At 62.7% G+C, this 57671-nt stretch carries 48 protein-coding genes (2 of these 48 cut by a window edge); 15 read left to right on the top strand and 33 right to left on the bottom strand.

Annotated elements, in window-relative coordinates; genetic code table 11:
* Window positions 1–621: the 3' end of an O-acetylhomoserine aminocarboxypropyltransferase/cysteine synthase family protein gene (locus tag L2I41_RS12685; RefSeq protein WP_237153930.1), read on the top strand. It extends 699 nt beyond the left edge of the window; only the last 621 of its 1320 coding nucleotides appear in the window; its start codon lies off the left edge, out of view; its stop codon occupies window positions 619–621.
* A gap of 191 nt (window positions 622–812) precedes the next feature.
* Here L2I41_RS12685 and L2I41_RS12680 read toward each other — a convergent pair whose 3' ends face one another.
* The 10 genes from L2I41_RS12680 to L2I41_RS12635 form a co-directional block, all read right to left on the bottom strand.
* A complete protein-coding gene (locus L2I41_RS12680) occupies window positions 813–2066 on the bottom strand; it encodes an LVIVD repeat-containing protein (RefSeq protein WP_237153929.1) in 1254 nt (417 codons plus the stop codon).
* Window positions 2063–2362, bottom strand: a complete 300-nt coding sequence (locus L2I41_RS12675; RefSeq protein WP_237153928.1) for a hypothetical protein — start codon at window positions 2360–2362, stop codon at window positions 2063–2065. The genes L2I41_RS12680 and L2I41_RS12675 overlap by 4 nt, the downstream gene beginning before the upstream one ends.
* A complete protein-coding gene (locus tag L2I41_RS12670; RefSeq protein WP_237153927.1) occupies window positions 2355–3206 on the bottom strand; it encodes an ABC transporter ATP-binding protein in 852 nt (283 codons plus the stop codon). Before L2I41_RS12670 ends, L2I41_RS12675 begins: the two co-directional genes overlap by 8 nt.
* The gene (locus L2I41_RS12665) at window positions 3206–4201 is read right to left on the bottom strand and encodes an ABC transporter permease (protein ID WP_237153926.1); all 996 of its coding nucleotides are present in this window, start codon (window positions 4199–4201) and stop codon (window positions 3206–3208) included. Before L2I41_RS12665 ends, L2I41_RS12670 begins: the two co-directional genes overlap by 1 nt.
* A gap of 89 nt (window positions 4202–4290) precedes the next feature.
* The gene (locus tag L2I41_RS12660; RefSeq protein WP_237153925.1) at window positions 4291–5337 is read right to left on the bottom strand and encodes an ABC transporter substrate-binding protein; all 1047 of its coding nucleotides are present in this window, start codon (window positions 5335–5337) and stop codon (window positions 4291–4293) included.
* 223 nt (window positions 5338–5560) lie between these two features.
* Window positions 5561–6505, bottom strand: coding sequence for a carbohydrate kinase family protein (locus L2I41_RS12655; RefSeq protein WP_237153924.1), 945 nt, complete (start codon window positions 6503–6505; stop codon window positions 5561–5563).
* A 159-nt stretch (window positions 6506–6664) separates the two neighbouring features.
* The gene (locus L2I41_RS12650) at window positions 6665–7801 is read right to left on the bottom strand and encodes a RuBisCO large subunit C-terminal-like domain-containing protein (RefSeq protein ID WP_237153923.1); all 1137 of its coding nucleotides are present in this window, start codon (window positions 7799–7801) and stop codon (window positions 6665–6667) included.
* A complete protein-coding gene (locus L2I41_RS12645) occupies window positions 7798–9135 on the bottom strand; it encodes an iron-containing alcohol dehydrogenase (RefSeq protein ID WP_237153922.1) in 1338 nt (445 codons plus the stop codon). The genes L2I41_RS12650 and L2I41_RS12645 overlap by 4 nt, the downstream gene beginning before the upstream one ends.
* A 2-nt stretch (window positions 9136–9137) precedes the next feature.
* Complete coding sequence (gene mtnK / locus L2I41_RS12640) at window positions 9138–10454, bottom strand: S-methyl-5-thioribose kinase (protein WP_237153921.1); 1317 nt, start codon at window positions 10452–10454, stop codon at window positions 9138–9140.
* A 259-nt stretch (window positions 10455–10713) separates the two neighbouring features.
* The gene (locus L2I41_RS12635) at window positions 10714–11148 is read right to left on the bottom strand and encodes an RrF2 family transcriptional regulator (protein WP_237153920.1); all 435 of its coding nucleotides are present in this window, start codon (window positions 11146–11148) and stop codon (window positions 10714–10716) included.
* A gap of 502 nt (window positions 11149–11650) precedes the next feature.
* On the opposite strand from L2I41_RS12635, the gene L2I41_RS12630 reads away from it, so the two are divergent.
* Genes L2I41_RS12630 through L2I41_RS12620 form a run of 3 tightly spaced genes read left to right on the top strand, consistent with a single transcriptional unit; the run spans window position 11651 to window position 14986 of the window.
* Entirely contained in the window at window positions 11651–12688 is a 1038-nt protein-coding gene (locus L2I41_RS12630) for an amino acid ABC transporter substrate-binding protein (protein ID WP_237153919.1), read from the top strand.
* A 13-nt stretch (window positions 12689–12701) separates the two neighbouring features.
* The gene (locus tag L2I41_RS12625; protein WP_237153918.1) at window positions 12702–13919 is read left to right on the top strand and encodes an amino acid ABC transporter permease; all 1218 of its coding nucleotides are present in this window, start codon (window positions 12702–12704) and stop codon (window positions 13917–13919) included.
* Window positions 13916–14986 carry an amino acid ABC transporter permease gene (locus tag L2I41_RS12620; RefSeq protein ID WP_237153917.1) on the top strand — a complete coding sequence of 357 codons (1071 nt, stop codon included), beginning with the start codon at window positions 13916–13918 and terminating at the stop codon, window positions 14984–14986. The genes L2I41_RS12625 and L2I41_RS12620 overlap by 4 nt, the downstream gene beginning before the upstream one ends.
* A gap of 255 nt (window positions 14987–15241) precedes the next feature.
* Here L2I41_RS12620 and L2I41_RS12615 read toward each other — a convergent pair whose 3' ends face one another.
* The 7 genes from L2I41_RS12615 to L2I41_RS12585 all read right to left on the bottom strand — a co-directional run bounded on the left by L2I41_RS12615 (window position 15242) and on the right by L2I41_RS12585 (window position 25464).
* On the bottom strand, window positions 15242–16411 hold the full coding sequence (locus L2I41_RS12615) for a VWA domain-containing protein (protein ID WP_237153916.1): 1170 nt from the start codon (window positions 16409–16411) through the stop codon (window positions 15242–15244).
* A complete protein-coding gene (locus L2I41_RS12610; RefSeq protein ID WP_237153915.1) occupies window positions 16408–18645 on the bottom strand; it encodes a DUF5682 family protein in 2238 nt (745 codons plus the stop codon). Before L2I41_RS12610 ends, L2I41_RS12615 begins: the two co-directional genes overlap by 4 nt.
* A gap of 5 nt (window positions 18646–18650) precedes the next feature.
* Window positions 18651–19733, bottom strand: coding sequence for an ATP-binding protein (locus tag L2I41_RS12605; RefSeq protein ID WP_237153914.1), 1083 nt, complete (start codon window positions 19731–19733; stop codon window positions 18651–18653).
* Window positions 19726–21174: a DUF5691 domain-containing protein gene (locus L2I41_RS12600; protein ID WP_237153913.1), complete on the bottom strand. Its 1449-nt coding sequence runs from the start codon at window positions 21172–21174 to the stop codon at window positions 19726–19728. The genes L2I41_RS12605 and L2I41_RS12600 overlap by 8 nt, the downstream gene beginning before the upstream one ends.
* Window positions 21171–22580: an SWIM zinc finger family protein gene (locus L2I41_RS12595; RefSeq protein WP_237153912.1), complete on the bottom strand. Its 1410-nt coding sequence runs from the start codon at window positions 22578–22580 to the stop codon at window positions 21171–21173. The genes L2I41_RS12600 and L2I41_RS12595 overlap by 4 nt, the downstream gene beginning before the upstream one ends.
* Window positions 22581–23211: 631 nt before the next feature.
* The gene (locus L2I41_RS12590; RefSeq protein WP_237153911.1) at window positions 23212–24807 is read right to left on the bottom strand and encodes an ABC transporter substrate-binding protein; all 1596 of its coding nucleotides are present in this window, start codon (window positions 24805–24807) and stop codon (window positions 23212–23214) included.
* A 75-nt stretch (window positions 24808–24882) separates the two neighbouring features.
* Window positions 24883–25464, bottom strand: a complete 582-nt coding sequence (locus tag L2I41_RS12585; RefSeq protein WP_237153910.1) for a helix-turn-helix domain-containing protein — start codon at window positions 25462–25464, stop codon at window positions 24883–24885.
* Window positions 25465–25621: 157 nt separating this feature from the next.
* On the opposite strand from L2I41_RS12585, the gene L2I41_RS12580 reads away from it, so the two are divergent.
* The 5 genes from L2I41_RS12580 (at window position 25622) to L2I41_RS12560 (ending at window position 29839) form a co-directional block, all read left to right on the top strand.
* Complete coding sequence (locus L2I41_RS12580) at window positions 25622–26650, top strand: ABC transporter permease (protein WP_237153950.1); 1029 nt, start codon at window positions 25622–25624, stop codon at window positions 26648–26650.
* Between the two features lie 74 nt (window positions 26651–26724).
* Entirely contained in the window at window positions 26725–27630 is a 906-nt protein-coding gene (locus L2I41_RS12575; protein WP_237153909.1) for an ABC transporter permease, read from the top strand.
* Window positions 27627–28463, top strand: a complete 837-nt coding sequence (locus tag L2I41_RS12570) for an ABC transporter ATP-binding protein (protein WP_237153908.1) — start codon at window positions 27627–27629, stop codon at window positions 28461–28463. The genes L2I41_RS12575 and L2I41_RS12570 overlap by 4 nt, the downstream gene beginning before the upstream one ends.
* Window positions 28460–29200, top strand: coding sequence for an ABC transporter ATP-binding protein (locus tag L2I41_RS12565; RefSeq protein WP_237153907.1), 741 nt, complete (start codon window positions 28460–28462; stop codon window positions 29198–29200). The genes L2I41_RS12570 and L2I41_RS12565 overlap by 4 nt, the downstream gene beginning before the upstream one ends.
* 144 nt (window positions 29201–29344) lie before the next feature.
* Complete coding sequence (locus tag L2I41_RS12560; protein WP_237153906.1) at window positions 29345–29839, top strand: GAF domain-containing protein; 495 nt, start codon at window positions 29345–29347, stop codon at window positions 29837–29839.
* Between the two features lie 111 nt (window positions 29840–29950).
* On the opposite strand, the gene L2I41_RS12555 is transcribed toward L2I41_RS12560, so the two are convergent.
* The 7 genes from L2I41_RS12555 to L2I41_RS12525 all read right to left on the bottom strand — a co-directional run bounded on the left by L2I41_RS12555 (window position 29951) and on the right by L2I41_RS12525 (window position 39831).
* Window positions 29951–31537, bottom strand: coding sequence for a peptide ABC transporter substrate-binding protein (locus L2I41_RS12555; protein ID WP_237153905.1), 1587 nt, complete (start codon window positions 31535–31537; stop codon window positions 29951–29953).
* Window positions 31538–31592: 55 nt separating this feature from the next.
* Entirely contained in the window at window positions 31593–32600 is a 1008-nt protein-coding gene (locus tag L2I41_RS12550) for an ABC transporter ATP-binding protein (RefSeq protein WP_237153904.1), read from the bottom strand.
* Window positions 32597–33598 carry an ABC transporter ATP-binding protein gene (locus L2I41_RS12545; RefSeq protein WP_237153903.1) on the bottom strand — a complete coding sequence of 334 codons (1002 nt, stop codon included), beginning with the start codon at window positions 33596–33598 and terminating at the stop codon, window positions 32597–32599. The genes L2I41_RS12550 and L2I41_RS12545 overlap by 4 nt, the downstream gene beginning before the upstream one ends.
* Window positions 33595–34770 carry an ABC transporter permease gene (locus L2I41_RS12540; protein WP_237153902.1) on the bottom strand — a complete coding sequence of 392 codons (1176 nt, stop codon included), beginning with the start codon at window positions 34768–34770 and terminating at the stop codon, window positions 33595–33597. The genes L2I41_RS12545 and L2I41_RS12540 overlap by 4 nt, the downstream gene beginning before the upstream one ends.
* Window positions 34767–35696, bottom strand: coding sequence for an ABC transporter permease (locus tag L2I41_RS12535; RefSeq protein ID WP_237153901.1), 930 nt, complete (start codon window positions 35694–35696; stop codon window positions 34767–34769). The genes L2I41_RS12540 and L2I41_RS12535 overlap by 4 nt, the downstream gene beginning before the upstream one ends.
* 508 nt (window positions 35697–36204) lie before the next feature.
* Window positions 36205–37968 (bottom strand): outer membrane protein assembly factor BamB family protein, encoded by a 1764-nt coding sequence (locus L2I41_RS12530; protein ID WP_237153900.1) that lies wholly within the window; start codon window positions 37966–37968, stop codon window positions 36205–36207.
* Between the two features lie 597 nt (window positions 37969–38565).
* Complete coding sequence (locus L2I41_RS12525) at window positions 38566–39831, bottom strand: putative bifunctional diguanylate cyclase/phosphodiesterase (protein ID WP_237153949.1); 1266 nt, start codon at window positions 39829–39831, stop codon at window positions 38566–38568.
* 727 nt (window positions 39832–40558) lie between these two features.
* Here L2I41_RS12525 and L2I41_RS12520 point away from each other — a divergent pair.
* From L2I41_RS12520 to L2I41_RS12500, 5 genes are all read left to right on the top strand, one after another.
* Window positions 40559–42013 carry a heterodisulfide reductase-related iron-sulfur binding cluster gene (locus L2I41_RS12520; protein WP_237153899.1) on the top strand — a complete coding sequence of 485 codons (1455 nt, stop codon included), beginning with the start codon at window positions 40559–40561 and terminating at the stop codon, window positions 42011–42013.
* Between the two features lie 110 nt (window positions 42014–42123).
* Window positions 42124–43377 (top strand): molybdopterin molybdotransferase MoeA, encoded by a 1254-nt coding sequence (locus tag L2I41_RS12515; protein ID WP_237153898.1) that lies wholly within the window; start codon window positions 42124–42126, stop codon window positions 43375–43377.
* Window positions 43378–43646: 269 nt separating this feature from the next.
* Window positions 43647–44357, top strand: a complete 711-nt coding sequence (locus tag L2I41_RS12510; protein ID WP_237153897.1) for an ABC transporter permease — start codon at window positions 43647–43649, stop codon at window positions 44355–44357.
* The gene (locus L2I41_RS12505; RefSeq protein WP_237153896.1) at window positions 44357–45085 is read left to right on the top strand and encodes an energy-coupling factor ABC transporter ATP-binding protein; all 729 of its coding nucleotides are present in this window, start codon (window positions 44357–44359) and stop codon (window positions 45083–45085) included. The genes L2I41_RS12510 and L2I41_RS12505 overlap by 1 nt, the downstream gene beginning before the upstream one ends.
* Before the next feature lie 41 nt (window positions 45086–45126).
* Entirely contained in the window at window positions 45127–45963 is an 837-nt protein-coding gene (locus tag L2I41_RS12500) for an ABC transporter substrate-binding protein (protein WP_237153895.1), read from the top strand.
* Between the two features lie 66 nt (window positions 45964–46029).
* Here L2I41_RS12500 and L2I41_RS12495 read toward each other — a convergent pair whose 3' ends face one another.
* The 7 genes from L2I41_RS12495 to L2I41_RS12465 form a co-directional block, all read right to left on the bottom strand.
* Window positions 46030–46344, bottom strand: coding sequence for a ubiquitin family protein (locus tag L2I41_RS12495; RefSeq protein ID WP_237153894.1), 315 nt, complete (start codon window positions 46342–46344; stop codon window positions 46030–46032).
* Between the two features lie 90 nt (window positions 46345–46434).
* Entirely contained in the window at window positions 46435–47214 is a 780-nt protein-coding gene (locus tag L2I41_RS12490; RefSeq protein WP_237153893.1) for a HesA/MoeB/ThiF family protein, read from the bottom strand.
* Window positions 47215–47468: 254 nt separating this feature from the next.
* A complete protein-coding gene (locus L2I41_RS12485) occupies window positions 47469–47693 on the bottom strand; it encodes a MoaD/ThiS family protein (protein ID WP_237153892.1) in 225 nt (74 codons plus the stop codon).
* 12 nt (window positions 47694–47705) lie between these two features.
* Complete coding sequence (locus tag L2I41_RS12480; RefSeq protein ID WP_237153891.1) at window positions 47706–49436, bottom strand: aldehyde ferredoxin oxidoreductase family protein; 1731 nt, start codon at window positions 49434–49436, stop codon at window positions 47706–47708.
* 313 nt (window positions 49437–49749) lie between these two features.
* On the bottom strand, window positions 49750–50124 hold the full coding sequence (locus L2I41_RS12475) for a winged helix-turn-helix domain-containing protein (RefSeq protein WP_237153890.1): 375 nt from the start codon (window positions 50122–50124) through the stop codon (window positions 49750–49752).
* Window positions 50125–50352: 228 nt separating this feature from the next.
* Entirely contained in the window at window positions 50353–54702 is a 4350-nt protein-coding gene (locus L2I41_RS12470) for a chemotaxis protein CheB (protein ID WP_237153889.1), read from the bottom strand.
* Between the two features lie 144 nt (window positions 54703–54846).
* Window positions 54847–55062, bottom strand: coding sequence for a hypothetical protein (locus tag L2I41_RS12465; protein WP_237153888.1), 216 nt, complete (start codon window positions 55060–55062; stop codon window positions 54847–54849).
* 569 nt (window positions 55063–55631) lie between these two features.
* On the opposite strand from L2I41_RS12465, the gene L2I41_RS12460 reads away from it, so the two are divergent.
* A complete protein-coding gene (locus tag L2I41_RS12460; protein WP_237153887.1) occupies window positions 55632–55853 on the top strand; it encodes a hypothetical protein in 222 nt (73 codons plus the stop codon).
* A gap of 203 nt (window positions 55854–56056) precedes the next feature.
* Here L2I41_RS12460 and L2I41_RS12455 read toward each other — a convergent pair whose 3' ends face one another.
* Window positions 56057–57331, bottom strand: coding sequence for an ABC transporter substrate-binding protein (locus tag L2I41_RS12455; RefSeq protein WP_237153886.1), 1275 nt, complete (start codon window positions 57329–57331; stop codon window positions 56057–56059).
* A gap of 75 nt (window positions 57332–57406) precedes the next feature.
* On the bottom strand, window positions 57407–57671 hold the final stretch of the coding sequence (locus L2I41_RS12450) for a carbohydrate ABC transporter permease (protein WP_237153885.1). 575 nt of this gene lie beyond the right edge of the window; 265 of the gene's 840 nt are visible here — the last part of the coding sequence; its start codon lies off the right edge, out of view — the gene reads right to left on this strand; its stop codon occupies window positions 57407–57409.

Below are 57671 nucleotides of genomic sequence, written 5' to 3'. Positions count from 1 at the left end.
CAGCGCCAGCCGCTTCTGAACACGCCGGACGGCGCCTATCACGGCGCCATCTGGACCGAGGCTGCCAAGCCGCTCGGTCCGATCGCCTATGCCCTGCGCGCCCGCGTGAAGCTGCTGCGCGACGTCGGTGCCGCCATCTCGCCCTTCAACGCCTTCCAGCTGATCCAGGGCTTGGAAACCCTGCCGCTGCGCATCCGCCAGCATGTTGAAAACGCGGCGAAAGTCGCCGACTTCCTCAAGGGGCATCCGTCGGTCGCCCGGGTCATTTACCCCGGTCTGCAGTCGGGCGAGGAGCGCCGCCGCGCCGACACCTATCTCACGGGTGGCTATGGCGCGCTGGTCGGCTTCGAGCTGAAGGGCGGGGTCGAGACGGGGCGGCGTTTCATCAATGCGCTGGAGCTGTTCTACCACGTGGCCAACATCGGCGATGCCCGGTCGCTGGCGATCCATCCGTCGTCGACCACGCATTCGCAGCTGACCGAGCATGAGCAACTGCAGACCGGCGTGACGCCGGGCTATGTGCGCCTGTCGATCGGCATCGAGCATCCCGACGACATCATTGCCGATCTGGATCAGGCACTTAGCGCGGCAACAGCCGTCGATCGCGTCGCTGCGGAATGACGAAAAGGCAGCCCGCCGGTGTTACGCCGGCGGGCGGCCAGAGGACTCGCCAGGCCCTGCTCGGGGGATCGGCGGGACTTTTGAGCACGAGTGATTTTCGCCTAGTTGTTGCGGCCTTGGCATTCGGCGGGTTCGGGTCGAGTGTCAGCCCTGCAAAGCCCGGAGGTCTTGCGGAAACCTCCGGGCTTTTTTTATCCGCCGAACTCGATGATCGACAAACCCGCATTATAATCAGTGGCATAGAGAATGCCGTTGCGGTCGGCGAACACGTCGGCGCTCTGGATCACAGGGGGGCGGCCGGGGCGGCGGTCGATGATTTTGGTCGGGGCAGAGGGGACAAGGGCGCCGATCTCGCGGGGATGGTAGGGATCTGCGATGTTGAACGCCCGGATGCCGGCATTCTGCCAGGTGGCGAAGATGATCTCGGACGACTGGAAGCTGCCCGGACGGTTCTCGTGCAGGTTATGCGGCCCGAAATGACCGCCCTTGGCCGTATAGTCGGCCTCCTTTGGAATGGGAAAGGTCGAAATCGACACCGGGTTGTCTGGCGACCGGATGTCGAAAACCCAGGTATGCTTGCGTCCATCTTGCTCATTATCTGCCACAGCTTCGTCGGCCACAAGTAGAAGGTTGCGGTCGGGCAAGGGCAGGGCAGAGTGGGTGCCGCCGCCATAGGGCGGGCACCAGTTGCGGTGCGCGATCAGCTTCGGCGCCGATTTGTCGGCAATGTCGATGAGCGTCAGGCCACCGTCACGCCAGCAAGCATAGGCGGTTTCTCCTGAAATAACAGCATGATGCAAGGCATGGCGCTTGCCCGCCGGCCAGCTCGGCACCTCGCCGCCGGCCGTGTGCATGCCGTCCAGCCAGAAGCGCCCGGCCTCGAAGGGGCGGGTGGGATCGGCGATGTTGACAATGGCGAGAATGTAATCCGAGTAGCCATTGAATAGCGCACTCATGTAACAAAAATCACCGCCAATGTACCAGATTCGGTGCACGCCGATTCCGTCGACCGGAAAGAAGCCGATCTGCCGCGGCCGGGTCGGCTGGGAGATGTCGTAGATGGCGACGCCCGACGACCAGGGGCGCGGTGCTGCTCCATTGCGTGACTTGGCACCCACGAGGTCACCCATGGAACTCGAGTAATAGCTGTGCTCGTCGTCGAAGGTGATGTTGGCGAAGATATCCAGCGCGTGTACCACCAGCAGCAGATCGTCATGGGTCTGCAGATGGATCGTCCAAGTGTTGGGCGGCGCCGGGATTAAAGTGGTCTCGCCCGGGCGCGAGGGATCGCGCACGTCAATGATCGAGAAGCCGCCCGACCAGGGATGGGCCACATAGGCATAGCCCCGGTGCACCATCACCTGCAGACCATCGCCGCGACCGCCCTGATCGGAATGACCGATCAGGCGCATGTTCCGGGCATAATCGACGGGCGGAAGGCTCATGCGGACCGGCGGGGCAACACGTTGGCAATGAGACCGCCGGCGAGGACCAGTGCCGACACCCAGAAGGCCAGGACGTCATAGCGCTTGATGCCGAGCACATGGTTCTGCTTGCACAGCGCCTGGGCGAGGGAGCAGAGGTCCGACTGCGCCGCCATGCAGGGCAGCGCCTCGTTCAGCGACATGGAGTTGGTGCTGATCAGCTCGCGGAACACCAGCCACCACCAGGCGAACGTGCCAAGCGACAACAAGAGGCCGAGGACCAGAAGCGTGGGCGACGACATCAGGCGCTTAATCATTGGCAATTCCGAGCTGGCCGAGGATGGTCTGGCGCAAGTGAACGAGGTCGGTATCGTCGCGATGCCGGGGATAGGGCTTGTCCACCTCGAACTCGGCGACGATGCGGGCGGGGCGGTCCGAGAAGACGATGACCCGGTTGGCAAGCAGCAAGGCTTCCTCGACGTCGTGGGTGACGAGGATGGCGGTGAAGCCCACCTCCTGCCAGAGCTTGGTGAGCTCGGCCTGCAGTGTCATGCGCGTCAGCGAGTCGAGTTTGCCGAAGGGCTCGTCGAGCAGCAGCAGATGCGGGTCGTTGACCAGAGCGCGGGCGATCGCCACGCGCTGGGCCATGCCGCCGGACAGCTGGTGCGGATAGGCGTCGGCGAACTTGTCGAGCTTGACCAGTTTCAGCGCGTTGTCGACCCGCGCGGACTCGGTGTCCAGCAGACCGCGCGCTTCGAGCCCGGTGGCGACATTGCGCCAGACGGTGCGCCAGGGAAACAGCGTCGGATCCTGGAAGACCAGCAAGCGCGAAGGATCGGGGCCGTCGATCGGCTGGCCCTCTTCGAGCAGCGAACCGCGGCTGGGCGTGTCGAGACCGGCGGCCAGACGCAGGAGCGTGGACTTGCCGCAACCGGACGGACCCAGCAGCGCCACGAATTCTCCCGGCTTGACGCTGATGGTGACATTGTCGAGGACAGCCAGGGGAGATCCTGCAATATCAAAGTGATGCGAGACGTTCTTGATGTCCAGCGCGATGTTGCGGCGGGCGTTGTCAGCCGGAACGGTCCGGCTGCTGCGCGGCTCTTGCCGCTTGCGGCCGAGTCCCGCGAAGGACAGGAGGGACTTGAGCGGAGCGTTCATCAGATCAGTCCCTTTTCCTGCCAGGACAGCAGACGGTCACGGGCCACGAACAGCAGCTTGACGATGCCCGAGCAGAGCACGGCCATGATGACGATGGTGGCGTAGACGTTGGCATAGCCCGAATAGGCGGTCTGGAACTGGATGTACCAGCCGAGACCGAACTTGGCGCCGAGCATTTCCGCGACCACGAGGATGGCGAAGGAATAGTAGAGGCCCATGAACAGGCCGACGAACACATGCGGCAGCGAGGCCGGGATGGCCACCTTCAGGATCTGGAAGCGCTCGTCGGCACCGAGCGTGCGGGCGACGTCGTAATAGGCCTTGTTCACCGAGGAAACGCCCGACGCCGTGAGGATGGCGACGGGAATGCCGCAGGACAGCGCCACCAGGAAGATCGACGCGTCGAAGGTGGTCGGGAAGAAATAGAAAGTGGCGGGAATCCAGGCGGAAGCCGGTACTGGACCGATCAACTTCAGGATCGGCATGCCCCAATAGTTGAAGCTGCGCGACCAGCCGAGTGCGATGCCGAGGAGAAACCCTACGGTCACGCCGGAGAAGAAGCCGAGGCCCCAGAGGCGCAGCGAGTAGCCGATGCAGACGATCAGACGATCGAACTCGACCACATAGACGTTGAGCAGGCCGTGCGGCGGCGAGAAGAAGGGCTTGGGCAGCCAGCCGGTCTTGGCGGTGGTGAACTCCCAGAGCGCAAACCAGACGCCGACGGCGATCAGCCAGGGGCCATAATGCTCGATGGTCTTGCCGGTCTTGCCGAGCGTGTGCACCGTGAAGGCGAGGACGAGGAGGATGGCGGCGCCGGCACCGGTCAGACCGGAGAACAGTCCGACGCTGCCCCACTTGATCGTATCGGGAAGGGCGATGGTGACGATGGAGGCGGCCGCCCAGGTGACGGCGGCAATCAACCCATGCTTCCAGACGAGTCGCGTGGCAGCACTTGTATCTGCCTGCTCGTCCAAGGTCTGGACGATATCGGTCATGCAAATCTCCCGTCGGCCACGCCGACCAAATCATGAACCGGCAGAGCCTGCCCAGGTCGGGAAGGCTTCCGCCGGCGCGCTGGAACAGATCAGGCCAGCAGGTTGACGGTGATGCGCTCGGCAAACTCCTTCGGATCGGTCTCCGGATCGAGAACCTTGACCAGCTTGAGGTCTTCCGAGGTGATGCGGATCTGGTCGATCAGCGCCTGACCGATCGGATGATTGTGCGACACCAGATTGCCGATGACCGCCTGGAGATCCTCGAGGCTGAGGCCGGCGGGCTTCAGGGCATCGAGATACCAGGCCGCCACTTCATCCGGATGGGCGGCGGTATATTCGTGCACTTCGATATTGGCTTCGGCCAGACGACGCAGCGCATCCTTGTTGTCGTTGAGGAAGGCGCCATTGGCCCCGAGCACGCAGCAGGTGTGATCGGCGTAGACACCGGTCTGGGTGTCGGCGATGAGCTTGAAATTGTGGGCCTTCTGGATCGAATAGGCCCAGGGGTCGAGATGGGCGGCGATGTCGGCGTCGCCACGGGCGACCGTTTCACCAACCAGTTCGAAGGGAACGGCCTTCCAGGTCACGTCATTCTCCGGATCGATGCCGGCCTTGGCCAGCGTGACCTGGAAAGCGACCTGCGGCGGCGCACCGATGCCATAGGTGGCGATGGTCTTGCCCTTGACGCTGGCAATGTCGGTCACCCCGGAGGCTTCCGAGGCCAGCAGACGCTGGCAGCCGCCATGCGAGCCGACGAAGAGCTTGACGTCGAAGCCCTGCTCCAGCGGCTTCAGCCAGTCGCCGACAAGGCCGGCGCCCACGTCGGCCTTGTTGGTGGCCAGCGCCTGGATGAGGGTCTGGCCGCTGGCACCCTGATAGAAGAGCTCGATATCGAGATTGTGCTTGGCATAGAGGCCCTTGGCGACGCCGAAGCCAAGGGGGGAATGGCAGGCCGCCACTTCCGTCCAGGCGAGGCGGATATGCGGGGCCGGCCCGGCGATCGCTGGCGTGAACAGGCGCGTGCTCGCGGCGGCACCCGCGGCAACCGCGCTACCGGCGGCAAGGCCGCGCAGCACGCTGCGGCGCGACAGGCCGCTTTCGCGGGGAGAGGAGGAACTGGCGTTTGAACCCGTCATGGCTAAGGTCTCCGGTCAAAACTGGGCAAGGTGTCAATCTTGACCTAGGATAGCCACGGCATGACTTAAATCAATAAAAGCTATGGAAATAGTATTCTATTTGCATCGTGAACATTGGAAGCCTTTGTCAGCCGTCGGGTATTCCGCAGAACCGACGCCCAAGCCCGCAAAATGATCGGCAAGCGCGTGCGAGTCGCGATTGCCGAACGGTCTCCTCAAGGTGTCAGTCGCGCGTTTCCGCAGACGCCATGAAAGCCTGGACCTGCGCGAGGTCAGAGACCCCGGCATCAGAACCGAGACCGGTGGCAACCAGCGCCGCCGTTGCCGACCCCAGGCGGCAGGCATCTTCAAGCGACAGGCCTTGGGAGAGACCGGCAATGAAGGCGCCGCAATAGCTGTCGCCGCAGCCGGTGGTGTCGGAAACCGCCACCTTGAAGGCCGGGGTGTAGAATGCGTGATCGCGGGTGCGGGTATAGGAGCCCCTGGCACCAAGCTTGAAGACGACGGCGCCAGCACCACGGTCGAGGAAAAAGGCGGCCGCCGCTTCGGGCGTATCGAGACCCGACAGGTAGGACGCCTCCTCGAAGGAGGGCATGAAATAGTCGACATGCGGCAGAAGCGCGTCGAGCAGCGTGAGCGTCGAGGGATTGGGTGCGATCAGGTCGAAGGTGGTGACCACGCCGCGCGCCTTGGCATGCGCCAGCAGCTTTGCGCTCTGACCGCCGTCCATGGCACGCAACAGGCCTGTGCCGCCGAGATGCAGGAAGCGGGCATCGGTGGCGCGGTCAAAGTCCGCGTCGGAGACAAACAGATGGTCCGAGGCGCCGCGCGCGTGCAGGGCCGGACGTTCGCCGTTGGGTCGGATCGGCAGGATGGTGGCCGAGGTGGGCGCCTTGTCGGTGAACTGCACGAGCGAAGTGTCGATGCCGAGCCGCTTGTAGACCGCAAGGATGAAATCGGCCTTCTCGTCATGGCCAAGGCAGGCGATGGTTGCGGTGGAAATGCCGAGCTTGGCGGCGTTCATGACTGCGCCGGCGGCGGTGCCGGCCGGGTTGAGGCGGATTTCCTCGATGAAGGCAACACCGCCACCATCCGGTACGCGCTCAACCGGGCGACCGGCGACATCCAGAATGGTGAGGCCGACGAAGATGGCGTCGAAACGGGCCATGAAGTAGTCCTGTCATACCAGTTCGCCAGAATGCTGACGCATTGGCTCATTGAGAACAATTCGAATTTCTCATTTGCGTCAAAGGCATGAGAAACTCGAGTACGGAATACCAAGAGTAATTTTTCAATGACACTTGGTATCAGTGTCTGGTGATCGCGCTCAGGGCGCTTGGGTCCGGGGGCCACGATCGGTCGCGAGGGTCTCGACGGCCTCGGTGAACAGGCGCGCGTCGGCGGTGAGCTTCGAACCGGAAGCGAGCAGGGTGCCACCAAGGAAGAGCATGGTGTCGAGGCCATAGTCGCCGATCATGGACGGCAGCATGTCGTGACGCACGCCGCCGGCAGGAATGGGCAGCGCCGGCAGCGCCGATCCGAGCGGTGCACGGGCCATGGCCGCGGCCGACAGCGTGTCGTCACGCGGGATGCCGAAGCGGTTGCCATGGGTGGGGAACAGGGTCGCATCGGCGCCAAGCAGGCGCAGGAGCTTGCCAAACAGCAGCGAGAATCCAACCGGCGAACGCCCACCGAAGGCCGGATGCGACAGGAACAGAAGATCCCGGTTTTCCGCCGTGATCGTCGCAAAGGTGGACAGGCCGACCAGCATGGGCATGATCATCACGCCCGGGAGCCGCGCGCGGCGGACGAGGTCGATCTGGTGACGCAGATCGTCGAGCGTGCCAGTTATGTTCGGCAGATAGTGCGCGAGGTGGCCCGTCTCGTTTGCCGCCGTCTGGACGGCGGCGGACACTTTGGCGATCCGTTCGGCAAAGGGCGCCGACCGCTGGTTGGCAAGGCCGTGATCGTCCTTGATGAAGTCGAGTCCGCCTCTGGCGAGGCAAAGGGCGATGGCCGCGAGCTCGTCTGCGGGCAGGCCCTGCGGCTTGAGGTTGGAGAGGGTGAGGGGCCGGGTGGGCGCATTGGCCAGCTTGCGGAGACCAGGAATTCCAAGCGCCGGGCCGGGAAAGCTGGCGAGGAGCGGTTCGGGCAGGTCAAAGTCGATCAGTTCGGCGGAGGCATGGAACGAGCTGTTGCCGACGAGCATGTTGAGAAACTGGCCGATCGATCCGTCCAGCGTCTCCGTAGCCAGCGAGATGCGAGCCTCGAACAGGTGTTCGGCGACAGAATGAACGCCGACAACCCGCCCAACCACCTCTGTGAGGATCCGGGTATCGGTGATCGCCGCGAGTGGCATCTCGACGCTTTGCTCGATGGCGATGGCCTGCGCCAGGGACCGGGCGTGGTCCCGATCGCCGTGGATGCGGAAGACCGCCGTGAAGCGCGTGTCGTCTGCGGTCATGGCAACCGGTCCAACTCTGCGTCCAGGAGGCCGGACTCGGCGGCGATGTCCAATATGGTGAAGCGGTTGCGCGTGAGGCGGGCGAGCTTGACGGCATCGCGCCAGACCTTGCGGGGCAGGGCGATGTCCTCAGGGGTGAGCGGAGCCCCGGCCGCGCGAAGGGCGGCCTCAAGCTCGGTGCGGCGCTTGAGTTTCGGCCGCAGTTTGGCGCGGATGCCGGGCCACTCGCTGGCGAGTTTGTCGGTGAGGTGGCGGCGGGCGGGGCCGTCCATTTCCTTCTTGCAAAACTCGGCAAGGCAGGCCGGCCCAGCGGCCCCGAAGGGGGTGAGGATGGTCTCATCCGAGATGACCTGCGCGGCGAGCGTCGGCGGTGCGGCCCTGTCGAGCACAAGTTCCTGCAGCCGCGCCACGGCAAGGGTGGCGATGCCCACCTGCTCGCCATGCAGGGAGCCGGGATGGTCAGGCCCGGCAAGCATGTCGATGGAGTGGCTGATCATATGCTCGGCCATGCTGCCCGAGTGGGAGGTGCCGGTGACGAAGGACCCCATGCCCGTCAGGACCAGGATGCGCGCCAGGGCGACATAGGCCTCGGGATCGCGCCAGGCGAGCCGTCCGGCGAGTTTCAGCATGCGGTCCTCGTCGGCCGCCTGAAGCTGAAAGGGCGTATCGCTGTAGCTGGTGCCGAGCAGCAGGTGAGACAGCAGCCAGTCGACTTGCGCCGTGGTCCGGCAGACACTGTCGCCGAGACCGGCGCGCGTCAGGCGGAGCGGCGCGTTGGCGACGGCGCCGATGTCCAGGAACACACCGACGGGCGCCCGGGCGGGCCGCGTGGTCTTCATGCCCGCTGCATCGAACAGCGAGGCCGTGGTGGTGGTATAGCCGTTCATCGACAGCGCGGTGCCGAAGACGGCATAGGCCCGCCCCGAGCGGTGGGCGACGGTCTTGACCAGATCGTTGATCGTGCCGGCGCCGACGGCGACGATGGCGTCGGCATGCCGAAGCCGATCGGCAAGATCATCGGCCGTGGCGTCATCGGCGCGCGGGCGTTTCAGGACGATGGGAGGCGTGGTTCTCGGGAGAGCCCGCTGGACGCGCCGTCCGAGCGCCGCCCAGGTGTTGTCGTCGGCCACCACGGCGATCTGCCCGGTGAGGCCGGCGGCGGCAATCAGATCCGCCTCGCCGCCGCTGAGGTCGCCATCGATGCGGACCGAACGGATCGGACTGCGCAGGGGCTGGCCCGTCTCCGGGACGATCAGGCGGCCGGCGACGACGTCGCGGATCAAGTCACCTTCGTCGAGCTTCTGGCCGTGAAGCGCCGGAGCGGGAACATACATGCTCAGATATCCTTCAGCGAGGAGAATGACAGTCTGGAACCGGCGGATCGTCTCTGTTGCTGAAGTTTGCTTGCGACAGCAGTGACGTCGGAGATGCTGGCAAACCGGCCTGGCTCGACCAGCAACAGGCGGCCCAGCGATAAGGCCCCGGCCTCGCTGGCCGCCTTCTGGTCCGGATCGGCGATGCCCTCGAGGTCGCCGAAGTGCGAATAGCCGATGATCGAGCGGATGATCTTGACGGCGGCATAGGCAAGTGTGTCCTGCCAGATCTCGTCGAGGAAACGCTCGCGTTCGGCGTCGAGGGCGGCGGCACCGACGGCATCGGCGAAGACGAAGGCCGGATAGCCGTCACCGCCAGACTTGGCGCGCCACAGGTCAAGGAAGGATCGGCGGAATTCGTCCCAGAAGATCTCGATCTGCTCGAGAATCCACGTCTGAAAGGCGGTGCGATCGTCCTCTGCAGAGGCATAGGCAGGCTGGGAATAGTAGGCCATAAAGAGATGCGCGATGAAGCAGCCGGTATCAACGCCAATGGCCCCGTAGACGCCAAACTCAGGATCGATGATGCGCGTGTCGCCGTCCGTCGCCATCACGGCTCCGGTGTGCAGGTCGCTGTGCACCAGCGCCTGCGTCGACGTCATGAACTTGTAGCCGATGCGGGAAGCCGCAAGGCGCAGCACCGGATCGGCGTGAATCTGTCCGACGATGTCGTCCAGCTGCGGCGTGGTCCAGTGGTTGCGCGGCGAGGGGAAGAACGGGTCCTGGAACACCAGTTCGCGCATGATTCGATGCAGGGCATCATTGTGGCGCAGGCTGGCGATGACCTCCTGCTTGTCCTCGTAGCGCTGGAACAGATCCGAGGTGTGGAAGGTGGCGTTGGCGACGAAACGTCCGACGTCACGGGCAAAATCAGGATAGCGACGGCCTCCGATCAGGGCCGTGCGCAGCACCTCATGCGGACGCAATGTCTCGATGACCAGGATGAAGCGATCGGAATCGTGGTGATAGATGTCCGGGATCGCGCGATCCACATGCGGAGCCACATGCTCAAACCAGATCCTTTCGCAGCGATTGCGATCGAGCGGCAGCTTCCAGGATTCATCGACACGAACATGGGGCAGCGATTGCTTGACGCAGACGCTGCCTGTGCTGCCGGTAACGAGGAACACAAGGTTGAGATAGCCGTCACTGACTTCCTCGACCCTCCAGGCCGATCTGTCCCCGCCAAGCCGTGCTGCCAGCGAGGGATGCTGGTCGAGATAGGACGTAACGGTGGTCGCTGTCAGCCGTTCATATTTCGGGGGAAGAGCGAAGTTCATGATCGCCATCCATCAAGAGACATAAAAAGTATAAAAACGATAGACTATATAAATTTTGAGTTCAAGCAGCCTGCCGCGGCTCCCGTCCGCGGGAGCTCAGACTTTGGTCGCGAGGGGAACTACCGGTGGGCGCAACTGGTCTGCGGCCATGTCCATCAACGAAGCCGGCGCAGCCCTAAAACGAGAACTCGAATCCAATCCGCAGGCACTCAGGCCGCGACCGGTTCAATCCGGTCCATGGCCTTCGGGAGGATCGCCGTCAGAAACTGATATGGCATGTGGCCTTGGCGTTCATGTCGGCCAGCGTCATGTTGTCGAGTACCTTGGCCATGGCATCGCGAACTTCCAGCATGGCAAGACGGACCACGCAGCCATTGAGGTCCTTGCAATCGTCGCAAGGCTGGAAGGCGGTGCGGCTGGCGCAGGCGATCGGAGCCAGCGGACCATCGAGGGCCCGGACCACCGAACCGATGATGATTTCGTGCGGCGGCTTGGCGAGCGCGTAGCCGCCGCCGGGACCTTTCCAGGAGCGAATGAACCCGGCGTTCTTGAGGTCTCTCAGAATGGCGTCCAGGAACTTCTTGGAGATATTCTCGGTTTCCGCGATTTCGGCGCTGAGAATCGGTCGATCAGCTTCTGTCCGTGCCAGATGCGACAGAGCCTTCAGACCATATTTTCCCTTGTTTGTGAGCATTCCGAACCCCGAACCTTCACTGAAACAGACGCAATCGCAACCAGCCTCGGCGCAGCTTGCGCGGCGTCCGTCGACCTTGTTACCGAATAACACGACAAGATTTTGAATTCATTGACATATGCGAGGACGCCACCGCCAAGGTGGAAACGCTCCTCCCGAGGTGGCGGTCAGGTTCTCCGCAAAGGATGGTCCGTGGCCTGCGCGGGGGAAGGCCCCAATCGTCCAAGGGCGTCGGTTGTCGGGGGAGGCTCAGGACAAGACCGTAGGGGAGATCATCTATCTTCAGTTGTTCGGATTTTGAATTTTGCGACCAATCGGCGATCATGAGAACACGATTTCAGAAATCGCTATAAAAATAATAGATTATATTTTGTGCCGGTGCCGCCTTTTTGGTCAACTTGATTTCAGAGCCCGCCGCACTCCTCCCAAGACCCATGAGCGCGGTTCGCCATAGCCGCATACGGCGGGTTCCTCCCTCTTCAAGTGCTTTTACAGGTGGTTCATGACCTATCCATTCAGCCTCAAGCGTCTTGCTGCGACCGGCGCCGTCGCGCTGTCCCTCGGCGCGGCCGCGATCTCCAGCGCCTTTGCCGGTCCGACGCTCGACGCCATCCAGCAGCGCGGCGTGATCAAGGTCGGCGTCGGCACGTCTCCCGGCTTCTTTGCGCCCGATTCCAACGGCAAGTGGCAGGGCTTCTTCGTCGATTTCGGTCGCGCGCTGGCCGTCACGGTGTTCAATGACCCGAACAAGGTTGAGTTCACCTCGTCGTCGCCGCAGCAGCGCCTGCCGGCCCTGCAGGCCGGTGAGTTCGACATTCTCCTGTCGGGCGTGACCCAGACTGTGACGCGTGCCTTCAAGCTTGGCTTCCACTTCGGCCCGGTCGTCTTCTATGACGGGCAGGGCATCCTGGTGAAGAAGTCGCTCGGCGTTGAAAAGGCCGCCGACCTCGACGGCGCCACCATCGGTGTGCAGTCGGGCACCACGGGCGAACTCAACATCGCCGACTTCTTCCGCAAGACCGGCAAGAAGTATACGCCGGTGGTGATCGAGGACTCCAAGGAGTTCGTCGCTGCGCTCGAATCCGGCCGCGTGGACGCGCTAACGCAGGACAGCTCGGATCTGGCCATCCGCCGTTCGGAGTTCAAGAATCCCGACGACTACGTGCTGCTGCCCGAGCGCCTGTCCAAGGAGCCGCTCGCCCCGGCCGTGCGCGCCGGTGACGACCGCTGGCTCGAAATCGTCAACTGGACCGTCTATGCCACGATCCAGGCTGAGGAATTCGGCATCACTCAGGCCAATGTCGACGAGTTCCTGAAGAGCGAAGATCCGGCGATCAAGCGCTTCCTCGGCGTCGACACCTCGCTCGGCGAAGCCATCGGCCTCGACCCGAAGTTCGCCTACAACATCATCAAGGCCGTGGGCAATTACGGCGAGATCTTCGATCGCAACATCGGGCCGAACACCAAGGTCGGGTTCCAGCGCGGCTACAACGAGCTGTGGACCAAGGGTGGCCTGCTCTACTCCCCGCCGTTCCGTTGATCGGATGACCCACATGGCCGATATCGTGGATCGATCCTTCGAAATGCGTGAGGCAGCTCCAGGTCCGCAAGGGCCTGGAGTTCTGTCGTTTGCAGTGACTTGGCTCGGGCGTTGGCCGCTGGCGCAGATCGCGCTCTACGTCGGCACCTTCGCCATGATCGCCTATCTTTGGACGAACCTTGAAGCCAACATGGCCCGGCTGGGGCTGACGCCGGGATTTGCCTTCCTCAACCATGCTGCCAACTTCGGCATCGGTGAGGGGCTGATCAGCTTCGAGGCCGGCGACAGCTATGCCCGGGCGATCCTCGTCGGTCTGCTCAACACGGTCAGTGTGTCCCTCGTGGGCTGCGTTCTGGCAACCGCGCTCGGCGTTGCCTTCGGCATCCTGCGCCTGTCCGGCAACCCGCTGATTTCGAGATTGTCACAGGTCTACGTGGAGGGCCTGCGCAATACGCCGCTGCTCCTCCAGCTGTTCGTATGGTCGACGCTGCTGCATCTGCTGCCCAATCCGCGCCAGGCGTTGTCGCCTGCGCCGGGCGTGCTCTTGTCGAACCGCGGCCTGTTCCTGCCGTCCATTTCGGCAAACGGGTGGGGCCTGCCGATCCTGGCAAGCGCCGCGCTCTTGCTGGCGTTGCAAGGGACCTGGCTGACCAGGCGGCGCCAATCCGTGGGGCCGGCCCCGCTGGCGGTCGTGGCAGCGGCCACCATTGTGTCCACGCTGGTGCCCTTTGCCGTTGCTCTGCTCGCCGGGATCGACTTTCAGCCGGATGTGCCGGCGCTGCATGGCTTCAACATCATCGGCGGCATCTCGCTGACCCCCGAATATACAGCGCTTTTGCTCGGCCTTGCGGTGAACGCCTCGGCGTCGATCGCCGAAACCGTGCGTGCCGGCATTCTGTCGGTCCAGACGGGGCAGTGGGAGGCGGCGCGGGCGTTGGGTCTGCGACCGGGGCAGATCTTGCGCCTCGTCATCCTGCCGCAGGCTTTCCGCGTGATCATCCCGGTGATGACCTCCTCCTATCTCAGCCTGACCAAGAACTCATCACTGGCGGTCGCCATCGGCTATCCGGAACTGGTCAGCATTCTCAATACCTCCGCCAATGTCACCGGACAGGCGCTCGAGGTTATCGTGATCATGATGGCCACCTATCTCACTCTCAGCCTGGCGGTGTCCCTGGCCATGAACGCCTATAATCGCCGCAACATGCGCAAGGGGGGCTTCGGACGATGAGCCTTGTGGACGACAAGCCGCCCGCGCTCCTGGATCGGCATCCGCTTCTGAAGGCAACGCTGGGGACGCCCGGCAACGCGGCGATCACACTGGCTCTCGCGATCCTGGCGGGCCTGCTGCTGCCGCGCGCCTGGGACTGGTTCATCTGGAACGCCGTCTGGTGGGGATCCGCCGAGGATTGCACCGCCGCTTCCGGTGCCTGCTGGGCCTTCATCGGCGAGAAGCTGCAGTTCATCGTCACCGGCCTCTATCCGCCGGAGCAGAGCTATCGCGCCTATGCCGCATGCGGCCTGCTGTTCGGGTTGCTGCTGGTCTCCACCAGTCCGCGCCTTTGGGGGCGCGGCCTGTTGGCGCTGTGGATCGCCGGCATCGGCGGCGCGATCTGGTTGCTGGGCGGCGGCGGACCGCTGGTCCCGGTGGCGACCGACAAATGGGGCGGCTTGCCGGTGACGCTGTTCCTGTCCATCTCCGCCTTTCTGCTGGCCTTTCCACTGGCGGTCGGGCTGGCGCTCGCCCGCCGTTCGCGTCTCGGCGGCCTGCGTCTCTATGCGGTGACCTTCATCGAGCTGGTGCGCGGCGTCCCCTTCATTGCCATTCTCTATGCCGCCACGCTGCTGTTTCCCTTGATGCTGCCCGAGGGCGCCGCCATCGACAAGTTTGCCCGCGCAACCGTGGCGCTGTCGCTGTTCGTGGCGGCCTATCTCGCCGAGATCATCCGAGCCGGCTTGCAGGCCATTCCCAACGGCCAATATGAAGCTGCCCAATCGCTCGGCCTGACATGGTGGCAGGCGACCAGATTGGTGGTGCTGCCGCAAGCCTTGAAGACCGTGATCCCCGCCATCATCAATCTCGCCATCGGCATCTTCCAGGATACGACGCTGGTGGCGGTGATCGGCATGTTCGACCTGCTCAACGCCGCACGCGTGGCCGCCAATGATCAGGTCTGGCTCGGCTTCTACACCGAAGCCTATGTCTTTGTGGCGCTGTTGTATTTCCTGTTCTGCTTTTCGAGCGCCAGATACAGCCTGTGGCTGGAACGCCACCTCAATCCGGTTCGCCGGCATTGAGGATTGAAGAGCCGGCGGAAAAGGCCAAGCGCCCTCTGGGCCCTAGATGAAACCGTCGTCCGCGCCCACTCATCAGACGGTTCAGGAACACTGTCTCCTGGCCACTCTTGAACCTGTGGATTTTGCGGGGGCATTGGCGCCCCACTGTCGCCAAACGGCCATGCTCGCAGTTGGTCTGACCTGCGGGCGGATGCGGACCCCAGGGGTAGAGCGGGGCTACCGGTCACGGCTGCAACGTTGCGCGATGGCGCGACCTCACGGCGGATTGCTCGGACGGACGGCGGCGATCTCGTTGGCTGCCAACCATTGGGCGAGATCTTGCCGTTGCAGGGCGGCGGCCATCAGGTCGGGAAACTGGTCTGGCGTACAGGCAAACACCGGGCAGTCCATTGAGGCGATGAGGCCGGCATGGTTGGTATCATAGGCAGGATGCCCCTGGTCCGAGAGCGCCAGCAGGACGATGACATTGACCCCGGACTGCTTGAGTTGAGCGACGCGCGCCAGCATGTCCCTGGCATTGCCGCCCTCGAACAGATCGCTGATCAAAATCAGATGCGTCTTGCTCGGGTGCTCGACCTTGCTCTCGCAATAGGCAAGCGCGCCGTTGATGTCGGTGCCACCGCCAAGTTGAACGCCGAACAGCACATCCACCGGGTCGGCCAGCATGTCCGTGAGGTCGATGATGGCTGTGTCGAAGCAGACAAGCGATGTGCGCAGCGCCGGCAAGGACGCCATCACGGCGGCGAAGATGGACGCAAAGATGACGGAGGGCGCCATGGAACCGGACTGGTCGACGCAAAGGACCACATGATCGACATCGGCGCGTCGGTTGGAGCGGCGGGCAAATCCGACCAGGGCTTCCGGTACGATCGTCTTGTGGGCGGCTTGATAATGCCTGAGATTGGCACCGATGGTCCGTGGCCAGTCGATGTCGGAATGGCGAGGCCGTCGCGTGCGCTTCTGGCGATTGAGCGCGCCGCGCACCGTTTCCAAGGTGCGGTGCTGGAGGCGGCGCATCAAGTCGGTGACCACCTGCGATACCACCAGCCGCGCCGCTTCCTTGGCCTTTTCGGGAATGGCCGAGCGTAGCGCCATGAGATCGGCGACCAGATGCACGTCCGGCTCAAGCGTCTCCAGAAACTCAGGCTCCATCAGGAGCGCCTTGAGATTGAGCCGCTCGAAGGCGTCCTTCTGGATAACCTGGACGACATTGGATGGAAAGAACTCGCGGATATCTCCCAGCCATCGGGCGACGCGCGGAGCAGACGCCCCAAGGCCTCCCTTTGTCTTGCGGCTGTCGACGTCGTAGAGGGCGCCAAGCGCCTGCGACAGTCGCAGGTCGCTTGCACTGAGCGACCCGTTGCCCCCGTCCTGCTCGATCCCGACCGCAAGTTGCCAGCGCCGCATGTGTTCCGCGTTGCTCATGATGCGGCCTCCAGTCCGAGAATGCGAAGAAGCAGTGGCAAGGCAGCCATGAAGGCGGCGTTTTCACCAGCCTCGACTGCCATGGGCTGTGCGACGCTGCTCGTCATTGGCCCTTTGGCAACCACAGTGAGAAGGCGCTTGCGGGTCACAGTGTCGAACCCGGAGAAGGCGCGACGCAAGAGCGGCAGCACTTCCATGAAGCCGTCTTCGTCGAGTGCCATCAGCCAAAGATCGATGAGGCTGAGAATGGCCGGATCCTGTATGAGGATTTCAGCACCGCCCGCCAGAAAGGCTTCCAGAAAAGCACCCGCCGTGCGCGGTGCGGCGTTCATGTGCAGGGAAAAGGCAGTTGCGACGGCTTCCGCATCGAGGCACCCGGCATCCGCAGAGCGGCGCAAGGCAAAACCTGCAACCGGGGCGGCGGCTTGATCGTCTTCGACGATCAGGAGCAACTGCCGCCGCCAGAATACGATCAGCTCGTCCTCGCCGATCAAGCCAAGCGCCTCGTCAAACGCGCGCATGGCGGCGACGCGCGCGTCAGCAACATCGGCCTCCAACTGGTGCGAACCGATGCGGATGCCGGCGTTGACCTCAATCACCAGGGCGGTGATCAGCGCCCTCAATGCCTCCTCGGGCAGTTTGCGCGCGGTGCCATAGCGAAGAACCGAAGCCAGCGGAACAACGGCTTTCATGAGATCGGTCAAGTCGGACGCGTTGACCGCCAGCGCCTGCAAGGAGGCGATGGCATCGGTCGCGGGGTCAGGCAGATCGGCCACAAGCGCCGCACCGACCAGCTTGGCCAACTCGCCGATCCCCGTCGCCGCTTTGGCCCTTTCACGCACGAGATTGCCGGCCGCTTCCTCGATGGTGATGCCGTAGACGAGGCAATCGGCCAGCGCCACCGAGAACTCCGGCTGCCAGGACAGGCGCCACACTTCGCGGAACGTGCCGCGCCCGGCGTTGGCTTCAATCAGATGCCCCCAGGGAACATTGAGGAGCATAAGGCGGTGGAGGAGGGTGGATTTCAACAAGCCCGCCTCGCTCCGCAAATCGAGGCGGATGTCGGTCTCGAGGTCCTCCGGCTTCAGGCGTGCGCGGCGCTGCCAAAGGGCAAGATCCCTGGCAAGCGGCATTTGCGGGATATTCTCGCCGATCTCGCCGATCATCTCGCCCACGTAAAGTCGGCGTTCGATGAGGCGCAGCGGAATTTCATCGCCGTGGCAGAGCGCGGCAAGGGCGCCCTCGCGCATTTCCGCCAGACCGGGCATGGCGAGATCGCGCAACTGGCAGAGCGCCAGCGACAACCGAGCGGCCTCGATGGCCGCAGCCGACGACGCGGCCAAGCCCGCGCTGCGCAGCAGGGATGCCGTGCGAGCCTGCCAAGTCGCTGCGAAAGTGGCCGGATCCTGTCTCTTGGCTGAGTGCGCCTGCCACAGGTGACGATACCAGCCTGGCGAGATCACGCCGGCACCATAGCCTGACGCGCTAGCCAGCCGACTGTCGGTCCAGGGCACCCAGGTCGCTTCGACCTTGAGTTTGGCGAGATCGCGGATGGTCGCCTTGTCCTCGGCGATCGGCAGCTTCTGGCGCAGTGCCGGCACGTGCCAGGCCCCGACGACGGCCGCGAGTGTACCACTATGGTCCTTTAGCGCTTGGCGGGTGGCCAGCCGCATGAAGGCCTCGCGGATCTCATCGCGCCGGCCGATTGCAAGCCCGTCGCTCTCGGCCGATGCCCGGGCCTCGGCCATGGTGTCACCGATGGCGGCGAAAGTCGCCAGCGGATCTCCAAGTCCGCCGCTCTCTTCGATGAGAGCATTCCAGAAGGCTTCGCCGTCCTCGGCACCTGCCGTGCGGGCGATCAGGTCGAGCGGATCGGGGCGTAGAGCCAGCTCAGTGTCTTCGCCCGGCTTCCAGGCTAACGATATGGTGGCGGGCCAATCGATGAACACCACAGGTCGACCGTGAGCGACCGCCCAGCGGATGGCCTGCCATTCTGGGGAGAATTCGGCGAAGGGCGCAAAGACGGCCGCCTTGGCATCATCCACCACATAGAACAGCAGCGCCACTGGTGGCTTAAGACCGGCATCGCCGACGTGCCGGACCAGCGCCTCGCCTTCGGGGGCGCCTTCGATCAGCACCGCAGCCGGATCTAGTCGATCTAGCGCCGCGACGGTAAGCGCCGCCGAACCGGGGCCATGATGGCGGATGCCGAGAAGGTGAAGCCGGTCGTCCATCGGGGTCAGATCACATCGCGAATGGCGCGATAGAGGTCGTCCCAGCCATCGCGGGAGCGGACGACATTTTCGAGATATTCCTGCAGCGCCACCATGTCCTGGACCGGATCCTTGACGACGGCACCAACCAGATTGGCGGCCATGTGCTGCGCTTCCAGCACGCCCCGACCGAAATGTGCCGCCTCCGACCACGAACCAACGCCGACGGAAATGGCTTCGGCCGTCGACAGCGATCCTGACGTGGTCTTCAGCTTGACCTTGCCATTCTCCGTCTTGCCCTCGCGCAACTCGCGGAACATCACGACGATACGTGCCAGTTCGGCATCTGCCGGCTTGATCGGCGGCAGTTGCAGGCTTGTGCCGATCTCGGCGACGCGCTTGACCACGATGCCGGTCTCTTCCTGGATGGTGGCAGGCGAGGGCAGCACCACCACATTGAAGCGACGCTTGAGGGCCGAGGAGAGGTCGTTGACCCCCTTGTCGCGGTTGTTTGCGGTGGCGATGACGTTGAAGCCGCGCCGGGCCTCGATGGCGGTGTCCAGCTCGGGGATCGGCAGGGTCTTCTCGGACAGGACGGTGATCAGCGTGTCCTGGGTGTCGGACGCCATGCGGGTCAGCTCTTCCAGGCGAAGAATTGTGCCATCCTCCATCGCGCGGGTCAGCGGCGTCTTGACAAGTGCCGCCATGGAGGGACCATTGGCCAGCAGCATCGCATAGTTCCAGCCGTAGCGGATCTGGTTCTCGTCGGTGCCTGCGGTGCACTGGATGAGCCGCTGGGACGAGCCGGAAATGGCCGCTGCCAGGTGCTCCGACACCCAGGACTTTGCCGTGCCGGGCAGGCCGAGCAGCAGCAACGCGCGGTCGGTGGCGAGCGTGGCCACGGCGGTCTCGATCAGCCGACGATTGCCGACATATTTGGCCGAGACGGGCGTTCCATCCTTGGCCTTGCCGCCAAGGATATACGTGACGACCGCCTGCGGTGACATCTGCCAGTTCTCCGGCCGCGGCCGGTCGTCGCCCGCCTTGAGGGCAGCAAGTTCGTTGGCAAACAAGTCCTCGGCGGACCGGCGCAGTTTCACGTCACTCATTGGACGACACCTTCTCAAGACTGCCAAGAAGATCGAGCCAGGCGATGACGGAGCCGCCCCCCTCTTCAAGGCTAAGGGCAAGGAAACGTACGGTTTCCCGATTCGACGGGGGAGCCAGCAATGCCAGCGAAGCGACAATGCCGGGCATTTCGCGCAGGGTCCCTTCAGACCATTGCCGCTCCGTTGCGTCGGCAATCACCTGAAAAGCCGTGGGCGCCAAGGCGCAACCTGTCAACGCGTAGAGTTGGCTCAAGAAGGCGTTGAGGGCTGGGAACTTGGAGTTTGCGCCAGACCGGACAATGGTCTCGGCAAGGGTCAAGGCTTCTGCAGGCGTGAAGTCCTGGCCACGACTGAAGCCGCCGGACGACAGCAAAGCAACAGGATGGTTCGACGCCTTTGCAAGTTGCGCCACGATGTCGAAGCGGCGCGATTGGGCAGCCATCAAGGCGATTGCCGCCGGAAGCCGGGCATCATCAGCCGCGGCATCGACCAGATCCGAGACCGACATGTCGAACTGAGCGGCACAGCTCTCAATGGGTATCTCGGAAAATTCGCTCATGACCCAGTGCAGCCAGACCAGATCGATGACCGTCGCGGGGAGCTCGAGCTTCAGCACGCTTCTCTTGCGGAAGATGCCCTTGGTTTCCTTGGTGATGCGTCCAAGCGTTTCCTTGTGAGCGGGGCGATCGACCGCCACCCCGGCCACTCGGGCAAGGAAACTGGCCGCGAGATCGCGCACCTTCGGTGCTCGATCCTTGGAAAGGCCTTCCAGAAACGGCTGATCGTCGGCGCTCAATCCAGTTCTGAGAGCGGCGAGGAGCCGAAGACGCATGTCCGCAGCTTCCGTTGCCCACACCGCCTCGATCAAGGCGCGTGCGCCAGACGGATCGGTCGCCCGCTTCTCGCCGATGTAACGCTCCCGGCGGGTCGGTGCTGCGTAGGACCAGTTGTCGTCGTTGAGAACGGCAAGATCGAAATAGCCCCTACGCTCTTCGGCGGACTTGTCTCGGTCGAGCCAGGCAACCGCATCGGCCCCGAGCCGGTCGGCATGCGTACGAACAAAGCCTTCAAGGCGCTGAAAGTCATAGGGATGAGGGGCAAGGAACAGGCGATCGAGCGCCTGTGCCATACCGGCAGACAGCGGATCGGTAGGTGCGAATGCGAACTTGCCGGCCCCGAACAAGCGGATGAACCGATCGCGCAGGTCGTCCGGGATGACCTTGCGCTTTCCGCTGAGGCCGGGAGAAGCCAGAAACTCATGTGGCGCCGCGGGGCGCTCGAGCCGCAGGATCTGGGCGAGCAAGGCCATGGCCTTCAGATCCGCCTTTGGGTCCCCGGCTGCCAGTGGCGCGCCGACGGTTCGCGCGTAGTCTGGCCGGCGGCGGGAGGTGCCGAGGAGGAAGGCCGAAAATACATCGGATTTCAGGCCGGAGGTTTTCATGAGCCCACCCATCGCCCAAGCGGTGTTTCGGCTTGCGCCAGCCAGAAATACCGACCATCCCAAAGACCGACGCCGTCAAAGGCGTCGGCCCCGGCCAGCGCCCAGACCGATGCTTCCTGATGTGGCGCGATGGCCAGCGCAAGGCCGTCTGGGGAATCCATGAGATAGTAATCGCTGGCCCGGCGACGGACCGTCGCCCCCAGGAAGGTGAGTGGCCATTCGCCAAGCCAGGGCTTGGCGGCCAAGGCTGCCTGATAGTCTGCAAAGGCTGCGGAAAGAGAAATGTCCGGTAGCGACGGAAGCGCCCGAGACGGCGCCGTCGACTGCGTCTGCGCACCGACAAGCGCGCGCAGCGGCACTGTCGTCGTATAGAAGACCAGTTCCGCTTCGAACACGTCGCCAACCAGATAGCCCGCAGCGCTTGTGCCGCCGGCCAGGGGGACGAAGTCGAGGAGAAGCGCAAAGCGCGGCGATCCGCCGTCGCCGTCACGCAGCAGCCAGGTTTCGATCCGCCGAAGCCGGTCCGGTTGGACAATCTGGCGCGCCGCAAACACATGCCATCGACCGGCCACATGCAAGGCCGTGGGGTCGGCCAGAAGCGCCTCGCGCCCCTGGTTCCAGCCGACGGTCTGGCGCACATCCTCCCGCAAGGCTGCGTCGAGGTCGTCCTGACGTCGATAGGCTTCGGCGATGAGGTGAAGCTGTCCCAGCTCTTCGATCGCCGCTTGCGGACGCAAGGTCTCCGGCAAGGCAAACAGGCGTGACGACAGCAGATCAACGCGCATGGCGAGGCTGGTCGCCTTGGCGTCCACCAGACGCTGAGCCAGCTTGCGACAGGCCGCGCCCGCATCCGTCAGGAAGGCGGCAACACCGCGATCGAGTTGATCTTGAAGCCAGAGGTCAAGTTCATCGAGACCCAAGAGGATGCTCGCCTCGCGTTCGCGCTGGATGCGCTCGCGCTGTGCCTGAGCCCGCGCCTCGGCCTTGGGATCGGGCGTATCCTCTGCGATATCGGCCGATAGAGCGGCGGAGATCGATCCTTTCGGCGTCTCCACGGGCGTGGCCGCAGCCGAGGGACCTCGCCGCCGCGAGAGCCAGTCCAGGACCCACTCCGGCCTGTCTGCCCGCGCAAAATCAACCTTGCGCTCGGCGCGCAGCCACATCAGCGCCAGCGTATGCTTGCAGGGAAATTTCCGGCTCGGGCAGGTGCATTTATAGCCGGCATCTTCTTCCGAGATCACCACCCGATAGGGCGTTGCGCCGGATCCCTGTACTTCGCCCCAGACCAAACCACCGTCGTCGCAAGCAAGGGTTGGCCAGGTAGCAGGCTTCAAGAGCTTGCGCGCGGCATTCAGCGACGCCTGATCGGGGGCAAGCGCCTCAATCCGCTCCAAATCTAACGCCACGAGCCAACCTCTATCGCAATCAGTGTCTCTAGAGTCCCCTCAAGCTAGTCGAGCAGAGTGAGCCAATCCATCAAGTCGAGGCAACAATCCGCAATTTTTCACAGAAAATGTCATGGCACAGCATCAAGCAGTTGTCGGCTTCTCAATATTGCAATGTATCCCTGAGCTGGCTGAAAAGTTGTTGGGAACGACAACCCTCGTCCATCCTATCTCCCCCCAGTCCCAGGACCGGTCGATTGAAGAAGGCCAAAACTTGGCGACACCGAGGCTAGGCCACCCCGGAGTGAAAAGGAGCTACGATCCTGCCATGTATGCGCCTCGACTTGCATCCCAACACGGCAAGGAATCGGGGCGGAGGTCGAGGCAGCGACATCCACGTCAGGTCATTCCGACGTTCTCAACCCCGCTCGCCGCGGTTGTTACCGGTGAGGCCTGCCTGTGCCTCACTCTGGATGAAGCCGGAGCGGAATCACGCGCCGCGATATGTGGGAAGAAAAAGACCGTGTTCACTGCAAAATGCGCGGTGAACACGGTTCTTCTTCAGCCGAAAACTTTGGTCGTTGCTCTGAATCAATGAGCGCCCCGGCGTGCGGTTCGATCGGGCAGGCACGCCGGGGTGTGTTTGGCGTTGTCAGTCCTTCTTGACCAAGCGGTAGAAGACGAAGTCGGGAGCGGCGCCGTTGACGTAGCCCGACACCTTCTTCGACATGGCCACCTGTTCGGAGGCCTGGAACATCACCACGATGGGCGAGTTGGTCTGGACCTTCTTCTGGATGTCCACGTAGAGCGCATTTCGCTTGGCCGGATCAGTTTCCGACTTGGCCGCCTTGGTCTCGGCATTGAGCTCGGCCGGCACGGCCCAGCCGTTACGCCAGGTGGTCGTCGACTGGTAATGGTCGTCGGAGTTGTCTTCGTTGAAGGCAAAGGCGGAGGCGTTGGAATCGGGGTCCATGAAATCGGGACCCCAATAGAGCAGCATGCCCTCGTGGGTGCGGGCGCGATACTTGGTGATCACCTGGCTGCCCGTGCCCGGGATGATCTTGAAATTGATGCCGGCCTGCGAAAAACTTGCCTGCAGCGACTGCGCCATGTCGGTAAAGGGCGCGGAGTTGATGACGTCCAGCGTCACATCGAGCGGCGTCTTGACGCCGGCCTTGTCGAGGATCGCCTTGGCCTTGGCCGGATCGTAGCTATAAGGCGTGTCGTCGAGCGCGCCGGGGAAGCCCGACGGCCAGAAGGCCTGGTGCACCTGCATCTGCCCCTTGAGGAAGCTGTCGGTCATGCCCTTGTAATCGACCAGATAGCGTGCAGCCTCCCAGATGGCCGGGTTGGTCAGCGCCGGATCCTTCTGGTTGAAGCTCAGAAAATGCACGGCGGCTTGCGGATAGGTCTCGACCACCAGTCCATCTTCCTTGGAGACCTTGGCAACCTGGTCCGGCGTCAGATTCTTGGCCATGTCCACGTCGCCGGTCCCCAGCAGCAGCTGCTGGGTGGCGGCTTCGGCCACATGACGGATGATGACCGACTTCAGCGCCGGGGCGCCGCCGAAATAATCGGGATTGGCGGTGAGGTTGAGGAGTTCCGCTGGCTTGAAGGTCTTGAGCACGAAAGGACCGGTACCCGCCGAGTTGGCCTTGAGCCAGGCATTTCCCATGTCGCCGTCGGTCTCATGGCTCTTGACGGTCGCCGCATCGACCACAGAGGCGGGGCGGGCGGCGAGCACGTTGAGCACGAAGGCGGACGAGAAGTCGCCAGCGTATCTGACGATGACCTTGTTGCCGTCGGCCTTGACCATGTCGGCGACATTCTCAGGCGTCCAGCCGAGCTGGGTGAGGATGAAGGACGGTGCCTTGTTGAGCTTGATCACACGGGCAAAGGAGTAGACCACGTCGTCAGCGGTCATGGTGTTGCCCGAGGAGAACTTGACGCCATCACGCAGGGTGAAGGTGATGGTCTTGGTGGCTTCGTCGACGGACCAGGCGGTCGCAAGGCCCGGCGCCAGCGTTTTGACGTCAGGCGCGTCATACTGGACGAGGCGATCATAGGTCTGGGTGACATATTCGCCGGAGGTGAATTCGAAGGCCTCTGCCGGATCGATGCTGACGATGTCATCGATGTTCTGGGCGACCACCAGCGTGTGCGCCGGTGTTGCGGCATAGGCTCCGCTGGTCATGGATACCGGCAGCAGGAAGCTGGCGGTTAGCAATGCGGCCTGGAAAATCTTCATGTCTTTGGTCCCTCTGTTGTTTATGTTTCCAAAGCTGTCATGGGGCTTGCCGCCGGCGATCGTGTCCTGGACAGATCACGGGCGGAAAAGCGGAAGCGTACCGGTCCAGAGCAAGGTGGTGACCTTGTCGGAGTCATTGCGCCAGGCATGCGGACGGCTGCCGCGGAAATGCAGGCAGTCACCGGTCTCCATCTTCATCTCCTCGCCGTCGAGACTGTGGATCAGGCGACCTTCCAGCACGTAGACGATCTCTTCGCCCTCGTGGCTGACCGTCTCCGAGGCATAGCCGGGCGGGATGTGAATGATGAAGGAAGAGAGCGTGTTGCCGGCAAAATCCGACGCCAGTCGCTCATATTGCACGGGCGAACCGTCAACCGCGAAGCGCCGACGATCCGTGCCTTTCGACAGCAGATCCTCGGCGGCGGGGGCGGAGACGAAATAGTCGATGCCGACCCCGAGGCAGCGGGCGATCTGAGCCAGCGTGCCCAGCGAGGGCGTCGCCTGGTCACGCTCAACCTGGCTGAGATAGCCTACGGAAATGCCCGCGGCGGCGCACACGTCCTGCAGCGTCATCTGCAATTGACGCCGGCGCTCGCGCATCAGGGCACCCACGCAGGGCCGGACACCGTCATGCACGGCAGTGTTGGCGGTCGACATAAACTTTTTTACTCCGGGCAAAATCTATTTGATCAAATCAAAATGATTTGTATAGTCAAGCTTAATTTTTCGCCCCGCTCGATCATTAGGCAGAAGGAGAGTTGCACGCGTGTCTTCCCTGAGCGACGCTCAGCCTGCCGCGACAGGCAAGATGCCTATGGGACTGGTCAGGGCCTGGCGGCTCGTTTCCTTCATCGTCCGCTTTGCCGCCTCGCTGCTGCTGACTTTCCTGGGGCTGCTGGCCATTACCTTTTTCATCGGCCGGATCGTGCCGATCGATCCGGTGCTGGCCGTGGTCGGCGATCGCGCCCCGCGTGCCGTTTATGAGGCGGCGCGGCTCAAGATGGGGCTGGATCAGCCGCAAATCGTCCAGTTCATCCAATATGTCGGCGCGGTCCTGTCCGGAGACCTCGGGCTGTCCGTCTCATCAGGCCGCCCGGTGGTGCAGGATCTCGCCGAGGTTTTCCCGGCAACGCTCGAAATGGCAACCCTTGGCATCGCCATCGGCGTGTTGCTCGGCGTGCCGATGGGTGTTGAAGCGGCGGCGCACCGCAATAGTTTCGGGGATCAGATCATTCGCGTCGTCGGCCTGGCCGGCTATGCCGTGCCGGCCTTCTGGCTCGGGCTTGTCGGTCTTGCGCTCTTCTACGCCCGCCTGCAATGGGTGGCCGGCCCTGGACGGCTCGATGTCTTCTATGACGGCATTGTCGAGCCGGTCACCGGCCTCCTGCTGGTTGACAGTCTGTTGGCTGGCGAGACCGAGATCTTCTGGAATGCCGTCAGCCATATCCTGTTGCCCGCCGCGATCCTCGGCTTCTTCAGCCTCGCCTATATCTCACGCATGACGCGCTCGCTGATGCTCGATCAGCTCGGGCAGGAATATGTGACGACGGCACGCGTCAAGGGCGTGTCGGAACGGCTGGTGATCTGGCGCCACGCCTTCCGGCCCATTCTGGTGCCACTGATCACGGTGATCGGCCTGTCCTACGCCAGCCTGATCGAAGGCTCGGTGATGATCGAAACCATCTTCTCCTGGCCGGGGATCGGCAACTATCTCACGACGGCGCTGCTCAATGCCGACATGGCTGCGGTGCTGGGAGCGACGCTTGTCATTGGCGGCGTCTTCATTGCCATCAACAAGGTTTGCGATGGTCTCTACCGTGTTTTTGATCCGCGCTCGCGCTGACGGGATTGCCAGATGAAGTCCATGAGCCAAAACGGCAGCCTTCGCCAGCGGTCGCAGTCTTGCGGGAGGCGCCCATGACGACGCTGAGCCACTGGTTGACCGACGACAGCCCCGCCTCGCGTCTGCAGGCCCGGTTGGGGCGCTGGTATCGCATGGGCCTTGCGCTTTGGCGCAATCGGTTGGCCATGCTTGGCGTGGCCATCGTGCTGGCGCTGGTGATCCTCGCGGTCGCCGCACCCTACATCGCCTCCCATGATCCGCTGGTCCAGGATCTCACCCGCCGTCTGCTGCCGCCGAGCGGCGACAACTGGATGGGGACGGACGAACTCGGGCGCGACATCTGGTCCCGAGTCGTCTTCGGTGCGCGGATCACGCTGGTGATCGTCGCCATGGTTGCGGTGCTGACCGCCCCCATCGGCCTGTTGCTCGGAGCCATCTCGGGCTATCTCGGCGGCTGGATCGATCGCCTCATCATGGGCGTCACCGACATCTTCCTGTCCATGCCCAAGCTGATCCTGGCGCTGGCGCTGGTGGCGGCGCTGGGGCCGGGCATTGAAAACGCGGGGATCGCCATCGCCATCACCTCCTGGCCAGCCTATACCCGTATCGCCCGCGCCGAAACGCTGACCTTCAAGAATGCCGAGTTCATCGCCGCCATGCGCCTGCAGGGGGCTTCAACGGCCCGCATCATCTTCGCGCATGTGCTGCCACTCTGCCTGTCGTCGATGATCGTGCGCGTTACCCTCGACATGGCCGGCATCATCCTGACCGCCGCCGGCCTGGGCTTCATAGGCCTCGGTGCCCAGCCGCCGCTGCCCGAATGGGGTGCCATGATCGCGCGCGGGCGTTCCTTCATCCTCGATCAGTGGTGGGTCGCCACCATGCCGGGCTTTGCCATCGTCATCGTCTCGCTCGGCTTCTGCCTGCTGGGCGATGGTCTGCGCGATGTGCTCGACCCCAAGAGCGGAGATCGGCATTGACGAAGCCCTTGCTGGAAGTCGAAAATCTCCGCGTCACCTTCCCGACCTCGCGTGGCGACGTGGATGTGGTGGCCGGCATCTCCTTCTCTCTCGGTCGCGAACGGCTCGGCATCGTCGGAGAAAGCGGCTCGGGCAAGTCCATGACGGGGCGCTCCATCCTGCGGCTGATCCGTCCGCCCGGCCGCGTGCGCGCCGACCTGTTTCGCTTCGACGGCCAGAACCTCCTCGATCTGTCGGAACGGCAGATGCGCGCCATCCGTGGCGCTCGTATCTCCATGGTGATGCAGGATCCCAAGTTCGCCCTCAATCCGGTGATGACCGTCGGCGAACAGATTGCAGAGGCGCTGCGCGCGCACGGCAATCTGCCACGACGCGAGGTCAGTGCGCGCGTTCTCGACATGCTCGCGGCGGTGCGCATCACCGATCCAAAACGCGTCGCCAGCCTCTATCCCCATGAGGTCTCCGGGGGCATGGGCCAGCGCGTCATGATCGCCATGATGCTGATCCCCGAACCGGACATACTGATTGCCGACGAGCCCACCTCTGCGCTCGACGTGTCCGTCCAGGCGCAGGTGCTCGACATCATCGACGAACAGGTGCGCCAACGCGGCATGGGCCTGATGCTGATCAGCCATGATCTGGCGCTGGTGTCCCACTATTGCGACCGCGTCATCGTCATGAATGCCGGTCGCATTGTCGAGACGCTGGACAGCGGCCAGCTCGGGGCCGCCAGCCATCCCTATACGCGGGCGCTGATCGAAGCCGTGCCCCGGCTCGACGAGACGCGTGACTGGCTACCGACGTTGCCGCGCGCCGGGGGAGAGGTTGCATGAACGCCCTGTTGCTTCAGGACCTCGACGTCTTCTATGGCCCGACACAGATCACCCGCGCCGTCACCTTGAGCGTGGCTGCTGGCGAGAGCTTTGCCCTCGTTGGGGAAAGCGGCTCGGGAAAATCGACAGTGCTCAAAGCCATCGCCGGGCTTGCCCCCAAATGGAACGGCGCGATTTCCGTCTTCGGCACGCCGCAGCCCCATGGCATCTCGCGCGCGCTGTCGCGCCATTGCCAGATGGTCTTCCAGGATCCCTATGGCTCGCTGCACCCGCGCAAGACCGTGGATGCCACGCTGGCCGAGCCGCTGGCCATCCACGGCCTCAACGATCACAACCGCCGGATCGAAGCCGTGCTGGCCGATGTCGGCCTCGATCCGCGCTTCCGCTTCCGCTATCCGCACCAGTTGTCCGGAGGGCAGCGTCAGCGGGTTTCCATCGCGCGCGCGCTCATTCTCGAACCCAAGCTATTGCTGCTCGACGAACCGACGTCGGCGCTCGATGTGTCGGTGCAAGCCGATGTGCTCAACCTGCTGAAGCGCCTGCGGCAGGAGCATGGTCTCACCTATCTGCTGGTCACGCATAATCTGTCGATCGTGTCCTTCCTCTGCGACCGGCTCGCGGTCATGCGCGTGGGGCAGATCGTCGAGACCGCCGACGTGGCGGCGCTCAAGGCCGGGCGGTTGCGGCACCCTTATTCCCAGGAGTTGGTGGACCTCAGCCAGCGCACCATTGTGTGAAACCAGCGAGCGGGGGAAACGCTCATTGCCATTCCTTGCAGGGATTTCTCAAGCCTCCCAAGCAAATGAGACGTCTCGCATGGCTCGCGGAGGGGAAGCACTGGCTTCCCGCGCGAGGCAGTATGAAATCAGGAGATGAAATCTGTGACCGACGTTGAAACTGCCGCCGCCTTGTCCGCCTTCAAGACTCGCCTTGCCGCCGCTCAGACCCCTGACGCGCCCTGGTCTGCTCTGCAGGAGCTCACGGAAAAGCTTGTTGGCGTGAAGCTCTTCACCATCATGACCGTTGACATGGTGGCCGAGGTGGCGCGCCGCGCCTACAGCTCCAACCCGGAGGCCTATCCGGTGTCCGGCACCAAGCCGATCCACTACGACAGCTGGTTCGAGACCGTACATCTGCAGCAGCGGCCGTTCATCGCCAACACCATCGCCGACATATCGGAGGTCTTTGGCGATCACGAGCTGATCTGGTCGCTCGGCTGCGGTTCGGTGATCAATCTGCCGGTGGTGGTCGACGGGGTTCTGCTTGGAACCGTCAATATGCTGCACGAAGAGCATTTTTACACGGAAGCGCGGGTCGAGGCGGCCGTGTCGCTCCTGACCGAGCCATCGCTCGCAGCCTTCCGAGCGGCTGCCTGATCCGCTGCAGCAGATGGCTGATGCGGCTTGATGTCGTCGGCCCTTGAGGCGTGGGGGAGAACCCCGCGCCCCCGACCGTGTGGAACGGCCGGGGGCGCGGGTTTCACAGCCTTACTTCTCCAGCGTCACCGCGTCGAAATAGGGCTGGTTGAGCGACGAACGCCAGAAGCCCTTCACATAAGGCTTCATCATCATATAGGTGTTGCGATAGTAGAATGGCAGGATCACCATGTCATTCATCACCAGCGCTTCGGCCTTGCGCATGTCGTCCAACGACTTGGCCGGGTCCTGCGTGACCTTTGCCTCGGCGATCAATTTGTCATACTCGGGGTTCTTCCAGCCGGAGAGATTGTTCGGGCTGTCAGAGGTGAAGATGTCGAGGAAGGTCATGGGGTGCGGATAGTCGGCGCCCCAGCCCATCTGGGCGATCTGATACTTGATCTTCTGGACTTCCGGATAATAGACCTGCCACTCGCTCGCCTGGATCTTGACGTCGATCCCGAGGTTCTGCTTCCACATCTGCTGCACGGCCTCGATCTGCTTCTGGATCGCCGGTGTGCTGTAGGTGACGTAGACGGTTTCGGGGAAACCCTTGCCATCGGGATAACCGGCCTCGGCCAGAAGCTTCTTGGCGTCTTCGATCTTGGCGGTCGGTGCGAGGCCAAAGTCCGAGGTGCCGGTGCGGAAGTCCTGTCCCGCGACATTGATGCCCGGCGGAACAAGACCGAGCGCCGGCTGATCGGCCGTCTGCATGACGAACTCGATGAGGTTCTGCCGGTCGATGGCCTCCGCCAGCGCCTTGCGCACGCGCACGTCGTCAAACGGTTTCACAGCCGGGTTGAAGTGGGCAAAGGTGGTGCCGAGCGCCGGAATGGCAAGGAAGCCATTGCCGTCTTCTGACGACAGGCGTGGCAGCTCCGGGCCGGGAACCGCTTCGATGCCGTCCACGTCGCCAGCCTCATAAGCGGCGAGTGCTGTGGCCGGATCGGCGATCAGCCGGAAGGTCAGCTTGTCGAGGCTGACCTTGGCGGCGTCGTAATAGTCGGCATTCTTCTCAAGTACCGTCGACTTGCCGAAGTTGAACTCGCTGACCTTGAACGGGCCGTTGCCGATGAAGGTCTTGGGATCGCGCGTCCAGCCCTCGGGGCTCGCTTCCACCATGTCCTTGCGCACCGGATCGAAGATCTGGAACGGCAGCAACTGCATCATATAGGCGAGCGGAGCCTTCAGTGTGAACTCGAAGGTGTGGTCGTCGACGGCGCGGACGGCGACCTCGTCCTTCTTCTGGTCAGCGAAGAACTCCTCGGCGCCCTTGATGACATAGAGCATCGGCGCATTCTTGGCGCCGGTTGCCGGTGTCAGCACGCGCTTCCAGGCATAGACGAAGTCACCGGCGGTCACCGGTTTGCCGTCGGACCATTTGGCGTCGTCGCGGAGGTGGAAGGTGTAGGTAAGGCCATCGGCGCTGACGTCCCAGCTCTTGGCAACCGCCGGCAGCACGGCGCCGTCGGGGCCGAACTTGACGAGGCCTTCAAAGGTCGAACCGATCACCGGGAGGGCAAAGGTTTCGGCCGACGTGCCGGGATCAAAGGTGGCGGATTCGTTGTTGACGACATAGGTCAGTTCGCCGCCGGCCAGCGCCGGGCCTGCGCCAAGGGCGAGGGCCGTGGACAGCAGCAACATGAGTTTCCTGGACATAGGCTTCTCCTCTGAAGTGGCGTGTTTCGCCCTTTTTACATGCAGACAAAGTCGTTCAGCGTGCCGCCTCCGGGGACAGCGGGTGGTGGCAGGAGGCCAGATGACCGTCGCCGAGATCTTGAAGTGCGGGTTCGCGTTCCGCGCAGAGGGCGGTTGCACGCGGACAGCGGGTGCGGAAGGCGCAGCCCGATGGAATGTGCAGCGGGCTCGGAATTTCACCTGTGATCGCCGCGTCGGTATGCGCACGGTCTGGGTCGGTGACGGGAATGGAGTCGAGCAGCAGCCGCGTATAAGGATGGGCTGGCGAGCGATAGAGCTTCCGGCTCGGCGCCAGCTCGACGATGCGGCCGAGATACATCACGCCGATGCGGTCGGCGATGTGGCGTACCATCGATAGATCGTGGCTGATGAAGAGATAGGTCAGACCCTGCTCCTGCTGCAGGTCCTCAAGCATGTTGACCACCTGGGCCTGGATCGACACGTCGAGGGCCGAAATGGGCTCGTCGCAGATGATGAGCTCGGGTTCGAGCGCAATCGCACGGGCGATGCCGACGCGCTGGCGCTGGCCGCCAGAGAACTCATGGGGAAAGCGCATGGCATGGTCGCGGCTGAGGCCGACGCGATCGAGTAGCTGCGTGACGCGGGCCTGCCGGGTGGTGCTGTCACCCCAGGCGGCGATTTCCAGCGGCTCGGCAATGATGTCGCCGACGCTCATGCGTGGGTTCAGCGAGGCATAAGGATCCTGAAAGATCATCTGCATACGCCGGCGATAGGGCGCGAGCTGGCGCTCGCCGAGATCCGCGATATCGTTGCCGTCGAACAGGATCTGGCCGGAACTCGGACGCAGAAGCCGGATCACCATGCGCGCCAGCGTGGACTTGCCGCAGCCGCTTTCGCCAACAAGTCCGACGGTTTCGCCGCGATGAATGTCGAGATCGACACCATCGACGGCCCTTAGTTCACGCGTGTTGCGTGCGAAGAGACCGCCGCGCAGGGAAAATCGCTTGGAGAGGCCACGCAGCGCGACAAGCGGGGCGCTGGTTGGGGGCGTCGTCGATGTCATGGGCGCCCGTCCTGTTCTACCGGTCGCGGTGCGTCGGGATGCAGGCGCCAGCAGCGCGACGATTGGCCGATCGCCGCCTGAATCATCGGCGCCGGCACGCGGCACTGCAGCATGGCCTCTGGACAACGGGGAGCGAAGGGGCAGCCGGGCGGCGGATCGTGCATGTCGGGCGGCGAGCCGGGAATGGGCCGGAGCCGCTGGCCGTTGTCGTCGGCAATGTTGGGAATGGCGGCGATCAGGCCACGCGTATAGGGATGGGCCGGCTGGCGGAAGACGGCCGTTACCAGGCCTTCCTCCATCACCTGGCCACCATACATCACCAGCATGCGATCGGTGAACTCGACGATGATGCCCAGGTCGTGGGTGATCAGGATGATTGCCATGCCGAGTTTGGCTTGCAACTCCTTGAGCAGCACAAGGATCTGGCGCTGGATGGTGACATCGAGCGCGGTCGTCGGTTCGTCGGCAATCAGCAGCTTGGGCTCACAGGCAAGTGCGATGGCGATCATCACCCTCTGACGCATGCCACCGGAAAATTCATGCGGGTAGGCGCGAAGTCGCGCTTCTGGCGAGGGGATGCGCACCATGTCGAAGAGTTCAATCGCCCGCTGGCGCGCCGCCGCCCTCGATACAGGACGATGGCGGATGATGGTCTCGATCACCTGCTCGCCGACGGTCAACGTGGGATTGAGCGAGGTCATGGGATCCTGAAAGATCATGCCGATGGCATTTCCGCGCAGGTCGGACATCTCGTCTTCGTCGAGAGCGAGAAGGTCGCGTCCTTCAAAAAGCGCGCGTCCGGACACCACCTTGCCGCCAGTCTTCAGCAACCGCAGGATCGACATGCAGGTCACAGATTTGCCCGACCCGCTTTCGCCGACGATGCCCAGCGTTTCGCCCGCTGCGACCCGGAACGAGACACCGCGGACGCTCTTCACTTCACCGCGCCGGGTGAAGAAGCTCGTGGTCAGGCCGTCGACGTCAAGAAGGGCGGTCATGAACGGAGCCTCGGGTCGAGCGCGTCCCTGAGGCCGTCACCCAGGAAGTTGAACGCGAACATGGTCAGGCTGATGGCGCCGGCCGGCAGCGCCAACTGGTAGGGATGTGTTCGCAGCGTCTCGACAGCAGCGGACGTCAGCGTACCCCAGCTTGCCTCAGGTGGCGACACGCCGAGGCCGATGAAGCTCATGAAGCTTTCGATGAAGATCGCGCTCGGGATCAGCATGGTCAGCGTCACAAGGATCGGGCCGACGGTGTTTTGCAGCAGATGCCGGGTGAGAATGCGCCAAGTGCTCGCGCCCATGCTGCGCGCCGCCGCCACATAGTCCTGCTCCTTGAGCACGAGCATCTGTCCGCGCACGATGCGCGCCATGTCGACCCAATAGACCGTACCGATGGCCAGTATGACCGCCGAGAAACCCGAGGCAAGCGTCACCATGATCAGGATGACGTAGAGCGTCAGTGGAATGGTGGAGACGATCTCGATGAGGCGCATCATCACCATGTCGACTCGACCGCCGAGATAGCCGGAAATGCCGCCGTAAAGGACACCGATGGTGAAGTTGACGAGCGTTGCCACCAGCGCCACTGCAAGCGAGATGCGGGCACCGTAGAGCTGGCGCGCGAGCTCGTCGCGACCGAGCTGGTCGGTGCCGAGCGGATAGAGCGAGTTCCATCGCCAGCCCGCAGGCTCGAGCGGCTTGCCGTCGCTGAGACCCAATGTGCTCTTCGCGGTATCGACGGCCACCTGCTGGTCCCCGACCGTATAGAGCTGTGTTTTGCGCATGAGATCCTTGCGGCTGGAGCGGACAAGGTCGCCGAGCGCACCATCGGCCCCGATCAGATAGAGCTTCTGGCTGCCGAAATTGAAATAGATTTCCTGGCTGGAGCCATCGCCCTGCGGCACCGCGTAGGTCGGGAAGGCCGGCGGCACGTTGGCATATTGAAGGTTCTGTTCGTAATAATTGTGCGAGTAGACGCTGGGACCGAAAACGGCGGCGAGACAGAGCAGTATCAGGAAACCGAAGGCCGCCATGGCCGGGCGGTTGCGCCACAGACGAGCGCGCGCGTCTTGCCAGTAGGTCAGGTTTGGCCGGGCGATCCGGTCGAGGGAAGCGGGGTCACGCGGGGCAGGCGCCCACATTGCCGGATCGACGGGCATGTCGGTCATGGGTGCCGGGCTCCGAACTTGATGCGGGGATCGAGTGCGAGATAGGCCAGATCTACCAGAAGGATCATGACCATGAGCACCACGGCGTAGAAGATGGTGATGCCCATGATGGCCGTATAATCGCGGTTGGTGATCGCCAGAACGAAATGCCGGCCAATGCCAGGCAAGGCGAAGATCTGCTCGATGACAAACGAGCCGGTGAGCAGATTGGCCGCCACGGGGCCAATCACGGTGACGAGCGGGATCAGCGAGTTGCGCAGGCCGTGCTTGAACAGGATCTGCCCTGGCCTCAGACCCTTGGCCCTCGCTGTCGTCATGTAGTCCGTCAGCATGGTTTCGATGAGGCTCGATCGCGTCAGCCGCGCCACATAGGACAGCCAGAAGCCGCTCAGGGCGAAAACAGGCAGAAAGTAGCCGCGCCAGTCGTCTATGCCGAAGGTCGGCACCAGCTTGAGACGCATGGCGAAGACATAGAGCGCCAGCGTGGCGATCACATAGGAGGGAATGGCGACGCCAATGGTGGCGATGGCCATCACCGCCGTATCCGGCCAGCGGTTGCGATTGAGCGCCGCCACGACGCCGAGCGGCACGCCGAGGGCGATCACCGACAGGAGTGCCAGCAGCCCCACCTTGGCCGTGGTCGGCAGGCCGGAGGCTATCATCTGGTTGACGCTCATGCCTGGATATTTGAAGGACGGACCGAGATCGAAAGTGAAGACGCCGCCAAGATAGGCGAGATACTGCTGCCACAACGGCTCATCGAGGTGAAATTTGGCGTTGATGGCCGCGGCGATTTCCGGCGCCATCATCTTGTCCGACACGAAGGGACCGCCGGGCACCGCGTGCATCAGGAAAAAGGTCAGGGTGATAATGGCAAAAAGGGTCGCCAGCATGAGGGCCAGACGTTGCGCCAGATAAGCAATCACAACGGCATCCTCCCCGCAGGCAGGCAAACTTACAGCCGATTTCGCCATCGCTTCCGCAGCCTGCGAGATCGGCCAATTTTTCTGGGTTTTGATCTAAACTAAAGTTTTTTTACTTGAGCAAAAAAACTTTACCGCTTCAAGCTTAATTTTTAAGCGATATGTGGCGTTCATTTGATCGCCGAAAAGCGAGGTTTGACAAAGGCCTCGACACGAGGCGAAGTCCCCGGCAGGACCATTTTCGGTAGCCCGTCGAGGTTTCGGTGTTTCTTGCGCTTGGGATGGGACTGCCGGTACAACATGGCGCCGAAGATGGAAAAGCCCTGTCCCGGCAGGGACACTTCTGGAAGCGGAGAACAGGGCGCTGAAGCGGGCAGGGGGCTCCCGGGTTGTCCAGCCATGGTCAGCCTAAAATCGGAGGCGTCTCACCAAGGCGCAAACGAGCGCTGGACTGGACAATCCTGGGAGCGACGTCAGGTGCATCAGGCAAATGCAGCCGGGTGTAGGGTCTTCACTCCACCTGCGCCACAGCTGCCGCTATGTCGGCAGGCCTGACGACCTGACGGGACAGGGAATGGTTCGGTTTCAGCGTCTTCGGATCGGGGGCGTCCACTGCCTTCTTCTGGTTTGCACCGTTGAGCATGCTTGGCAAGCCGTAGACGATCAAGCTGTCGACCGAAGAGGCCACCATGCCATTGGCAACGATCGGCGCGCCCGCGCATGAGCCGCCAGACCACAGCAAGTTGCCGGAACTCGCGGCATAGGCTTTGAGCGCTCCGACAAATCCGCCGGACTTATAGGTGCAACTGAACACAATGCCATTGGCGACGGCAAACCCCGCCGTATAGTTGGCGCTGACGCTCCAGCGCAAGGTGCCGTCGGACGCCGAATAGGCCGCCAAGGTTGTGCAGCCGCCGGCAAAGACCAATCCCTGGGAGACGACCGGGGTTTGCTGGCAATTGGTCCCCGATGTCGGACTGCTCCAGGTCCTTCCCGACCAGGACTGGATCGTCCCGGCGCTTGTGGTAACGTAGATCGAATTATCTACCATGACCGGATCGGAAATATTGCCGGGGAGTGAATAGGACCCACTCGAGTTGTTAGACGCTCGGTGAAAGTGAATATACTGGGCTGTTGCGTAAGCCGAATTTCCAGCCTGGTCGAACGATATCGGCGAGTTGATCTGACCTTGGGCATTGCTGTCGTAGGTAACGGCCGCGCCAACCGTATGCGTCGTTGCATCGACGGGATAGAAGTTGCCATCGGCAGCCGGCACATAGACGGTTGCGCCCCGAACTCTGGGCGCACTGGTGATGCTGTTCGCCACTTTTTGGGACCAACTGGGGCTGCAAACTCCGCCGTCAGTCCGACATTTGACGGAATAGACACGGAGAACACCATCATTGCCGCCATAATAGACCATGCCGCCATAGATCAGCAGTCTGTTGGCAGGAATGGAGCCGGCCCCAGGCGAGGCGGACCACAGAAGCGCGCCACTGCTGGAAAAGGCATTGATGCCGCCGGTGACGTCAACGACATAATAGTTGCCCGCATACTCGGAGACGGGGGCGTCGTTGGAGAAGTCGTCGATATGCGCCGACCACAGCGGCACCAAGTCCGAGACATTGTCGACGGTGAGCGTTCTTTCATACGGATTGAAGGAGTTCCCCTGAACGGAGAAACCTTCCATCGTCCAGTTGGTGTAGACGGAAAACGACTTCTGCGCTGCCCGGAAGGTGCCCCGTTCCTGCAGCGTTACCCAATGCGAACCGAAAGCGGCTGAGGCCGGTACGCTGAACTGCGCCGTGACCACGCCTTTGGCATCGCTTGTGGCGAGCGCCTGGTCGGCCGTATCGAAATAGAGATCGAGCGAGGTGTAGGCGTGGAAGCCGGCACCGTTGACGGTCACCTTCTGATAGGGATGACCGCTCGACACGGACAGTACCACGCCCGGTGCCATGGTGAACGTGGCCGAGGACGTGCTGGTGCCGCCCGAGGTCTTGACCGAGATCTTGCCCGTGGAACCGGTCGTCGGCACGACAGCCTTGATCGAAGTTGCCGACTGCACCGAGAACGAACTGGCGGCTACGCCATTGAACTTGACTGACGTTGCGCCGGTAAAGCCGCTTCCCTTGATGATTATCATATTGCCGATCGTGGCGGTCGCCGGCGAGAAGCTCGTAATTTTAGGGGCTGCTGCGAAGGCGGAATATGAAAAAAGATGTGCAAATACAGCAAACATAGCCAATATTTGTAATATTCTGGATACAGACATATTGATACCTCAAAAAAGAGAACGTAATTTTCGCACCGTAACAAGAATTGTATTAGCACGTATTCGTTCATTGAGGGCACTTAATGTATCGTTTCGTCCTCTGACTTTTCTTTTTCGATCGCATCCCAGACACCAAGAGAGAGAACGACCAGCAGGCGTGTGATGGCCAAGGACGTGCCACAAGGCCGATCGCGATATCCCCATGCACATTGGCACAACACTTCAATGCATTGTTGAAGATGGCGCAGGCCAGAGAACCTGTGTGATTTGCCATCGTGCCCTGGGAGTTTCGGTGGGGGGACTGGTCCCTTGGATGCAGGCTTGTGCCACCTTGAGCCGGGCCTTGGAGATAGCGCCGCTCAGCGCGTACCCGTATAGCGATCGTTTCTGCTGGACACGACAAGGTGCACTCAGAGTCGCTCGGCTGCCTCAGCCACAACAAACGGCAAAAGCCGTCCCAGTTCGAGCGTCCAACCCAGACAATCGTTCTGACCCGCCTGCGCTTGGCAACATTGCGAGCAGTCAGTCACGGCGCCGTCCGTCTTCCAGTTACCGCCATTGCTGCGTTCAGGTGCATCGGGTGACACACCGGCCGCCTCAAGAAAGCGACGGGCATATCATCGCGGCGGGGGCGAGATCCGGGGCAAATGGTTCCGGCTGGTGGCGGGTGAGAGGCTCGGCGCTGGAAGGCTCTGGCGACAGGAGCTTGCTGAAGGCGTCGATGCCGAGCGGAGGGCTGAAGAGATAGCCCTGATAGCTCATGCAGCCGGCTTCGCGCAGGCGATTGAGTTGTTCGACTGTTTCAACGCCCTCGGCGATCACCTGCAGGTTCAGCTTGCTGGCAAGTTCGATGATGGCTTCGGTGACGACCATGTTCGATGGGTTGGTGAGCATGTCGCGGACGAAGGACTTGTCGATCTTGATCTGGCCGAGCGGAAAGCTGTTGAGAACGCTCAAGGACGAATAGCCGGTGCCGAAATCGTCGAGCGACCAGACAATGCCGATCGCTTTCAGTGCGTTCATCTTGGCAACCGTTGCGTCGACATTGTCGACGAACATGCTCTCGGTCAGTTCCAGTTTCAGCTTCGAAGGTGTGACGCCGCTGAGGCGGACGATTTCGGAGACACTCTGGACGAAATCGGGCTGGCGGAACTGCGAGGCGCTGACATTGACCGCCATGGTGAGATGCCGTGTTTCCGGCCTGGTCTCCCACTGCGCAAGCTGGGCGCAGGCAGCCCGCAGAACCCAGTTGCCGATCGGGACGATGAGACCCGTTTCCTCGGCAAGCGGGATGAACTTGACGGGAGGAACATTGCCCATCTTGGCGTGCTGCCAGCGGATCAGAGCTTCGACACCGGTGATCTTTCCGGCCTCGTTGATCTGAGGCTGGTAGTGAAGCTGGAAATCGCCATGGGCAATGGCCTTGCGCATTTCGATGTCCATCATGCGGCGCACCGAAAGGTCGGCATTCATGATGACAACGATGAAGATCAGTTCGGCCATCGCGGTCAGCGTATTGGTCCAGACGCCGATTTCCGCGGCGCTCTCCGGAATGACCAAGGCCGGGTCGTGAAAGCCGATCGAGGTGTTGGAGAAGACGATGAAGCCGGTCAGGCAAAGGGCCGGCAAGACATATTTCATGTAGATGCCGCCGCGCCGGAACACGAAATAGCCGCCGAGCGCAACGGAGAGAAAATGCATCTGCGTGGCGCGGTGCACGCCCTCGGGCACGTTGTCGAAGAGACAGGAGACGGCGATGAAGGCGGGAAACACATGCCCGGCAAGCAAGGCCGCCGCCGTCAATCGCCCCTGATAGGCCAGCCAGACCAAGGCAATGCCGAAAACGACCAGACCACCATGCATTCCCGCCAAGAATGGCCGCTGGAAGTGAACGAAGGCCGTGCCCCAGCCAAGGCCAATCAAGATGGTAATTATGCCCGAGCCCAGTAAATTGGCCTGCACCCGGCGTCTTTGACCATCATCTCGCATGAAACACTACACGTTGGATCCGAAAATGCCCGCCCGCAAAACATGTTATGCCTTGAGATATAAAATTACCCTAAAACAATCGGTGGTATTTTAGATTCTTGGGTCGCGCGCCCTGCTACTCCCTTGTCTGCCCAAATTGTCGGAAGTTACGCCACGGCGGCTTCAAGTCGTCTGAGCGGCCAAGCCCTGACCTCAAGACGGGATCGCAGCCTTTTCAACAGCTTGAGCTTTGTGGGGCAGACACGAGACTTCAGCTGGCCATCGCGACCGGCACGGCAGATCTCGAAGAGATAGCCCGTGTCGGCCGATGGAGCCTCAAGTTCCTTGCATAATGTTATGTTTCTGCCGGCGCATCTCGAAGCGTTCCGCAGCGCGTGACAGATCGCAAGACTGGCCAGATGCGTTGTTGGGCATGAAGCCGTCTCAAGCATAGTCCGGGAGTGGTTCCATCCCCACGAGCCATAGCGGAACTCCTGCGCAAACTGTGCGCTCGGTCAAAGAACAGCACTGCACAATATGCAAGGATGCCCCCTGATGCCGTTCACGCGCAGGCTTGGCGCGCCAGTGCAGCCCGTTCGTTCGTGAACCTCGGAGATATCAAATGGTGCCCAGCAGTCCGGAACGTCTTGGTCGGTCGGTGATGGCCACTTGCATCAACTGCGATCAGTGCCGCGAGTTGATGGAGGAGGCGCCATGCCAGTATTTCCCGCGCCTCTATGTGCTGGCCGATCGGGCAGCGTCGGGTGGGGAGCCGATCTCGGACCTCGATGTCAAGGAGCTGATGGACTATTGCAATGCCTGTGGCCAGTGTCCCTGCCGGGCGATCCAGACGGACATTCGCAAGGCCAAGGACGCCTTCGTCGCACGTGACGGCCTGCCGGTGACGGTGCGTCTGATCGAGGACGTGCAACTGGTGGGGCGCCTCTGCGGCACCTTTCCAGCGCTCACCAACATGGTGCTCGATGCTCCGGTCATCGGCAGATTGGCCAAGCGCGTGCTCGGCGTGCACCCGGATCGCAAGACGCCGAAGTTCCCGAAGGATCGTCTCGCCAGCTATGTGACCAAGCGGGGGCTCGATCGCCGCCCCGAAGGGGAGGGGCGGAAGGTCGCCTATTTCGTCGGATGTACGGCCCGCTACATGTTCCCGTCGGTTGCCAAAGCCACCGTCGAGGTGCTGGAGGCCAATGGCATCAAGGTCTTCGTGCCAGAGCAGAAGTGCTGCGGCATGCCGCCCTATCTCGAAGGCGATCGTCCGAAGGCGCTGAAGCTGGCCGAGGGCAATCTGCCGAACCTCGAAAACTGCATCGAGGAAGGCTTCGATATCGTCACTGCCTGTCCCACCTGCAGCTTCATGTTCAAGTCGGTCCTGGCGCGCAGCGCGCAGTTTGCCCCTGGGTATCGCGATCGCGTCCGTGCTCTGGCAGTTGCCGGCGATGGCGCGACGGAAGCGATCAGCGCCAGGCTGAAAGAAGAGATTGCCGCTCCGACCGGTCACACCAACCATACGGCGGCGGAGTTCAGCAAGCCCTGGGTGGTCAATCACAATCTCGGCCTGCACGCCGATCACGACACCACGGACATCGGCTATTTCGCCCATCTCGACGCCAACCAGCGGATCAAGGTGGCGAGCCATGTGTTCGAGCTCGGCGAGTATCTGAGAGACCTTGCGGACGACGGACAGTTGCGGTTGCCTCGGGGCTTTACCGGGGAAGATCTGGCCTATTTCGCACCCTGCCACCTGCGCGAACAGGAGATGGGGCGCCCCTGGCTCGAGCTGATGGGCACCATGCCGGGCGCACATGTCGCGCCCGTCGGCCATTCCATGGATTGCTGCGGCCTTGGCGGTATCCAGGGATTCAAGCAGGGCTATCATGATACGTCGATTGCCATGGGGCAGGGGATCGTGCGCCGTATCGAGGACGCCAACCCCGAGCGGGTGACCACGGAATGCCTGGGCTGCCGTCTGCAGTTCATGCAGATGCAGGACCGGCCGGTCAGCCATCCGGTCGAACTCCTGGCCGAGGCTTACCGGAAAGAGGCGGATGCGACTTCGTGACTCTCAGGACAAATGCATACTTGCGCCGGCGGTTCGAGTTTGTGATGCCTTGATCGACGAGGGGGCTGTTGGCCGCCCCGACGCAGCTTGCGGAAATTGAGGGGATAGACATGGTTCAGCTCACCTCGGACGCCTTTGCCTTCGGCGGCGATCTGATGCCCGTGGATGAGGCGCTGGCCATTGTGGCGGCCAATATTCCGCCCGTTGCCGAGATCGAGATGGTGTCGCTTGTTGATGCCGACGGTCGTGTGCTGGCAACGGATGTGTTTGCTCCGGTCAACCTCCCGGTTTTCGACAATTCGGCCGTTGACGGCTACGCGGTCGCCCATGCCGATCTTTCGCGCGACGGTGCCACGGTGATGGCCGTGAGCGCGCGGGTGCCGGCCGGTCAGGCGGCTGCGCGGTCGGTGCAGAGCGGGACTGCGGTGCGGATCTTCACCGGAGCTCCCATGCCGGCGGGCACCGACACGGTGTTCATGCAGGAGGATGTGACGGTCAACGCGGATGGAACCGTCACGCTGCCGCCTGGCCTCAAGCCCGGCGCCAACAGCCGTCCCAAGGGTGAGGACATCGCGCAGGGCAGTCTGGCCGTTGCCGCCGGGCGCCGACTTGAACCGCGCGACATAGCGCTTCTGGCGGCGCTGGGCGTGACCTCCGTCGCCGTGCGCCGGCGCCCCAAGGTGGCGGTGTTCTCGACCGGCGACGAGTTGCGCAATCCAGGCGACGCCCTTGGCGAAGCGGCCATCTTCGACTCCAACCGCTTCTCGTTGATGGCCATGTTGAAGCGGGCCGGCTGCGAGGTGACCGACCTTGGCATCCTCAAGGACGAGCGTTCGCACACGGCTGCCCAACTCGACGCCGCGACCACAGGCCATGATCTTGTGGTGACCTCGGGTGGTGTCTCCACCGGCGAGGAAGATCACGTGCGCGCAGCCATCGGTGAACGCGGCTCGATGGTGTTCTGGCGGCTCGGCATCAAGCCCGGCCGTCCCGTGGCCATGGGCATCATGAACGGCACGCCGCTGGTGGGCTTGCCGGGCAATCCCGTTGCCGTCTTCGTCACCTTCGCCCATGTGCTTAGGCCGCTGGTCATGGCGCTGGCGGGCGGCAAGCCCAGTCCGCTGCCGCCGATGATCGTGACCTCCGGCTTCAGCTATTCCAAGAAGGCCGGGCGGCGCGAGTATGTTCGCGTGTCGCTGGAGCAGCGCGACGGCGCCACCATTGCGCTCAAGTATCCCGTCGACGGCGCCGGTGTATTGACGTCGCTGACGCGGACCGACGGGCTGGCGGAACTCCCCGAGAGCTGCACCGCTGTCAGAGAGGGCGAGTTGATTGCCTTCCACCCCTATTCTCAGCTGATTTGATCGGGTGCCAGTCAAGCGACGAGATAACGAACTGACACTGGCTGTTTGAACCTAAAGTCATTCCATCAGCAATAAAGATGGCTTCTTTTGCCGTTTCCAATTATGCTTTGAAAAGCATAATTTGTCTTTGCGCTTTTTGTGCTTTTGAGGACGCAATTTGACAAACCTCAAGTCAAGTGCGCCTGTCTCATGTTCTAATCCTGCAAAATTCGGGGATGCGATACATTTCAAACGCTTGAAGTGTCGTATTTTGCGACAAACGGTGAGACATGCTGCAGGATGTGTCGATCATTTCGGCTCTGTGGAAAATCATCTCCGGTGGAGATGGTGATTTCTACAGCATAATACTTTTGTCGCTCGAGGTTACGCTTACCGCGGTGACGCTGGCTGGTTGTGTGGGCCTGCCGCTGGGCGCAATGTTGGCGCTGACACGGTTTCGCGGGCGGCTGCCGATCATCGTCGTCATCAACACGCTGATGGGCTTTCCGCCCGTGGTGGCCGGCCTCGTGGTGTTTCTGCTGCTATCGCGTTCCGGCCCGCTCGGCGGTCTCGGCCTGCTGTTCACGCCGCAGGCGATGATGACCGCCCAGTTCATCCTGGTGCTGCCTATCATCGTCGCGCTGACGCGCCAGACGGTCGAGGATCTCTGGAGCGAATATGCCGACCACATGACCTCGCTCGGGGTCGGTCGTATCGGCTCCATTCCGACGCTGCTTTGGGACGCCCGCTTCTCGCTGGTGACCACCATGCTGGCGGGGCTGGGGCGGGCGAGCGCCGAGGTGGGCGCCATCCTGATCGTCGGCGGCAACATCGCCGGCTATACCCGGACCATGACCACGTCCATTGCGCTGGAAACATCGAAAGGTGACCTGCCTTTGGCCATGGCGCTGGGTGTCGTTCTGATCACCATAACCCTTTGCATCAACGGCTTGGCCTATGGCGTGTCCCGCATAGGTGCCAAGCTTGCAGGAGGCCGCTGATGCGAGACGTGACATCGATGCTGCCGCTCAAGCTCCAGGACATTGCCCTTGAAGTGGACGGTCGCCGCCTGCTTGAGGTGACGGCCACTTCGATCCGCAACAAGCGCCGGACCGTCGTGCTCGGTCCGAATGGGGCCGGCAAGACGCTGTTCCTGAAAGTCTGCCACGGGCTGCTGAAACCCAGCTCCGGGCGGCTGGACTTTGTCGCCGGCAAGTCGGATGCCGAGGTTCGTCGCCGGCAGGCGATGGTGTTCCAGAAACCGGTGATGCTGCGCCGGTCGGTGCGCGGCAACTTCACCCATGCACTGGCCATGGCCGGCTTCGGCTGGCGCGAAAGGCGGCGCCTCGCCGATGAGACCATGGCGCATTTCGGTCTCTCGGCGCTGGCCGATCGTCCGGCTCGGGTGCTTTCCGGGGGCGAGCAGCAGCGGCTGGCCATCGCCAGGGCGGCCAGCCTCAATCCCGAGCTTCTGTTCCTCGACGAGCCCACGTCCGCGCTCGATCCGACTGCGGCGCGGCAGGTCGAGGAAATGCTCGAACTCCTGCGCGCCCACGGCATGACGCTGGTGATGACAACCCACGACCTCGGCCTGGCCCGCCGCTTTGCCGATGACATCCTCTTCTTCCACAACGGTCGCCTGCTGGAGCAGGGACCGGCGGACACTTTCTTCACCCGACCGCAGACGGCCGAGGCGCAGGCGTTTTTGGAAAACCGCCTCGTCTGGTGATGTCCTTCAACAACCCAACAAACTGAAATGGGAGTGAAATCATGCTTCGCAGAACTTTCCTGACGGCTTTGGCCGCAACGACCATCGCCTTCACGGCTTTTGGCCCGGCCTCGGCCGAAGACCGTTTCATCACCGTCGCCTCCACCACGTCGACCCAGGACTCCGGTCTGTTCAACGTGTTGCTGCCCGCCTTCACCGCCAAGACCGGCATCACCGTCAAGGTCGTCGCCCAGGGCACCGGTCAGGCGCTCGACACGGCCCGCCGCGGTGACGCGGACGTGGTGTTCGTGCATGCCAAGGCGCAGGAAGAGAAGTTCCTCGCCGAAGGCTTCGGCGTGAAGCGCTATCCGGTGATGTACAACGACTTCATCGTCGTCGGCCCCAAGGCCGATCCGGCCGGCATCGCCGGCGGCAAGGATGTGGCTACCGCCTTCAAGACCATGGCCGACAAGAAGGTTCCTTTCGTCTCGCGCGGCGACAAGTCCGGCACCAACACCGCCGAACTCAAGCTGTGGCAGGTGGCCGGCGTTGACCTCGCCGCCGTGCGCGGCGATTGGTATCGCGAGATCGGTCAGGGCATGGGCGCGACGCTGAACACGGCCGGTGCCATGGGGGCCTATACGCTGTCCGATCGCGCCACCTGGCTCGCCTTTGCCAACAAGGGCGATCTCGTGGTCGTCGTCGAGGGCGACAAGAAGCTGTTCAACCAATATGGCGCGATGCTGGTGAACCCGGAGAAGTTCCCGACTGTCAAGGCCAAGGACGGCCAGGCCTTCATCGACTGGCTGGTGTCGCCCGAAGGGCAGGCTGTGATCGCCAGCTACAAGATCAACGGCACGCAGCTGTTCTTCCCGAACGCCACCGACCCCAAGGCGTGATCTCGGCACTAGAGGTTCAATCAGGGAGCCCGGCCAAGTGCCGGGCTCTTCCGCTTGCGGCCTGTATCAGTGCGACAGGCCGAACAGCTCGCGCGACTTGGCCTTGTTGTGAATGCCGAGGAGAAGGCGGTGCGGCCCCGGAACACCCGGCGGCACCAGCGCCACCCGATCGCCGGGGCGGATGACCGAGCCTTCGATGGCGATGGCCAGCCTGTTGATGAAGAAGGACTCCACCTTGTCGCGCGGGATGTCGAGGCGGACGAGCAGGTCTTCGCCGGTCATCTCGCCCTCGATTTCGAAGGTGTGCGGGATGGACCAGCCGCGCTCACGAAACAGCATTTGCAGTCCCATGAAGGCCCTGAGTTCGATGGTGCCGCCCATGTCGGCCTCCTCCTTAAGGTCTCGCGGAAGCTCGCGATATCGCGATCACGTGGCCGCCGCCCTCAGGCGCTGCGCATCTGACGCCCGGTGTCACGTCAGCTTGGGAGCCACCGTTGCCGGATTGCGCTCGTAGTCTACCACGTCGAAGCCCATGTCGCGGATATCGACCATCAGCAGGCGGCCGATCAGCGGTTCGCCGACGCCGGTGATGAGCTTCAGCACTTCGCAGGCGGCGAGCGTGCCGAGCACGCCGACCACCGCGCCGAGAATGCCAACCTGCGCGCAAGTCAGTGCGGTTCCCTCCGGCTCCCTCGGCATCAGGCAGCGCCAGCTTGGCAGGAAGGCGCCATCGGCGCCACGTCTGAAGGGCACGAGCGTGGTCAGTGAACCGTAGAACTCGAGAACGCCAGCGGTCACCAGCGGCTTTTCGAGCGCATAGGCTGTGTCGGCGATCAGGAAGCGGGTCGGGAAGTTGTCGGTGCCATCCACGACGATGTCGTAGTTGCCGACGATGTCGGCCACGTTGCCGGCATCGAGCCGCAATGCGTGGCGCTCGACCACCACATGCGGATTGATGGCGGCAACCCGCTCGGCGGCGCTGTCGACCTTGAGGCGGCCGATGTTGGCGCTCGTATGCACCACCTGTCTTTGCAGGTTGGACAGGGACACCACGTCGTCATCGACGAGGCCGAGCGTGCCGATGCCGGCTGCGGCCAGATATTCGATGATGGGCGAACCGAGACCGCCGGCGCCGACGCAGAGCACCCGCGCGGCCTTCAGCTTCTGCTGACCGGGGCCGCCGACGTCACGCAGCAGGATGTGACGCGAGTAGCGGGAAAGCTCTTCCGGGCTCAAGCTGGTGTCGGCCATGGGTTCTCTTCCCGAAAATGATGAGGGAGCCCCTCCGTATGAGGCTCCCTCGACGACAGGCTAAACTTGTTTCGCTTGGGAGACGAACCGATGATCTGCCTGAACTCGGTTCGTCCTGCCGAAGCGGAGAGGCTGGAAACATCCCCAGAGCACCCGCCGATCAGATTGGAACAATCTGATCGAAAGGCGGCTGCTCTCACCCTAGCCGACCAAATCATGCAACTTGGCCGGCGAAGGCTCTGGAGGAGACAGGATTAGCCACCCCCAAGCAGTGGAAACAAGGCCAGCGCGTCGTTTTCCTTGAGGACGTAGTCCATTTCGGCCGCACGTCCCTTCACGAAGATCATGCCGATCTCGGACGGCACGATGGCGAGGTCATCGACCACATTCGCCACCGTGGTGCCGATCGGGTAGTCCCGATCGGCTTGCTTGAAGCGCCCTTCCCGGAAGGTCGCGAACAGCTTGACCGTGATCTGCATGCGCACTCCGGATCAGAAGTTCCAGAAGGACTCGAGTTCCTTCTGATCCATGTCCCACTTCACATTGTGCGGGGCGATCGACTCGAGTTCGAAGAACTCGGGCAGGCGATCCTGTTCGGGACCGATGCCGGCCTTGAGGTTGAACTCGTGCTCGATCTTCAGCACCGTCTTGCCGAGGCCGATCACGTCGTCCATCGTCAGCTTGATGCCGTAGCGGGCGTTGATCATGTCCACTGCCGATCCGAGACATTCGGGAATGTCGAGGGCCGGGAAGGCGATGAACAGGCACAGGCCCGTCGAGTCGATGGCCGCCGTGGCGATCTGCAGGTTGCGCGACAGTTCCACCTGTCCCACGTTGGTGAGCGGATCGACCTTGCCACCGACGTTCAGGATGTTGGTGGCTATCGAGTAACCGGCGGTGTGGTCGGCGCCCATGGTGGTGGTGGCATAGGTGACGCCGATGCCCTTGACGGCGCGCGGGTCATAGGCGGGGATCGCCTGGCCCTTGACGACGGGGATGCGGGTCAGGCCATAGGCCTTGCCGACCGCCAGCGTGCCGCCGCCAAGGACGCGACCGAGCGGGGTCGCCTTCTGGACTTCTTCGCGCAGCAGGCGGATGATTTCCTTGCCGTCGCCCCAGGGCAGGATGCCCGCTTCCATGGCCACGGCGAACATCACGCCGGTCTCGATGCTGTCGACACCGAGGTCGTCCATCACATTGTCGATCTCGGCGATGATGTCGAGGTCGTCGATGCAGCAGTCGGCACCCAGCGCCCAGATGGTTTCATACTCGAAGCCGGAGGTGACATAGTTGCCGGCGGTGTCCTTGTAGACCTGCGAGCACTGGATCACGCAGCCGTTGGAGCAGCCATGGCTCGGCTCGCCGCCACGGGCGGTGATGTTCTCATACATCTTCTCGCCCGAGATCTTCTCGTGGTGTTCGTACTGGCCGGACGTGAAGTTCTTGGTCGGCAGGCCACCGGCTTCGTGCAGGATGTTGACCAGAACGGCAGTGCCGTAGGTGTAGAGGCCCTGACCGGAGACCGGGTGGTCCTTCAGCGTCTTGGTGAAGACCATGGACGCGGCCTTGAAGGCATTGGGATCGGCGAGCTTGATCGGGGAAGAACCGTCGCCATCGATGGTGATGAACTTGATCTTCTTGGAGCCCATGACGGCGCCGAGACCGCCGCGGCCGAAGCTGCGCAGCTTGCCTTCGGTGTCGCGCACGGAGATGTTGGCGATGCCCATCATCTGTTCGCCGGCCGGGCCGATGGTCAGCACGCCGAAGTCTTCGCTGAAGCGGGACGCCACGCTTTCAAGAACGGCAAAGTTGGTCTTGCCGAGCGTCTCGGTTTCCTGCTCGATGGTCACGCCATCCTTGTTCACATGCACCCGATACCAGGCGTCGCCGACCGGCTGGCCTTCGAAGATCAACGCCTTGATGTCGAGGCGGGACAGCAGGCGGGCCGAGGTGCCGCCGGAGTTGCTTTCCTTGATGGTGCCGGTCAGCGGGCTCTTTGCGCCAGCCGAGAAGCGGCCGGAGTTGGCGGCCGCCGTGCCGGACAGCAGGCCGGGCGCGAACACCAGCTTGTTGTTGGGGCCGAGCGGGTGGCAGGTGGGGGGAACTTCCTCGGCCACGATGGTGGAGGTGAGGGCGCGACCGCCGAGACCTGCCCAGGCTGCCGGAGCCTCTTCCGTACGAACCGTGAGGTCCGTCATGTTAACGCGGATGACTTTTGCCATTTCCTGTTTCCTCCGAGCGCCACCGGGCCACCTAAGTTTGCCCAAGATTTCTATCAGCAGATCCAAAACTGGATTTCTGTTCTGAGAAATATTGTCTTCTATTGCCGGAGCTTCCGCAAATAGGGGAAGTACTCATGAGTTTATATTGTGATTTCAAAGACATAATTGTCTTCTTGATCGCCAATCCGAAGGGAAAAATGGCGCAACGCAATGATATAAATGGATGAAACGACTAGAATGTAAAAAGCATGTAATTATGATCTGAATGCCATAAAAGCATGCGAAATACGAAGGTCAAAAGTATCTGAAAAGCTCAATCGTCGTCCTCTGTCGCGCTTTGCGACAGATCGACGGAAACAGTCGGCACGATGGCGCCCAGCGACTCAAGATGCGGCGCGGCGACGGCCTTGGCGTCGAGCTCGATCCGACGATAGGTCTCGATCACCTTCAGCCCGAACTCGGTGAGCGAGGCGCCACCAGCCTTGCCAGTCTGTCCATGGATCAGCGGCTGACCGAAGGCCTTGTTCATGTGGTCGATCAACTCCCAGGCCCGGCGATAGGTCATTTCCATCTCGCGCGCCGCGGCCGAGATCGACCCGGTCCTGGCGACAGTCTCGAGCAGAATGATCTTTCCCGGTCCGATCCGCGTGTCGGTGCCGATCCGTAACTGCAATCGCAGGCCAATCATGTTGTGTCGTCCCATCCATCCGCAAGCGCAGGAGAGCTATCGTATTTCATGGGCTGAAGGCTTCAACAAGGCTGTTCTGTGGGGAGCGTTTTTCCCACAGGCAGGGTCGGAAAGTCGAACCGTCGGTTCTGGCCTGACTTGGGAGGCTGGCAACCAAACCGAGGGGCGTGGCCGCAGCGGGATGGTCGCTTTTCAAGAGCAGAAGCGGCAACGCCGCCGATGCCGTCTCTAGCCGGCCGATGTCAGCACCAGTCGGGCCAGTTCGGGGAGCGATTTCGTTCCCGTCCGCTTCATGATCGAGGCGCGGTGGTTCTCCACCGTGCGCTGGCTGATGCCGAGGTCGGCGGCGATGATCTTGCTCGGTTGACCGGCGAGGACAAGATCCATGATCTGATGCTGGCGCGGGGTCAGGCCTGCGAGGCGCCTTGCGGAGCTGTCGCGCCAGTCGGTGCGCTTGGCCTGGTCGGACGCCTGTTCGATCGCCCGATCGATCACCGCCAGCAACTCCGCCGAACCGATGGGCTTATCGATGAAATCGAGCGCTCCAGCCTTCATTGCCTGCACGGCCATGCCGACGTCGCTGTTGCCGGTGATCATGATCGCGGGTGGATGGTCGACGTCCTTGCTGAGACGGGCGAGAAGCTCAAGGCCGCTCATGCCTGGCAGGTACGCGTCCACCAGCAGGCAGCCTTGCCGATGCGGGACATAGGTTGCGAGGAAGGCTTCTGCGCTGGCAAAGGTTTCCACCGCCCGCCCATCGGCCTCAAGCACCAGCCGCAACGTGTCGAGGATGGCGTCGTCGTCATCGACGATCTGGACCAGCGACGCCGGCGCAACGGCTGCTGGCGCCTCCTGTGCCGCGCCCTTGCGCAGCAAGGTGTCGATCAGTCGGTAGAGATCGGGCAATCCTATCGGCTTGGTGAGATGGACGCAGTTCTGGCCGGCGATGTCGTGGAGTGTCGCCGTGGCGATGTCGCCACTCAGAATGACGACCGGAACGCTCCGGTTGAGGAGGTGTCGGATCTCCGCGGCAATCTTGAGGCCGTCACGCCCACCGGGCAGGTTGAAGTCGGCCAGGACGAGGTCCGGGTGGAAGGAGCGGCGGGCCACCGCCTCGATCGCAACATTGCCGTCGGCTGCGACGGCCACGCGGTGGCCTTCGCCTCGCAGCGAAGCCTCCAGAAGGTCGCGGACGGCGGGGTCGTCCTCGATCACCAGGATGTTGCCGGTGACCGACGAAGCAGGACCAGCACCGCCACCAGTTCGTGCGGTCGCGAGCGGACCCGGCGTGGTCTCCAGATCGATGGTCGGGATACCCAGGGTGAAGACCGAGCCCTTGCCGAGCGTGGAGCCGACGTCCACCGTCGCGTTCAGAAGTGTCCCGAGCCGCCTGACGATGGCAAGACCAAGACCGAGACCGCGGTCTCTCTGTCGGGCCACATTGTCGACCTGATGATACTCCTCGAAGATGGCTTGCTGCTGGTCGGCGGGGATGCCGAGGCCGGTGTCCCAGACCTCGATGTCGACGCGGTCGGACCGGTGCCGGCAACCCACCAGGACCCGGCCCTTGGCGGTGTATTTCACGGCATTGGCGACGAGATTCCGCAGCATCTGACCCAGCAGGTCCGGATCGCTGTGGACGACGAGACTGCTCGGAATGACGCGCAGATCGAGGCCCTTGGCTTCCGCCAGAAAGGAGAACTCGTCGGAGATGCGCTGGAGCAGGATGGACACGGCAAACGGCCTGATGTCGGCCTGAATGGTTCCCGCTTCGATCTGGTTGATGTCGAGCAGGGTGTTCAGCATGCCGCCCATGACACCCAGAGTGTCTTCGAAGCGCCGCATCAAGTCCTGGCCCTTGTCCCCTTCGACCCGCTTGGCGAGGAGGCCATGCAGCAGGCTCAGGGTTTGGAGCGGCTGGCGCAGGTCGTGGCTGGCGGCGGCGAGGAACCGGGATTTGGCCAGATTGGCCCTTTGCGCCCGGTGCTCGGCCAAGGTCAGTGCCTCGGAGATGCGGCGGCGTTCGGTGATGTCCGTGAAGGTGATGACGACGCCCTCGACGCCGTCGGACTGGGTTCGGTAGGGAAGGATGCGGCGCACGTACCAGGCGGGACCTTCCGCGCTGATCTCGCGTTCCCGCGGCACCTGACTTTTGAGCACGGCCTGCGCATCGGCCAGCAGACCGTCGTCGATCACCATGGATCGCAGGTTGGCCAGCGGGCGGCCGATGTCTCCGGGCAAGATCGTGAAGACGGATGTGGCGGCCGGTGTGAAGAAGCGAATGCGAAAGTCCTGATCGAGGAAAATCGTGGCGATGTCCGTGCTGAACAGCACATTCCGCAAGTCGTTGGCCGTCGTGCGCTGCCTGTCGAGCGTTTCCTGCAGCTCTGTGTTGAGTACGGTCAGTTCTTCGTTGAGCGACTGCAACTCCTCCTTGGAGGCCAGCAGTTCCTCGTTGGTAGACTGGTACTCCTCGTTGACCGACAGCGCCTCTTCGTAGATCGCTTTCTGTTCTGTCGCGGAAACCTCAAGGTCGCGGACGGCGTGCTGGAGCTCGGCGCGGGTTGCCGCCAGTTCCTGAGACAGTTGCTCGACCCGTGCGTCTTCGGCGCCATTCACTCTCAGGGATGAGGGCTCGGCGGTTCGTGGCTTTTCCTCAAAGCTGACCAGGAAGAAGGTTTCGCCCTCGCTTTGCACCGGATCGATGGAGATCGACAGCCTGTGCGCACTCAAGCTCGCCGAAGGCGCGGCAGGTACGACAACGTGCCGCCTTTCCGTCTCGGCTTGCCGCAACGCGGACCGCAGCGCGGTGTGTATCAACGCCGGGACCATGGCGAACAAGTCGTAGCTGGGCGTTCCCTTGGGCAGCGACAGGAATCTTTCGGTCGGGCCCAGGAAGAACATGCATTCGTGCCGGCGGTTGACGAGAACCGTGGCCGGTGCATAGGCCTCCAGCACCTTCCGTCGACAGAGGTCGGCAAGATCGTTTTGCCGCACACTGCCGAGGTCAGCGCCAGCGCGCGCGGGCGGGCGCAGACCTGTGCTGGCGCTGGCGCCAAAGTTTCTCCCCCTTACGTGGGGGCGCTCGGTGCGTCGATAGACCCGATCTGTCTTCGATACCAACTCGAAGCGGTCGTCATCTGCCTTGATCGTCTCGGCGCTGCCCAGCAGGAGGGTGCCGTTTGTGTTGAGCGCAAAATGGAAGAGATCGATGACCTTGGCCTGCGCCGCGAGCCCAAGGTAGATCAGCACGTTGCGGCAGGAAATCAGATCGAGATGGGAAAAGGGCGGATCGGTCAGCAGGTCCTGGACAGTGAAGACGATCGAAGCGCGCAAACCGGGAGCAATCCGGTATCTCTGTTCTTCCTTCAGGAAGAACTTGGCCAGGCGCTCGGGCGACACATCGGCTTCGATGCTTGCTGGATAGAGACCGGCGCGGGCCGTCGCGATCGCTTCGGGGTCGACGTCAGAGGCAAAGACCTGAAGCTTGAGATCCAGTCGTTCGGCTTCAACGCATTCCAGCAACAGGATGGCGAGCGAATAGGCCTCTTCCCCTGAGCTGCAGCCGGCGATCCAGACACGAAAGGGGCGCCCCTTGGGGTGCTTGCGGATCAACTCGGGCAACAGGCCGGCGACCATGCGGTCGAGGATTTGCGGGTCGCGAAAGAACTGCGTGACGTTGATCAGGAGATCTTGCACCAGTTGATCAAGTTCCTGCCGGCTTTGTCCCAGCAAGTTGAGATACTGGGTTGCGGTCAGCGGGCCGTTGGACGCCGTCTCCATGCGCCGCTCGATCCTGCGCTGAAGCGTCCCTCGCTTGTATGGCGTGAAATCATGGACGGTTCTCGTGCGGACGAGATCGAGGATGGCTTCAAGGTCGCTCGGGCCGATCGTCCCGGCCCGACTGGTCGACGCTTGCGAGGACTCGATGGTCTGTTGATGCGCCGCCAGGGCGCGCGGCATTTGTGCGACAGGGAGCACGCTGTCCACAAGGCCTGTCGCGATGGCGCTTTTCGGCATGCCGTCATAGGTCGCGTCGAGCGGATCCTGTGCGAGGACAAGCCCCTTCGCCGCCTTGACCGATTGCAGCCCCAGACTGCCGTCGGCACCATTGCCGGACAGGACGACGCAGATGACGCGGGAGCCGAAGTTTTCCGCCAGCGAGTTGAGGAGAAAATCGAAGGGCAGGCGCGCACCATGCGGAGCGCTGGGCTCGCTGAGGGCGAGAACGCCGTTCAAGACGGACAGATAGGTGCCCGGCGGCATCACATAGAGGTGGTCCGGCTCGATGGCCTGGCCATCGCGCGCCTGCTGCACCTGCATTGACGTGTAGCCGGCCAGCAGATCGACCAGAAGGCTCTCATGGGAGGGATCGAGATGCTGGACCAGCAGGAAGGCCATGCCGGTGTTGGGGGGCAGGGCAGCAATCAGCTTGCGGCAGGCATCAAGGCCGCCGGCCGAGGCGCCGATGGCAACCACGGGGAAGGATACCGCAGATCCGGGCGGCGCCCCGGATTGCAGCACTGGATGGCGCAGCGGCGATGGAGCCCCTGTCTCAGGACGGATGCTCTCGGTCATTTCGCTCGATTTCTGCCTTGTCTCGGATTGGACGAGACTTGTGCATTCTAGCACATCGGGAGACAGGACGGGGTGGAATCGACCGTTGGCAGCATGCCCGGGCTGGGAAAGGGACAAGATTGGGCCTTGCAGCCGTCGCCAGTCTTATGGCTTGGCCGGTACCGTGGTCGTGGCGCTCGATGCAGGCGCCTCGGTCCCTGTGGACATGTCGGCCTTGGGAGCCGGCGTCGGAGCCTTCGGGCTTGGCCCCAAATAGATCCAGCCGACCGCAGCCACACCGGCGATAACAATGATCAGCCACACCTTGTTTGCGAATGGCATTCCGGCCGGGCGCTGCGAGTTGGGTAAATCGGTGGGCATTGTCTGTCTCCATCGCTTGGTGACCTGAACGCAGGTCGGGCCTGCCGGGTCACAAGAGGGGCTCGCACGGCCTTCGTCTCGAAATGCTCGAAGCCGCAATCGGATCGGCGGAACAGGGTCTGTTTCAGGAAGAAGTGGGGAGCGCCTGTCTGGACTTGCGACAGAGAGGCCCGTTCTTGCAAGGGGCACAATCGCCAGACAGGAGCTTTCCCTTGGCTCGGCTCAAAAGGCTTTTCACGCGGCTCGGCTCATCTTTTACCGCAGGATAGCTCTGCGGCCCTTGCGCGCGAGGCTCGGAATCTACTCACGCGCTGCGTTGCGCCGGCTCAGGTGGCCGCCGGATGGGACATTGTTGGTAGCTTCCGATGCTGGTTTGGCTCAAAGCGGCGAATAGTCTGTGATGCGAAGGCTCCGCAGGCAAAGCCGCGGGTCCGACCGGATGCTCCCGGCCCAGAGAGTGTGGCGCTCTCCTAGCTGAGGGCATGCCCCATACAGCCAGTGACGCCCAAGCCACTGCCCAAACCAAGCGGCCCCTTTTCAAGATTGGGGCAGATCGGCAGGAAAGCAAAATGCCTGAACACTTCTCCGTCGGCGATCCAGTCGTCTACTTCGATGAAACAATCGGCACGACGCTCAATTGCCGCATCACCAAGGTCATGCCGAAAGAGCGCTATGGCCTCTACTACCACATACGCGATCTCTCCGAACGCTATGAGCGCTCGGTTCCAGAGAACACGCTTGTCCGGAGAGATCTCGACATGAACGGGACCGATGGGGTTATGGCAAACTAGCCGGGCCATGGGGCCTTGAGGTCGGCCTGACGCCAGAACCGAGCTCGTTCCCCACAGACCAGGTGCACGGTCGGGACGATCGAGTGCCGGCTACCGTCAATCGGTGGCAGCATCGCAGGATGGAATGAAAGCGAAAGCCCCGGCAGTGCCAGGGCTTTCAGTTTGAACGGATAGACGCTTCTAGAGATCAACCGGCCGGAAGATCACTTGTTGGCCATGACCGACGCGACGTGGTCGCGAATCTTCGTCATGGCATCCTCCGGCGAGAGCTTGCCGCGCTGCAACTGATCGAGGACCGGAGCGACGCCCTTCCAGACTTCGTCAGCCGTGTTGTTCGGATAGGCAAACCAGGGACGGGCGGCATCCATTTCTCGGAAAGCCGTCTGGAAGTTCGGGTTGGCGGCATAGAAATCCTTGAGGAAGTCAGCAGCCTGCTTGTTGGTCGGCATGTAGCCGCTTGCCTTGGAAACAGTCGCCTGAGTCTCGGCGCTGGTCATGTACTTGATGAACTCCCAGGCGGCGGCCTGCTTCTTGTCGTCCTGAGCCAGCATCATCAAGGCCGCTCCGCCGGCGGGCAAGCCACCGTTCCTGGCGTCGATCAAGGGGAACTTGACGGTGCGCATCGTGAAACGGTCGCCGATGGCCTTGCCGTAGCCGACGATCTCGGACGGCGACTCGATCACCATGCCGATCTTGCCGGCCAGAAACTGCTGCGTCGCGGGCGTCGGCGTGGCATAGACGGTCATGTCGGTCTTGACCGCCATGTCCTGGGTGATGCGCAGAGCCTGCATGCCGGCTTCATTGTCGAAACCGATGCCGGTGGCGTCCGCATTGAGCATGCTGTTGCCGGAGGCCATGACGACCATCTGCCAGAACCAGTCGTCGCTGAGGCCGCCAACGGAGAAGTTGAGGCCGATGTTGCCATCGCCCAGCTTGTTGATCTTCTGGGCCAGTTCGATCACGCCATCCCAGGTGGTCGGGAACTGGTCGACACTGCCACCGGCCTTCTCGATGAGTTCCTTGTTCACGTAGACGATCGGAAGCGAGGCCGTGAAGGGCATGGCATATTGCTCGCCCCCGACCTTGGCGAGAGAGAGCAGGGCGTCGGAATAGTTCTTCTCGACCCAGCTGTTGCCTTCCTGCTGGATGAACTTGCCGAGCGAGACGTCAAGCTTGCGATCCTTGAGGATGGTCACAAGGCTCGGGACGCCGGAATAGGACGCCAGATAGACGTCCGGGGCGGAGTCGGTCATCAGGCCGCGAATGACATTCTGGTCGCCGGCGCTGTAATTCTCAGCCGGGGCCTGATCCTCGATCACCACGTCCTTGTGCGTGGCATTGAAGCTCTCGATCACAGCGCCGATCCACGGCAGCTGCGGATGATAGAACTTGAGAGTGACTGGCGTATCAGCCCATGCCGGCAAGGCAAACGACAGGATGGCGGCAGTCGCTGCAAGAGCGGTCTTCAGTTTGAACATCTTGTATCCTTCGGGAGGTTGCCTGAGGGGTGAGAGGAGGAGGCAGTCCTGCCAGTGGACTCCGGCAGGTCCAGTTCACTTGACCCCGGTCATCGTGACGCCCTGCACGAACTTTCGTTGCGCAACCAGGGAGACAAGGATGAGCGGGGCGGTGACCAAGGTGGCGCAAGCCATGAGGGGACCGAAGCTGTCTCCGCCCCCTCCCTGGCTGCGGAAGAAGAGGAGGCCCAGGGTCGGCGGGGCCATGTCGGCGGACCGGATGGCGATCATCGGCCAGTAAAGGTCGTTCCAGTGAAAGGTGACCGAGAAGATCGCGAAGGCGGCGATCGCCGGCAGCATG

Source organism: Oryzibacter oryziterrae (assembly GCF_021864535.1).
In the GTDB taxonomy this organism is placed as follows: domain Bacteria; phylum Pseudomonadota; class Alphaproteobacteria; order Rhizobiales; family Pleomorphomonadaceae; genus Pleomorphomonas; species Pleomorphomonas oryziterrae.
This window is presented reverse-complemented; position numbering and strand designations above follow the sequence as displayed.

Bases quoted from the DNA above. Each gene is read 5' to 3' on its own strand.
- L2I41_RS12460 (WP_237153887.1), top strand. From the start codon at position 55,632: ATGCCTGAACACTTCTCCGTCGGCGATCCAGTCGTCTACTTCGATGAA.
- L2I41_RS12500 (WP_237153895.1), top strand. From the start codon at position 45,127: ATGCTTCGCAGAACTTTCCTGACGGCTTTGGCCGCAACGACCATCGCC.
- L2I41_RS12525 (WP_237153949.1), bottom strand. From the start codon at position 39,831: ATGCATGGTGGTCTGGTCGTTTTCGGCATTGCCTTGGTCTGGCTGGCC.
- L2I41_RS12465 (WP_237153888.1), bottom strand. From the start codon at position 55,062: ATGCCCACCGATTTACCCAACTCGCAGCGCCCGGCCGGAATGCCATTC.
- L2I41_RS12540 (WP_237153902.1), bottom strand. From the start codon at position 34,770: ATGACCGACATGCCCGTCGATCCGGCAATGTGGGCGCCTGCCCCGCGT.
- L2I41_RS12580 (WP_237153950.1), top strand. From the start codon at position 25,622: ATGGGACTGGTCAGGGCCTGGCGGCTCGTTTCCTTCATCGTCCGCTTT.
- L2I41_RS12635 (WP_237153920.1), bottom strand. From the start codon at position 11,148: ATGCTCACAAACAAGGGAAAATATGGTCTGAAGGCTCTGTCGCATCTG.
- L2I41_RS12670 (WP_237153927.1), bottom strand. From the start codon at position 3,206: ATGAACGCTCCGCTCAAGTCCCTCCTGTCCTTCGCGGGACTCGGCCGC.
- L2I41_RS12510 (WP_237153897.1), top strand. From the start codon at position 43,647: ATGCTGCAGGATGTGTCGATCATTTCGGCTCTGTGGAAAATCATCTCC.
- L2I41_RS12630 (WP_237153919.1), top strand. From the start codon at position 11,651: ATGACCTATCCATTCAGCCTCAAGCGTCTTGCTGCGACCGGCGCCGTC.
- L2I41_RS12530 (WP_237153900.1), bottom strand. From the start codon at position 37,968: ATGTCTGTATCCAGAATATTACAAATATTGGCTATGTTTGCTGTATTT.
- L2I41_RS12660 (WP_237153925.1), bottom strand. From the start codon at position 5,337: ATGACGGGTTCAAACGCCAGTTCCTCCTCTCCCCGCGAAAGCGGCCTG.
- L2I41_RS12665 (WP_237153926.1), bottom strand. From the start codon at position 4,201: ATGACCGATATCGTCCAGACCTTGGACGAGCAGGCAGATACAAGTGCT.
- L2I41_RS12480 (WP_237153891.1), bottom strand. From the start codon at position 49,436: ATGGCAAAAGTCATCCGCGTTAACATGACGGACCTCACGGTTCGTACG.
- L2I41_RS12585 (WP_237153910.1), bottom strand. From the start codon at position 25,464: ATGTCGACCGCCAACACTGCCGTGCATGACGGTGTCCGGCCCTGCGTG.
- L2I41_RS12475 (WP_237153890.1), bottom strand. From the start codon at position 50,124: ATGATTGGCCTGCGATTGCAGTTACGGATCGGCACCGACACGCGGATC.
- L2I41_RS12495 (WP_237153894.1), bottom strand. From the start codon at position 46,344: ATGGGCGGCACCATCGAACTCAGGGCCTTCATGGGACTGCAAATGCTG.
- L2I41_RS12645 (WP_237153922.1), bottom strand. From the start codon at position 9,135: ATGTATGTTCCCGCTCCGGCGCTTCACGGCCAGAAGCTCGACGAAGGT.
- L2I41_RS12520 (WP_237153899.1), top strand. From the start codon at position 40,559: ATGGTGCCCAGCAGTCCGGAACGTCTTGGTCGGTCGGTGATGGCCACT.
- L2I41_RS12565 (WP_237153907.1), top strand. From the start codon at position 28,460: ATGAACGCCCTGTTGCTTCAGGACCTCGACGTCTTCTATGGCCCGACA.
- L2I41_RS12515 (WP_237153898.1), top strand. From the start codon at position 42,124: ATGGTTCAGCTCACCTCGGACGCCTTTGCCTTCGGCGGCGATCTGATG.
- L2I41_RS12610 (WP_237153915.1), bottom strand. From the start codon at position 18,645: ATGGACGACCGGCTTCACCTTCTCGGCATCCGCCATCATGGCCCCGGT.
- L2I41_RS12600 (WP_237153913.1), bottom strand. From the start codon at position 21,174: ATGAAAACCTCCGGCCTGAAATCCGATGTATTTTCGGCCTTCCTCCTC.
- L2I41_RS12650 (WP_237153923.1), bottom strand. From the start codon at position 7,801: ATGACCGCAGACGACACGCGCTTCACGGCGGTCTTCCGCATCCACGGC.
- L2I41_RS12455 (WP_237153886.1), bottom strand. From the start codon at position 57,331: ATGTTCAAACTGAAGACCGCTCTTGCAGCGACTGCCGCCATCCTGTCG.
- L2I41_RS12590 (WP_237153911.1), bottom strand. From the start codon at position 24,807: ATGAAGATTTTCCAGGCCGCATTGCTAACCGCCAGCTTCCTGCTGCCG.
- L2I41_RS12625 (WP_237153918.1), top strand. From the start codon at position 12,702: ATGGCCGATATCGTGGATCGATCCTTCGAAATGCGTGAGGCAGCTCCA.
- L2I41_RS12575 (WP_237153909.1), top strand. From the start codon at position 26,725: ATGACGACGCTGAGCCACTGGTTGACCGACGACAGCCCCGCCTCGCGT.
- L2I41_RS12615 (WP_237153916.1), bottom strand. From the start codon at position 16,411: ATGAGCAACGCGGAACACATGCGGCGCTGGCAACTTGCGGTCGGGATC.
- L2I41_RS12485 (WP_237153892.1), bottom strand. From the start codon at position 47,693: ATGCAGATCACGGTCAAGCTGTTCGCGACCTTCCGGGAAGGGCGCTTC.
- L2I41_RS12470 (WP_237153889.1), bottom strand. From the start codon at position 54,702: ATGACCGAGAGCATCCGTCCTGAGACAGGGGCTCCATCGCCGCTGCGC.
- L2I41_RS12675 (WP_237153928.1), bottom strand. From the start codon at position 2,362: ATGATTAAGCGCCTGATGTCGTCGCCCACGCTTCTGGTCCTCGGCCTC.
- L2I41_RS12490 (WP_237153893.1), bottom strand. From the start codon at position 47,214: ATGGCCGACACCAGCTTGAGCCCGGAAGAGCTTTCCCGCTACTCGCGT.
- mtnK (WP_237153921.1), bottom strand. From the start codon at position 10,454: ATGAACTTCGCTCTTCCCCCGAAATATGAACGGCTGACAGCGACCACC.
- L2I41_RS12555 (WP_237153905.1), bottom strand. From the start codon at position 31,537: ATGTCCAGGAAACTCATGTTGCTGCTGTCCACGGCCCTCGCCCTTGGC.
- L2I41_RS12550 (WP_237153904.1), bottom strand. From the start codon at position 32,600: ATGACATCGACGACGCCCCCAACCAGCGCCCCGCTTGTCGCGCTGCGT.
- L2I41_RS12505 (WP_237153896.1), top strand. From the start codon at position 44,357: ATGCGAGACGTGACATCGATGCTGCCGCTCAAGCTCCAGGACATTGCC.
- L2I41_RS12680 (WP_237153929.1), bottom strand. From the start codon at position 2,066: ATGAGCCTTCCGCCCGTCGATTATGCCCGGAACATGCGCCTGATCGGT.
- L2I41_RS12620 (WP_237153917.1), top strand. From the start codon at position 13,916: ATGAGCCTTGTGGACGACAAGCCGCCCGCGCTCCTGGATCGGCATCCG.
- L2I41_RS12655 (WP_237153924.1), bottom strand. From the start codon at position 6,505: ATGGCCCGTTTCGACGCCATCTTCGTCGGCCTCACCATTCTGGATGTC.
- L2I41_RS12545 (WP_237153903.1), bottom strand. From the start codon at position 33,598: ATGACCGCCCTTCTTGACGTCGACGGCCTGACCACGAGCTTCTTCACC.
- L2I41_RS12605 (WP_237153914.1), bottom strand. From the start codon at position 19,733: ATGAGTGACGTGAAACTGCGCCGGTCCGCCGAGGACTTGTTTGCCAAC.